Origin of the sequence: Butyricicoccus intestinisimiae, assembly GCF_018918345.1 — a bacterium.
Lineage (GTDB): Bacteria > Bacillota > Clostridia > Oscillospirales > Butyricicoccaceae > Butyricicoccus_A > Butyricicoccus_A intestinisimiae.
The window spans coordinates 1-57,671 of record NZ_JAHLQI010000004.1 but is presented as its reverse complement, the minus strand read 5'-3'; the positions used below and the strand labels follow the sequence as shown (position 1 = coordinate 57,671).

The window sequence follows — 57,671 nt, the reverse complement described above, 5'->3', positions numbered from 1 at the left end:
GTCCCAGAACTCATCGAGAACCTTCTTATCGGTTGCGTACTTCTCCAGCTTCTTGAGCTGCGGCAGATCCGTAACCCAATCATCCGAACCGAGCAGACGAGTAATCATCGCAGACAGCTCGCGGTTGTTCATTGCCAGCCAACGGCGCTGGGTGATACCATTGGTCTTGTTCTGGAAGCGCTCCGGCCACATCTCATAGAAGGAATGCAGGGTACTCTTCTTCAAAATCTCGGTATGGATGGCAGCTACACCGTTTACATAGCTGGAACCGTACATAGCCAGATTTGCCATGTGAATCATATCATGCTTGATAATCTGGACATCCTGAATGAAGTCCGGATTGCGCTTCTGCTGATACAGCTCATCAATAAAGCGGTTGTTGATCTTCTCAATGATCTCATAAATATCCGGAACGACCTCGATGAGCAGATGCTTGTTCCACTTCTCCAGTGCCTCCGGAAGAATGGTGTGGTTGGTGTAAGCAAAGGTCTTCTTTGCGATATTGAGTGCATCGTCGAAGCTAACGCCTTCGTATCTGGTCAGCTGACGAATGAGCTCCGGAATCGAGATAACCGGATGGGTATCGTTGAGCTGGATGGCATTGAAATCAGCGAAATGCGAGAAGTCATTGCCATGTACCAGCTTATAGTTTTTAATCATATCCTGCAGCGATGCACAGCAGAAGAAATACTGCTGCTTCAGGCGCAGCTTCTTGCCCTCATCGGTTGAGTCGTTCGGATACAGCACGCGGGAAATATCCTCTGCGCGGTTCTTCTCGCGAACCGATGCTTCATAGTGCTGATCGTTGAATTCGTTGAAGTCGAAGGAGGACAGCGGCTCTGCCTGCCACAGACGCAGGTTGCCGATGTGCTTGGTGCCATAACCGATAACCGGCAGGTCATACGGCACTGCACGCACGGTCTGGTCTGCAAAGCGAACGAGAACTGCATCGGAATCTACGCGGATGCTCCACGGATCGCCGAATCGCGTCCAGTCATCGGCGGTCTCCTTCTGGAAGCCGTCCTGAATGTACTGCTTAAACAAACCATATTTATAGCGAATGCCATAGCCGTCGAGCGGGAGATCCAGCGTTGCTGCGGAATCCAGGAAGCATGCAGCCAGACGTCCCAAGCCGCCGTTGCCCAGGGAAGCATCCTCTACTTCTTCCATGTCGGACAGCTTGAGACCGCGCTCGTTAAACAGCTTTTCTACTTCATCGTAAATACCAAGGCAAAGCAAATTGTTATAGATTGCACGGCCAATCAAAAATTCTGCGGACATATAATATGCATGGCGTGCTTCTCTGTGCAGCTTCTGGCTTTCCTTCCACGGAGTGGCGATCTGTGCCATAATTGCTTTGGAAAGAGCATGATGAATATCCTGTGCATTGGCCTCGTTGAGATCCTTGCAGCGGTCACTCTTCAGGTATACTTCCATCTCTTCCATCAGTTTGGTACAATTCATAGTGTCTACCACCTTTCTCTTTACAGCAGGCAGCGCGGGTTTCGCCTCAGGGGATTCAGCAGCGGCACAGCAACTCTTCTCCATCTTACGTATGCCATTCACCCGTTATATGCGCCTTACGTTGATATGATTATAGCATACCATTTTGATGTTTTCAATAAAAAAATCATAAAACCATGTAATTTTCTTGTTCATATGTACTGTTTGTAACATTTTATCCGCACTTTTTGTCCTATTTAGAAACTTTGCTTTTTGTTTTTATATCACACAAAGCAATATTCCTACCTTATATGCAGGATTTTTTCGCCCGTCCACTTGACAACCCCGCGCTTCTGTGGTACTTTTAATACAACATTTGAAAACCGTTGATCGAGACAAGTACGCTTCGTGAAGTACGCACAGAGAGCTGTAGATGGTGGGATTACAGTGGTATGGATGATGCCGAATGGACTCGTGAGGGCAGCCTGAACGCCGTGCCGGCAAGTAGGCGCTGACGGAATCCCGCCGTTATCGTGGAGCGCACATGTTGGTGTGTGATGAGTGGTCGATGTTCTTTCGAACCATCGGCAATATGGGTGGCACCGCAGAAGCTGACAGCTTTTGTCCCAGAGATTCTAGCAGAGATGCAGGACTTGGGATGAAGGCTTTTTTTATTGTCCTTTCCTCACTGCATCCATTCAGAAAGGACGATATATCATGCTGAAACCTACTTCTTCCGAAATTCAATCGTATGCCGCGGACTATTCGATGATTCCGCTGTGCCGTGAAATTTACGCCGATGTCACCACGCCGATTGCGCTTCTGCGCAAGATTGCGCAGGTATCCAATCGGTACTGTCTGCTGGAAAGCGTAGAGGGCGGCGAGCGCTGGGGACGGTACTCGTTCCTCGGCTATGACCCGCTTGTTCATATTGTATGCAAAGACCACGTTGTCACCACGGAATATGCCGACGGACGCCGCGAAAGCGTTACCACGGATCAGCCCAACGACATCCTCCGCGCACTCATGGCGCAGTACAAAGCGCCGCGCATCGAGGGCTTCCCGCCGTTTACCGGCGGCTTGGTTGGCTATTACGCCTATCGCATGATCGGCTATGCAGAGCCGACCCTGCATCTTCGCTCCAGTGATGTGGATGATTTCGACCTGATGCTGTTTGACAAGGTCATTGCGTACGACCACCTGTCGCAGAAAATCAATGTCATCGTCAACATGCCGACCGACAACGTCTTGGAAAATTACGGCACGGCGCGCGCAGAAATCGAAAAAATGATTCGTCTGATTCGCGAGCCGATGCAGCTGCCAACCGCACACAAGCACTGCAAGCCGCAGTTCACCTGCAACGTGACCAAGGAAGAATACTGCGACATCGTCAACAAGACCAAGCAGCACATTGTAGACGGCGATATTTTTCAGGCAGTCCTGTCCCGCCGGTTTGAAACGCCGTATACCGACAGTCTGCTCGATGCGTATCGCGTCCTGCGCACCACCAACCCTTCTCCGTACATGGTTTACCTGCATCGGGATGACATCGAGCTGATGAGCACCTCTCCGGAAACGCTGGTTCGTCTGCGAAACGGCCGTCTGTCTACATTTCCGGTTGCCGGTTCCCGTCCGCGCGGCGCAGATAAAGAAGAAGATCTCGCACTGGAAAAAGATTTGCTGTCGGATGAAAAGGAACTCGCCGAGCACAACATGCTCGTCGATTTGGGCAGAAATGACATCGGCAAATTGTCTCAGTTCGGTTCTGTCGAAGTCACAGATTATCAGATGATTCACCGGTATTCCCGCATCATGCACATCACCTCGGTTGTTGAGGGCAATATTCTGCCGAAGTTTGATGCCTTTGATGCCATCTCCACCCTGCTTCCTGCCGGCACCTTGTCCGGCGCGCCGAAGATTCGCGCCTGCGAAATCATCGAGGAGCTGGAGCCGTGCGCCCGCGGCGTATACGGCGGCGCACTCGGCTACGTCGATTTCACCGGCAACATGGACACCTGCATTGCCATCCGCATGGCGGTAAAGAAAAATGACAGGGTGACCATCCAGGCGGGCGGCGGCATCGTCGCGGATTCGGTTCCGGAAAATGAATACATGGAATCCCAGAACAAGGCAGGCGCCGTCATCGCTGCGATTGAACGCGCCGCCGAAGTGGACGCAGACTGAGAGGTGCTTTGCAATGCTTTTACTCATTGATAATTACGACAGTTTTTCCTACAATCTCTACCAGATGTGCGGTGCGATTGAGCCGGATATCCGTGTATTTCGCAACGACCGGATTACACCGGACGAAATCCGCAAGCTGCATCCGGATCACATTCTTCTCTCTCCTGGTCCGGGACGTCCGTGCGATGCGGGCATTTGTGAGGACGTCATTCGGGAATTTGCAGGAAAAATTCCCATTCTCGGCGTATGCCTCGGTCATCAAGCCATCTGCGAGGTGTACGGCGGCACCGTGACGCACGCCAAGCACCTGATGCACGGCAAGCAGAGTATTGTCTCGCTCGACCACAGCTGTCCGCTGTTTGACGGTCTGGCAAACGAAATGGCGGTTGCGCGGTATCATTCTCTGATCGGCACCGACCTGCCGGATACGCTCAAAATCGTATCCACGGACAACATCGGAGAGGTCATGGCAGTCATGGACGAAAAAAACAAGGTCTTTGGTCTGCAATTCCATCCGGAATCCATTCTCACCCCGCAGGGTTCCGTTCTGCTGAAAAATTTTCTTGCGCTCTAACGCATATTTCATAGATAAAGGAGAGTTCTCATTATGATTAAAGAAGCGATTGAAAAAATTGTCACCCGTGAAGATTTGACATATGATGAAGCCTATCGGGTTATGAATGAAATTATGAGCGGCAAATCGACCCCGACACAGAACGCCGCATTTCTCGCAGCACTCTCTACCAAGAGCGCAAAGTTTGAAACCATTGACGAGATTTCCGGCTGCGCCGCTGCCATGCGCGAACACGCCATTCCGGTAGATACCGGCGATCTCAAGTGCTTGGAAATCGTCGGAACCGGCGGTGACCGTTCCAATTCCTTCAACATCTCCACCACCGCCTCCATCGTTATCGCGGCAGGCGGTCAGCCGGTAGCCAAGCACGGCAACCGCGCAGCGTCCTCCAAGTCCGGCGCCGCCGACTGTCTGGAAGCGCTCGGCGTCAATTTGAACCAGACACCGGAGACCTGTGTGCAGGAATTGAAGGATGTCGGCCTGTGCTTTTTCTTCGCACAGAAGTATCACACGTCCATGAAGTATGTCGGCGCCATCCGCAAGGAGCTCGGCTTCCGCACCATCTTTAACATTCTCGGCCCAATCACCAATCCGTGCAAGCCGTGCTATCAGGTGCTCGGCGTTTACGGAGAATATCTGGTTGAGCCGATGGCACACGTTTTGTCCAGCCTCGGCGTCGAGCGCGGCATGGTGGTATTCGGTCAGGACACCATGGACGAAATTTCCATCAGCGCACCGACCACCGTATGCGAGTTCGGCAACGGCGAATACAAGAGCTACACGATTCAGCCGGAAGATTTCGGCTTCCCGCGCGGCAGCAAGAGCGATATTGTCGGCGGCACCGGTGAAGAAAACGCACAGATTACGCGTGATATTCTGTCTGGCAAGGAACAGGGCGCAAAACGCAATATTGTCCTGATGAACGCCGGCGCTGCGCTGTACATCTCCGGCAAGGCTTACACACTGGCTGACGGCGTAAAGCTGGCGGCTGAACTGGTTGATTCCGGCAAGGCCATGCAGACATTGGAAGCCTATGTTGCTGCATCCAACAAGTAAGAGGAGCGGAACATGATATTAGACGAACTTGCTGCTTACGCGCAGCAGCGTGTGCTTGCCGACAAGCAGGCACACCCGTTGGAGGAACTCAAGCAGCGCTGTGAGACGGTTTCTCCCCGCACGCCGTTTGCTTTTGAGCAGGCTCTGCGCGGAGACAACTTATCCTTTATCTGTGAAGTCAAGAAGGCATCGCCTTCCAAGGGCATCATCGCACAGGATTTCCCGTATCTGGACATCGCCAAGCAATACGAACAGGCGGGCGCCGACTGCATCTCCTGTCTGACCGAACCCAAATGGTTTCTCGGCAGCGATGCAATTTTTACCGACATTCGCGCAGCGGTACAGACACCGATGATTCGCAAGGATTTCACGGTGGATGCCTACCAAATTTATCAGGCCAAGCTGATGGGTGCTGATGCTGTTCTGTTAATCTGTGCCATTTTGGACACACAGACCATCGAACAGTATCTTGGCATCTGCGAGACACTGGGACTGACCGCTCTGGTCGAGGCACACGATGCGAAGGAAATTCAATCTGCTGTCGACGCCGGCGCACGCGTCATCGGCGTCAACAACCGCAATTTGAAGGACTTCTCCGTTGATTTTTCCAACGCCAGCCGTCTGCGCGACTTGATTCCGCCGGAAAACATCTACGTTGCGGAATCCGGCGTGTCCTGCGCCGCCGATGTCGCAGCACTGCGCAGCATCGGCGCGGATGCCGTGCTGATGGGCGAAGTGCTCATGCGTGCACCGGACAAAACCGCGTTGCTCCGCGAGATGAGACATGCAGGTCTAAACCAATGAAAGTAAAAATTTGCGGACTCAGCCGCCCGTCAGATATCGCGGCGGTCAATCAATACCGGCCGGATTACGCCGGATTTATCATCAATTTTCCCAAGAGCCATCGAAGCTGCACACCGGAGCAGGTGCAGGCTCTGCACGCACAGCTGTCTCCGGACATTCCCGCTGTCGGCGTTACCGTCAATCAGCCGCTCGACACGGTCGCTTCCCTGCTGGAGCAGGGCATTATCGATATTGCGCAGCTGCACGGGCAGGAGGATGACGCCTACATTCAGGCGCTGCAAGCGCGCACCGGAAAACCGATCTGGAAGGCATTTCGCATTCGATCGACTGATGATTTGGATGCGGCGCGTGCCAGCAGTGCGGATATGATTTTGCTGGACAACGGCTATGGCACCGGCGAAACCTTCGATTGGACGCTCGTGCGCAACATCGGACGCCCGTTTATTCTGGCAGGCGGCCTGCGCGAGGAAAATATACAGGACGCTGCTGCTATGCAGCCGGATGCAATGGATATTTCCAGCGGCGCGGAGACAAATCGTGTCAAGGATCCCGAAAAAATCCGCGCCCTGATCAACATCATAAGGAGTATATAACATGTCAAAAGGAAGATTCGGCATTCACGGCGGACAATACATCCCCGAAACTCTGATGAATGCCATCCACGAACTGGAAGAAGCGTACAATTATTATAAAAACGATCCGGCATTCCATGCGGAGCTGGATGAGCTGCTCAAAAACTATGTCGGCCGTCCTTCCCTGCTGTACTATGCAGACAAGATGACCAAGGATCTGGGCGGCGCAAAGATTTATCTCAAGCGCGAGGATCTCAATCATACCGGTTCCCACAAAATCAACAACGCGCTGGCACAGTGCCTGCTCGCCAAAAAGATGGGAAAAACCCGTGTCATTGCGGAAACCGGCGCCGGTCAGCACGGTGTTGCAACGGCAACCGCTGCCGCTCTGCTTGGTCTGGAATGCGAAGTGTACATGGGTCGTCTGGACACCGAGCGTCAGGCGCTCAACGTCTACCGCATGAAGCTGCTGGGCACCAAGGTGCATCCGGTCGACAGCGGTACCGCTACGCTGAAGGATGCCGTTTCCGAGACCTTCCGCGAGTGGGTCAGCCGCATTGATGACACGCACTATGTCCTCGGCTCCGTCATGGGTCCGCATCCGTTCCCGACCATCGTTCGTGACTTTCAGGCTGTGATTTCCAAGGAAATCAAGCAGCAGATTCTGGAGCAGGAAGGCCGTCTGCCGGACGCCGTCATTGCTTGTGTCGGCGGCGGTTCCAACGCCATCGGCGCCTTCTACAACTTCATTGAGGACGAGAGCGTTCAGCTCATCGGCTGCGAGGCTGCTGGACGCGGCATCGACACCAAGGAGACCGCTGCCACCCTGTCCACCGGCCGTCTGGGCATTTTCCACGGCATGAAGTCCTACTTCTGCCAGGACGAGTACGGTCAGATCGCACCGGTTTACTCGATTTCTGCCGGTTTGGATTATCCGGGTATCGGTCCGGAACATGCGATGCTGTTTGATTCCGGCCGCGCGCAATACGTGCCGATTACCGACGAAGAAGCGGTACAGGCATTTGAGTATCTGTCCCGCACGGAGGGCATTATTCCGGCGATTGAGTCCGCTCATGCCATCGCTTACGCGCAGAAGCTCGCGCCGACCATGTCTCCGGATCAGATTATTGTCGTCAATGTCTCCGGCCGCGGCGACAAGGACGTAGCGGCAATTGCACGCTACAGAGGGGAGGATCTTCATGACTAAGATTGCAGATGCGTTTGCAACTGGCAAAGCGTTTATTCCATTTTTGACCTGCGGTGATCCGGATTTGGAGACCACCGAAAAACTGATTTGTGCCATTGCAGAAGCCGGCGCAGATCTCATTGAGCTGGGCATTCCGTTCTCCGACCCGACTGCAGAGGGTCCGGTCATTCAGGACGCCAATCTGCGCGCCCTGTCCGTGGGCACTACCACCGACAAGATTTTCGATATGGTGCGCCGCGTGCGCCAGACGGTTTCGATTCCGATGGTATTTATGACCTATGCAAACGTAATCTTCTCTTACGGCGCAGACCGCTTTCTCAAAACCGCCGCGGAAATCGGCATGAACGGCATCATCGTTCCGGATGTGCCGTTTGAGGAAAAGCAGGAGTTCGAGCCGCTGTGTCAGAAATACGGCCTCGATCAGATTTCCATGATTGCACCGACCTCGCACGACCGCATCCGCGCGATTGCCGAACAGGCGAACGGCTTCCTGTACTGCGTCTCCTCCCTCGGCGTCACCGGCACACGCACGGCGATTACGACCGACATCGGCGCCATGGTCAAGCTCGTCAAGGAGGTCAAGGACATTCCGTGTGCCGTCGGCTTCGGCATCTCGACGCCGGAACAGGCGGAAACCATGTGTCGTCAGGCGGACGGCGCGATTGTCGGCTCTGCGATTGTCAAGCTCATCGCGCAGTACGGCCGCGACAGCGCGCAGCCGGTTGCGGATTATGTACGCACGATGAAAACCGCCTGCCGAAATGCACAGTAATTTGTATTTTTATACCTTTTTTGTAACAAAAGATTCCCTTTCAAACCAAAGGGGATCTTTTTATTTTTGTCAATTCGCATTTCGCCGGATTGTGTTGTCATTTTTTGTCTACTTTGACTATTACATTCTTGCTTCTTTGCTTTTTATACGACTTTCTGTTCAAATTATCTGCAATTATACGAAAATTGCATTGCAATACTGTGTATTTCTGATGTATAATAACAGTGTTTGGATGACCTTATTTTGTGCGGCGGCTGCGGCTCGCACCGCATCATGTTCCGTCAAAAAACGTCATTTACTTATTTTCGTCATCTTTAATTATTTAAAGGAGCTGATACACTGTGCCAAAAAAACTGAAGATCACAGAGACCGTCCTTCGTGACGCCAACCAGTCTCTGTGCGCAACTCGTCTCCCGATGTCGGAATTCAAGCCGATTCTGGAGACCATGAACAAGGTTGGTTACCACTCTGTCGAGTGCTGGGGCGGTGCTACATTCGATTCCTGCCTTCGTTACCTGAACGAAGATCCGTGGGAGCGTCTGCGCACCATCCGCAAGGCTATGCCGGACACCAAGCTGCAGATGCTGCTGCGTGGCCAGAACATTCTGGGCTACAAGCACTACTCTGACGACACGGTTCGCGCTTTCGTTCGCAAGAGCGTGGAAAACGGCATCGACATCATCCGTATTTTCGACGCGCTCAACGATATGCGCAACATCGAGACCGCGGTTGACGAATGCCTGAAGGCTGGCGGCGAAGCACAGGGCACCATTTCTTACACCCAGTCCCCGGTTCACACGCTGGAGAACTACGCAAAGCTCGGCAAGCAGATTGAAGAGCTTGGCTGCCAGTCTCTGTGCATCAAGGACATGGCTGGCGTTATGAGCCCGCAGGAAGTTTATGACCTCATCACTGCTCTGAAGTCTGAGGTGAAGATTCCGATCGTTGTTCATACCCATGCTACCACCGGTCTGGGCTCTATGACCTACCTGAAGGCTGTTGAGGCTGGCGCTGACGTCATCGACTGCGCAATCTCTCCGTTCGCAGGCGGTACTTCCCAGCCGTGCACCGAAGCTATGGATCATGTGCTCGTACAGATGGGCTATGAGACCGGTCTGGACCGCGCTGCTATGCGTAAGGTCAACGAGTTCTTCGAGCCGATCAAGAAGGAATACGTTAAGGAAGGCAAGATCAATCCGTTCGTTATGAACGTCAACACCAACGCCCTCCACTACAAGATTCCGGGCGGTATGCTGTCCAACCTGATTGCAAACCTGACCGATATGAAGGCTCTGGATCGTCTGGACGAAGTTCTGGCTGAGGTTCCGAATGTCCGCAAGGATATGGGCTACCCGCCGCTCGTTACCCCGCTGAGCCAGATGGTTGGTTCTCAGGCTGTTAACAACGTCCTGATGGGCCAGCGTTACAAGAACATCACCAAGGAAATCCGCGCATACATCCGCGGCGAGTACGGCAAGGCACCGGCTGAGATCAATCCGGAACTGGTAACCAAGGTTCTGGGCGAAGGCAACAAGCCGATGGAAGGCCGTTATGCAGAAACTCTGAAGCCGGAGATTCCGGAAGCTGTCAAGAAGCTGGAAGGCATCGCCGAGAGCGAAGAGGATGTTCTGTCCTATGTAGCATTCCCGCAGCAGGCTGAGAAGTTCTTCCAGTACCGCGAGGAGCACAAGGGCGTCAAGGTAACATATTCCATCAAGAAGGTTGACTAAGGAGGCAGACAATGAACATTGGTGTAGGTGAAGCCCTGCTGATTGCGCTGTGTGGCTTCGTAACCGTATTCCTCCTTCTGATTTTCCTGATTGTCGTTATTAAAATCATCTCTGCCGTTGTCGTTTCTCTTCAGAAAGGCAAAAACAAAGCTGCTGTTCCTGCTGCGCAGACCGCAGCTCCGGCTGCTCCTGCAAAGGAAGAGGAAAAGCCTTCCAAGCCGTGGGACGGCAAGCTGCAGCTGATTGATGTCGATGAAGAGACCGCGGCGTGCATTATGGCCATCATCAGCGATGAGACCGACATTCCGCTGGACGAATTGCAGTTCAGACGCATTCAGGCGCTTTAATTGGAGGTACAAAACAACATGAAATATATCGTAACACTCAACGACAAACAGTATGAAGTTGAAGTAGAAAAGGGCAAGGCTGTCGCTGCTTACATCGGCGAGGCACCGGCTCCGGCTCCGGTTGCTGCCGCTCCGGCTCCTGCCGCTGCACCGGCACCGGCTGCTGCTCCGGCTGCTGCTCCGGCCGCTCCGGCAGGCGCAGGCGATCCGGTAACTTCCCCGATGCCGGGTACCATCCTCGACGTTCGCTGCCAGCAGGGTCAGACCGTAAAGAACGGCGACATCCTGTTCATTCTGGAAGCAATGAAGATGGAGAACGAAATCTTTGCAAACAAGGATGGTACGGTAACTTCCGTATGCGTATCCAAGGGCGCGTCGGTTGACACCGGCAGTGTTCTGTGCACCATCTCTTAACGGAGGTCGCAGACAATGGAATTTTCTTTCACTACCGTTCTCGGTAAGATTCTCGGAGAATCAGGTTTCGCAGGCTTATTCGGCAATGGTCTTGATGGCTGGAAAAGCTTGGCAATGATTCTCATTGCGTTTGTCCTGCTGTACATGGGCATCGCAAAGAAGTTTGAGCCGCTGCTGCTGGTTCCAATTGCATTCGGTATGCTGCTGGCAAACCTGCCGAACGCAAACATCATGCAGGACGGCGGACTGCTCAATTACTTCTACTACGGCGTTAAATTCGATATTTATCCGCCGCTGATCTTTATGGGCGTCGGTGCAATGACAGACTTCGGTCCGCTGATTGCCCGTCCGTCCTCCCTGCTGCTCGGCGCTGCTGCGCAGTTCGGTATCTTTTCCGCCTTTCTCGGCGCTCTGCTGATTTTCCATTTCCCGGTCAACGTTGCTGCTGCTATCGGTATCATCGGCGGTGCAGACGGCCCGACCGCAATCATGGTTACCTCTCAGCTGGCTCCGGAGTACCTGTCCGCCATCGCGATTGCGGCGTACTCGTACATGGCGCTGATACCAATGATTCAGCCGCCGATTATGAAGGCGTTTACGCGCAAGGAAGACCGCAAGATTAAGATGACGCAGCTGCGCGAAGTTTCCAAGGCTGAGAAGATCATCTTCCCGATTGCTGTTGCTACTATCGTTATCCTGCTGCTGCCGGACACCGCTCCGCTGATCGGCATGCTGATGCTGGGCAATCTGTTCCGCGAGTGCGGCGTATGCGACCGTCTGTCTGACACCGTTCAGAATGCTCTGATGAACTCCATCACCATCCTGCTCGGCACCTCTGTCGGCGCAACCGCTGCTGCAAGCACCTTCCTGACTTGGCAGACCATCTTTATCATCGTTCTGGGTCTGGTTGCATTCCTGCTCTCCACCTTTGGCGGCGTCATCTTTGGCGACATCATGTGCTGGGTTACCAAGGGCAAGATCAACCCGCTGATCGGTTCCGCCGGTGTATCCGCCGTTCCGATGGCTGCCCGTGTGGCTCAGATCGAAGGCCAGAAGGAAAATCCGTCCAACTTCCTGCTCATGCACGCCATGGGTCCGAACGTTGCCGGTGTTATCGGCTCCGCAGCTGCTGCCGGCTTCTTCCTGAAGCTGGTTCCGATGCTGCTCGGCTAATTTCCCGAAATACAAATCCCCTTCCAAAATTTTTGGAAGGGGATTTTTCTCGCACTGCTTTACTATTTCGGCAAAATCCAGTACAATAAAATACGATAAAAGGTTTAAGACAGGAGTTTTGCATTGTGAAAAAAGTATTGATCGCATCGGATATCCATGGTTCTGCGTATTACTGCGGCTGGCTGCTCGACCGCATCGAGGAACACCAGCCCGACCGCATTGTACTGCTCGGCGATTTGCTGTACCATGGCCCGCGCAACGATCTTCCCAAAGGCTATGAGCCAAAGGACGTCATCTCGATGCTCAACGGCATTCGCGACAAGCTGCTGTGTGTGCGCGGCAACTGTGATACCGAGGTAGACCAGATGGTGCTGAATTTCCCGATTCTGGCAGACTATGCCGTTCTGATGCTGGGCGATCAGACGGTTTACATCACCCACGGCCACCACTACAACGAGCAAAATCCGCCGGCACTGGCACAGGGCGATGTGCTGCTGTGCGGACACACACACGTTCCCTGCCGTCACGAGCACGAGACGTTCACATACTTGAATCCCGGCTCGATTTCCATTCCCAAGGACGATTCCCATCCGAGCTATATGCTGTGGGAAAACGGAGTGTTCACGTGGTATGATCTGATGACGGGACAAAGCTATATTCCTGACTGACAGAAAGAAGGGCATTTGTATGAATGTGTTGGAGGAATACAAGCGCAAATTGCGCACACCGGAACAGGCGGTGCAGGTCATCAAAAGCGGCGATTGGATTGACTATACCACCAGCTTAGGACAGCCGATTTTGCTCGACCGCGCGCTGGCTGCCCGCCGCGATGAACTGACGGACGTGAAAATCCGCGGCAATCTGGTATTCGGCCCATTGGAAGTGGCGGAATGTGACCCGTCACAGGAGCATTTTATCTATCACTCCTGGCACTGTTCTTCCTATGAGCGCAGCCTGTGCGACCGCGGACTGTGCTATTATATCCCGATGGTGTTCCACTTAAATTCGGATTATTACAAGCACTTTTTGACGGTCAATGTCGCCATGGCGTGTGTGACGCCGATGGATCGGCACGGGTACTTTAATTTGTCCACTTCTACCGGCGTATCGGGTCAGATTCTGCGCAAAGCAGACATTGTAATTCTTGAGGTCAATGAAAATCTGCCCAAACTGTACGGCGGTTACGACGAATGCATTCACATCTCGGATGTGGATTACGTGGTAGAAGGCCATCACGACCCGTTTCCGGATGCTCCGGTGCCAAAAATCACGGATATTGACCGCAAAATTGCCGAGAACCTGCTGCCGTATCTGGTTGACGGCATGACGCTGCAGCTCGGCATTGGCAGCCTGCCGCACGCACTCGGCAACTTGATTGCAGAATCCGACCTCAAAGACCTCGGCATGCACACGGAGCTATGTTCCGATGCCTATTTACAGCTCCACAAGGCAGGCAAGCTCACCAACCGGTATAAAACCATCAACCGCGGAAAAAGCGTTCTCGGTGTCGCCGTCGGCTCCAACGAATTATACGATTGGATTGACGAAAACCCAAGTGTCGCCGTGTATCCGCTGTCCTACGTTAACAATCCCGAAGTGATTGGACGCATTGACAACATGGTTTCCATCAACAGCTGCTTGGAAGTGGATTTGTACGGACAAGTATCGTCGGAAAGTGCCGGCACACGGCAAATCAGCGGCACAGGCGGTCAGCTGGACTTTTTGACCGGCGCTTCGACCTCCCGCGGCGGCAAGGCGTTTATCTGCATGAGCTCCACATTCACGGACAGAAACGGCATGCAGCAGTCACGCGTTGTCCCGCGCTTTGGCGGCGATATTATCACCTCTCCTCGCTCACAGGTCTATTATCTTGCCACAGAATACGGTGTTGTCAATCTGATTGGCAAATCTACTTGGGAACGGGCAGAAGCCATTATTTCTCTCGCGCATCCGACGTTCCGCGACCAACTGATTCGCGCCGCACAGGCGCAGCATATTTGGAGACGCTCCAACAAGCGATAACGAAACCCCCCGACAGGCTGTCGGGGGGTTTTGGCTTACATATGGACTTTTACTTTGACAATGCGCGTCACGGATTCATTGACTCGCTGTTCGGTCAACGTCCCGTCCTTCACGGCGTCTAGCACACCTTGATATGCCTCCTGAAAATCCTCCGGCATGAGAACAATATCCGCTCCTGCCTGCAGCGCCTTCACCGCTGCCTGTGCAGAAGTGTACTGCTCGGTCACGGCGCCCATGTTCATCGCGTCTGTGACAACAATGCCGTCATAGCCCATCTGTCCGCGCAGAATATCGGTAATCATAGTCTCGGACAGCGATGCCGGCGTATCATCGCCTGTGACGCGCGGCGCGGAGATATGTGCCGCCATGATGAACGCTGCGTTGTTTTGAATGGCGTTTTCAAACGGAATCAGCTCGCTTTGCTTGAGTTCATCCAGTGTCTTGTCCGTGTACGCATAGCCCTGATGCGTATCTCCCGCCGTCGCACCGTGTCCCGGAAAATGCTTGTATACGCTGTACACCTGATGCTGTGCCAATCCCTGCGCAACCGCAAGGGACATGTCAGACACCACGCGCGGATCGCTGCCGAACGACCGTTTTTTGACCACGGTGTTGTCCGGATTGGTGAGCACATCGGCGTCCGGCGCAAAATCCAAATTAAATCCCAGCTCGGACAAATACGAACCGATGGTTTCTCCCGCCTGTTTGGCTTGTTGTACGTCACCGGATGCGCCGATTTTCGCCATATCGCCGACATCTGTCACGTCAAATCGTCCGGTCGATGCCACGCGCGCCACCGTGCCGCCTTCTTCGTCCACACTGAGAAAGGCGGGCAAGCCGATTCTGTCCTCGCTGTACTTCTGAACATTGCGCAGCATGTCTTGTACCTGCTGTTCCGACTGCAAATTGTCGCTGAAATAGACAAATCCGCCGACCGGCGTTTTGTTTATCGCCTGCTTTGTCGCATCACCCGCTGCTGTCGCCGTGCCAATGTCAACAATGGCTTCCGGCTGCACAAGGAACAGCTGTGCCACCTTCTCTTCCAGTGACATCGAATCGACAATGTTCTGGACTTCCTCGGTTTTTGTCGGTTTGGTTTGCGCTGCGCTGCCGGTGTCAGCAGAATTTGTTCTGCATCCAACACAGCCTAACAGGAGTGCTGCACTGAGCAGTATGGCAAGAGATCGGATTCTCTTTTTCAATGGTATCCCCCCTTTGAACGTTTATCTTTCATTTACCAGTTTTCCTGTCATATGCTCAATATGCAGCGCCAAAAGCTGCACACGCGCAATGGCTTTTTCCATTTCTGCGTCAACTTCTTCTTCGGTCGGATAATATTTCATCGCCAATTTACGGACTTTTTCGCTCGTCTGTGCTGCGTCTTCAATCAGTTCCGCTCTGCCGAATACAATGACACTGGTCACATTCCATACCCAGTCATTTTCTTTCTGAAAACCGGTATTCCATGTGGTAAAGCACACTTTGTCACAATCTTTAATCGCGTCAATTTTATGTCCGACCTTGGCACAGTGAAAATAAATCGTCTGTTCCTCTTCCTCATAGTAAAAATCCAGCGGAACGGCATACGGATAGCCTTCATCACCGATGACCGACAAAACGCCTCGTTTTTCTGTTTTAAGGATTTCTGCGCATGTCTCCGCTGTGACTGCCTGTTTGTATCTTCTCATCTCTCGAAACATATCGTTTTCTCCTTTTTGTTGTGACAGATATAGGATATATGCTCATTATAAAGCATTCCCTACGGCATTGCAACGCAGGTTATTTGGCAATATGTTTCTGATAACACCGTACCGTCAAAAATAAAAACAAAGGAATCGCCACAAGCTCACACACCAGCATCACATGCACCGGCCAAACGCTGATCGTCTTGCCAAGATGCAGAAATTCAAAATCGCATATCGTATAGATATAGCTATTATTCATGCCAACACCGCCAGCCGGTAAAATGCGGGTAATCCACGCGATCAAATTTCCGCCGCCAAACATATACAGCAAAGACGGCGCGAGCAAAAATACCAACGAAATGCCCAGCGCCTTGACATTGGAACGGCTGACGCTTGACACGAACAAGGTAAAACTGCTGACAGCAAGCAGCGTCAAAAGTCCCATAGCTGTAATGGCATTTTGCGCCTCTCCGACTGTACCGGAAAACAGTGTTGCCGCAGAATGAATCACCTGCAGGGATGTCTCTCTGCATTCCCAACCAAACAGAGAATTGGAAAGCACGGTAAAAATCGTCATGCACACAGCAAATACCGTAATGAAAATCAGCATTGCTGCCGTGATTTTTGTCACTGCCAGTCTCTTGCGGCCATGTTTCGTGCAGCGCAAAATATCATCCGCACCGGTCTGATACTCCGCAGAAAAGGTCGGCGCGGCAATCAGTGTGCACAAAAATACCAACAGAAAAACATATATCCCAACATATTCCAACGCATCCATCGTATATCCCGGATAATAGAAAAACGGCTGCGGTACTTTGCTGTACATCTGTTTTGCCTGTTCCTGTGCCTCCGGATGGTCATGCTGCTCTAAATTCATCAAATCACCAATGTGCGTTTTACACTGTTTGTAAAAGTTCTTGGCATCTTGATTTGTCAGCTGTGTAACCTCCGGCGCGAGTCCCTGTGCATCGGCATTGATCTCAATCAGGCGCCTAACCAACGGAGCTTCTGGAAAAATTTTGCGATAATAGACATCTATCGGAAAATCTTCGCTGTTGACATCTCCATATTGTCTTACTACCCCTTGGTACTCTGCCAGAGCTTTTTGCACCTTTTCCGCTGTCACTTCGCCGCTGTACGGCGCAGCCAGTTGTTTGATCTCCTGCACTGCTTGCAAACCGGTGATTTCAGAACCCTCTGATGAATACAGTCTGACATATGATACCGGTAGCCATGCCATTACGAGCGACAGAACCAATGCCAACGCCAAAATGCATCTTGTCGCACGTGAACTTAACGTGCGTTTGAGTTCCAATTGCAATAATCGCATCAGTTACCCCTCTCTTTCTGTGTTCGGAAACAGCCACAAATACAAATCTTCCAGACGCGGCTCTATATTTTGAGACTGCGGAACTTCCGGTTTCTCTGCCAAATAGCGAATGGAAATACTGCCGTCTTCTTTATTGCGCAGGCTGACAACGCATAGCTGTTGCTCCCACCGTGACACCTCTTCCGGTCGGATCCTCGCATTCCAAACCTTCCCATTCATCTGCTGTACCAGTTGTTCCGTCGTTCCGGACGCGATAATGGAGCCATCTTTCATGACTACATTTTGCGTTGCGATATACTCAACATCCGACACAATATGCGTCGAAATCAGCACAATGCGGTCGTGGGCAAATTCCGACAGCAAATTTCGGAAACGCACGCGCTCTCCCGGATCCAGTCCACTGGTCGGCTCGTCCAAAAACAATACCTCCGGCTCATTGAGCAACGCCTGTGCAATACCGACTCGGCGCTTCATGCCGCCGGACAGCTTGGCAATCTTTTTATTTTTCACCTCAGACAGCGTTAACAGCTCCAGTAAATCATGGATGCGCTTTTTTGTGTCTGTTTTCGTCAGTCCTTTGAGTGCCGCCATGTATTCCAGATAATTTTTTACCGTGAATTCCGGATAAAATCCGAACTCCTGCGGCAAATAACCAAACACATCGCGCCACGCTGCGCCCAATGTGCCAATCTCTATGCCATCATAATAAATCTCGCCTTTGGTCGGCTGTAAAATACCCGCAACCATGCGCATCAGGGTCGTCTTGCCCGCGCCGTTCGCACCCAACAATCCCCACACGCCTGGTGTCAGCTTTAAACTAACATCGTTGACCGCTCGTTTGTCTTGAAATTGCTTGGTCATATGGTCAATGCGCAATTCCATACACCATTCCTCCCTTTTTTATCAAGTTCCAAAGCTGTACACCACAGATAAACAACAATGCAGCAAACACGCCCACATACCCTATGTGAAATTCGGCTGCAATCCGGCTGCGATGCCAACAAAGCAGAAACACCAACACGATGCTCGTCCAAACCGCTGCATACAACGGCAGTTTTCCCCATGCGGCATGTGTCAGCAGCAGCAAATCACCGCACATGGTAAGCAGAGCAGGAAAGAGTACATACATAACAATGCAGCCCAAGCTGAACCATGTATGGTGCGCGGCACATACAATCGCAACGCTTAGTGTCACTACCACGCCGATTCCTGTAAAAATCAGCCGCGCAGCCAGCTGCTGTGCGCCGGAATAATAGCACGGCAATTCGATTTCCATCATTTGATACCGAATGGTTCGATACAGTATCGGCAGCACTGCAGTAATTGCCGCAACACTACATCCCATGAGCGATACATACGGATAGGCAGATAACGCGCCGCTGTACATACAGCCAAGTAATGCCGCTAATACAAGAATCTGCCACAACCACATAGAGACACCGGAAAACCGTGCCTGTATGATCAGGAAAGAAATCCAGCTTCGATGATTCCGCGGCGGATGTTTCGCCGCCATGTTTTGTACTGCCACGACGGTTCGTTGTACTTGTTCTGCATTTGGTTGCTCATGTGTCCGAAGTCCTTCAGACAGCTGTTTTTCAAAATTTTTCATTGCCATCCTTCCTCCGACAATTTGGATTTCAGCGTTTTGAGTGCTGCCCGCAGGCGAGATTGTACGGTTCGCAGCGGCAGGCCTGTTATTTGTGCAATCTCCCGCAGCTTGAACTGCTGTGTATAGCGCAAAATAACCAACTCCCGCTGTTGTTCCGGCAGCAGCGCCGTCAAACGCAGAAAATCTGCCTCCTGTTCCGCCTGCTGATAGCCATTTTCCTGTGTTATCAGACCTTCCGGCAGCGAAATATCTGTATTCCAATGGCTGCGATACATATCCGTACAGATATTGGCTGCAATACGATAGAGATATGCTCGAAATTTTCCTCTGTGTATGTAGCCGTCCCAATGCCGCAGGAGCTTCAAAAAGGTTTCATGCACAGCATCCTCTGCGCTTTGTTTGTCCGGTGTATGCCAGCGGCAATACCGCAGCAGTTCCGGATAATACATCTGGATGAGTTCTTCCATCGCCGATGCGTCTCCATCTGTGATTCGTTTTATCAATTGATCTTCACGCGTCAAGATACACCTCCTGAAGGCGTCCCTTCACTTATTACAACGGATGGCGTGCATAAAATGATTGACCCAAGGCAAAAAAAATTCCGGCTGTCTGTGAAATGTCACAGACAGCCGGAAATATTATGCTTTGATTTACTTCGCGCAGATGGTCTCTACCTCGAGCTTTGCGCCCTTCGGCAGACCTGCAACGGCAAAGCAGGAACGAGCCGGAGCTTCGTTCGGGAAATACTTGGCATATACCGCATTGAATGCAGCGAAATCATTCAAATCAGCCAAGAAACAGGTTGTCTTAACAACGTTTGCAAACGTCAGACCAGAAGCTTCCAGCAACGCGCCGATGTTCTTCATAACCTGTTCGGTCTGTTCTTCAATGGTCTTGCCTTCTACCTCGCCGGTAGTCGGATTGATCGGAATCTGACCGGAGGTGAATACATAGCCGTCGGTCTCAATCGCCTGCGAATACGGGCCGATTGCAGCCGGTGCGTTAGACGTCGAAATTACCTTCTTCATCACAAAACACTCCTTTTTTTACTTGCCCTTCAGCTTCTTCATACGCTCGGTATTCGACAGAATTGCCTTGCGCATACGAATGCTCTCCGGAGTTACTTCAATCATTTCGTCATCGCCGATGAACTCCATTGCTTCTTCAATGGACATCTTGCGCGGCGGAACCAGACGCAGTGCATCATCTGCACCTGCGGAACGCATGTTGGTCAGCTGCTTCTTCTTGCAGACGTTCACAGCCATGTCCTCGTTCTTCGGGGACATACCGATAATCATGCCTTCATATACCTCCGTGCCCGGTCCGATGAACAGCTGTCCGCGCTCCTGTGCGTTGAACAGACCGTAAGCGACAGCCGTGCCGGTCTCAAAGGCAATCAGCGAGCCGGTGGAACGCTTGGAAATCTCGCCCTTGTACGGCATGTAATCATAAAATACCGAGCTGAGGATGCCTTCGCCCTTGGTATCGGTCAAAAATTCGGTCTTGTAGCCGAACAGACCGCGTGCCGGAACCAGGAACTCGACGCGCATACGGTCGCCCTGCGGTGCCATGTGCTGCAGCTCACCCTTTCGAGCGCCCATCTTTTCCATAACGGAACCGACAGCGTCCGCCGGAACGTCTGCCACCATGCGCTCAATCGGCTCGTACTTCTTGCCGTCAATGGTCTTGAACAGGGCGCGCGGTGCACCTACCTGAAATTCGTAGCCCTCGCGGCGCAGGTTCTCAATCAGAATGGACAGATGCATCTCGCCGCGGCCTGCTACGCGGAAGGTATCCGTGTTGTCGGTCTCGTGTACGCGCAGCGATACGTCCTTGAGCAGCTCGCGGTGCAGACGCTCACGCAGCTGACGGGAGGTGACAAACTTGCCCTCGCGGCCGGCAAACGGAGAATTGTTGACGGAGAAATACATTTCTACCGTCGGCTCGGAAATCTTAACGAACGGCAGAGGCTTCGGGTTTTCCACATCACACAGCGTATCGCCGATGGTGACGTTTTCAATACCAGATACACAAACAATGTCGCCGGCAGAGATTTCATTTACCGGTGTGTGACCCAAGCTGTCAATGGTATACATGGATACAGCCTTTGCCTTGTACGGCTTGTCGTGATGATTATAGTTGCAAACCATCAGTTCCTGACCAACGCGCATCGTGCCGCGCTCCACGCGACCGATGGCAATGCGGCCGACATAATCGCTGTAGTCAATCGAGGATACCAGCATCTGCAGCGGGCCGTCGGTGTCCACGTGCGGTGCCGGAATGTGCTCCAGAATGGTCTCGAACAGCGGGGTCAGATCTTTGCCCGGCGTGTTCGGAGACAGGCTTGCCGTGCCGTCGCGGCCGGAGCAGTACAGAATCGGGCTGTCCAGCTGCTCATCCGAAGCGTCCAGCGTCAGCAGCAGTTCCAGAACCTCATCGCCGACGTCTGCCAGACGGGCATCCGGACGATCAATCTTATTGATAACAATAATAATCTTGTGACCAAACTCCAGCGCCTTTTCCAGAACGAAACGGGTCTGTGGCATCGGGCCCTCAAATGCATCGACCAGCAGGATAACGCCGTCAACCATCTTCAGGATACGCTCGACCTCGCCGGAGAAGTCGGCGTGACCCGGGGTGTCTACAATATTGATCTTCGTATCTTTATAATGTACAGAAGTGTTCTTTGCCAGAATCGTAATGCCGCGCTCACGCTCCAGATCGTTGCTGTCCATGACGCGCTCCTCCACTACCTGATTGGCACGGAAGGCACCGCCCTGCTTCAGCATCTGGTCGACCAGCGTTGTCTTGCCGTGGTCAACGTGCGCGATGATTGCGATGTTTCTTAAATCATTTCTTACCATGAGTTCCTCCAAAATAACGTCGAAACAGATTCATACATAGATTTTTGTCTTTTTTGTATCGTGATTTATTATACCCTGTCTTTTATGCTTTTTCCATCCTCAGGTTCATCAAAATTTCTCTTTTTTTGTGCAAATTTTTCATAAATTTTTTTGGATTTTTTCTTGACATTCTACCCCAACATGAGTATAATAATATTCGTTGGTTCGCAAGAAACGACACACAACAAAAGACATTGCCGAATTGTGTAAGGGTAGCACGACAGACTCTGACTCTGTTTGTGAGGGTTCGAATCCTTCTTCGGCAACCAATATTGCCGAATTGTGTAAGGGTAGCACGACAGACTCTGACTCTGTTTGTGAGGGTTCGAATCCTTCTTCGGCAACCATATGGAGAGTTGGCTGAGTGGTCGAAGGCGCACGACTGGAAATCGTGTAACGGTGATGAGCCGTTCTAGGGTTCAAATCCCTAACTCTCCGCCATAACAAAAAGACTTGAAGTTCGCTTCAAGTCTTTTTGTTTTCTACTTTTCGGCGCCAAAACCTTGTCAGAACCGCCAAAAAATCCCGATTTGTGTATGATTTTCATGAATTTTTCGTGAAACTTCTTTGTTTTTTCCATTTTTCCCTTGACATCTCCTGTGCTTTCGAATAAAATAAATTACAATTTGATTACAAAACAATTTCACGTTTGTAATCTATTGTTAAGAAAGGAGATTTTTATGACAACGGATTTATCTAAAAAATTGATCCGAACCGTTTCTTCCATCTGTATTCTGGGTACGCTCACCGCTGCCGCCGCATTCGCAGCCGGTGACCCGTCTATTTCCATAGATAAAGAGTTATTTTCTCAGGCTGCCATCTCTCCGGCAAAGCTGGACGAGATTTACGCAAGCCAGCCGGCCGCAGACCCGTCTGCCCCGTCCCTGACCGAGCAGACCGGTGCAGATGCACAGGCGGTTTCCGCCGCAGATGCCTCTGTCTCCACCGATGACGCCGCACCGGCAGCCAAATCCACGCCCACCGACACTTCGGCGGATACAGCCAACACCGCAGCAGACACAACGGACAGCACGGCGGCACCTGCCGAATCCGCTCCTCCGGTCACAACACCGGTGTATGATTTGCAGACCAATCATCCGGACACGCCGTATATGACCAAGGACGGCAGACCGGCAGGCGCAACCATTTATACCTCCGGCTGCTGTCCGGTCAGCGTTGCCAACATCCTGCGCAATCTGTGCGGCATCACCGATGCCACATCGGAAAACATGTGTGCACTTGCCACGGAATCCGGCGCGCGCTACGACGGCGGCACCGATCCGCTCAAGATGCTGGACGCCGCCGCTGCCAAGTGGGGCGGCTTCACCTATCAGTACTCCAATTCTATGGATGAACTGCAGCAGTGTCTGGCCGAAGGCGGCATGGCACTCGCGCACACCAGCGGTGCATCCGGCGGTGCAACCGGACTGTTTGCAGACAACGGTCATTTTGTCGCACTGGTATCCGGCGATGCCTCTGTGATTACCGCCGTTGATCCGTATTGGACGGAAACCAAGTGGACTGCTAACGAGACGCGCAAGGCAAATGCCGTTGAGACCGAAACCCACGGTGTCGTCAACGTGCAGACCGGTGCCGTCGGCGCCGCTTGCGACTACTTCTATCTGATTCGCAAGGCATAATCCTTTTAAACAGCAGCTTACCGCTGCTGTTTTTTGCTGTCCGGATTTTTTTGCAAAATTTCTCAAAAAAATGCTTGACTTTCTGTCCCGCACGCGGTATAATAAATTTCGTCGCTGAGAGGCGGACAACCAAATAGTGATGGAGAGTTGGCTGAGTGGTCGAAGGCGCACGACTGGAAATCGTGTAACGGTGATGAGCCGTTCTAGGGTTCAAATCCCTAACTCTCCGCCATAAAAAGCACAGAAACATCGGTTTCTGTGCTTTTTCTTTTCCGCAAACTGTCTCTATACATTGCCTGCCGTTTGTGCTATACTAACTAGACACATAAAATATAGGAAAGGCAGGCAGTGATTTTGTCCCGTGCAGACCTGCATATTCACACGCTATATTCCGACGGTTCCGACTCGACGGAGCAGCTGCTGACAACCATTCGAACCAATCAAATCACCTATTTTTCTGTGACCGATCATGACACCATTGACGGCGTGCTGCACATGCAGTCATTGGATTTGACCGGTCTGCACTTTTTCCCCGGCGTAGAGTTTTCCTGCTTTACCCCGTATAAAAAATGTCATATTCTCGGATACTGCTATGACGCCGCATGCCCCACGTTTCAGGACGTCCTGCTCGAAGGACATGACAAGCGCATGCAAAAGCTCCGGCTCCGTTTGGACTACCTGAAAGAAAAATTCGGCATCGTTTTTTCCAAACAGACACAGGATTCCTTTTATCAAATGACCAGTGTGGGAAAACCGCACCTTGCCAAAGCGCTGATTGCGCTCGGCTACGGCACAACCATACAGGAGGTCATGGACAAGTATCTGACCCTGCGCACCCCGAACGACAAGGTAGAAGCCGCCAAAGCCATCGCAGCTATACGGGCATCCGGCGGAACCGCCGTTTGGGCGCACCCGCTCGGCGGCGAAGGCGAACGGCATCTGACACCGGAGGAGTTCACCAAACAGCTGGATATTCTGCTGCAATGCGGTCTGCAAGGTCTGGAATGCTATTATTCCCGCTACAATCGGGAGGAAATCGACTTTTTATTACAGCAGGCGCGCAAGCATCATCTGTTCATCAGCGGCGGCAGCGACTATCACGGCGTCAACAAGACCATCTCTCTGTGCGAGCTCAACAGCTTCGGCGCGCCCGTTGATTCGTCTCAGCTCAGCCTGCTCACCTATCTGCGTCATCAGCACGCCGCTCCATCAAAATTCCCAAACGGGAATCGCACAGTCTGTGCTTTTTGATGCGGTATTCGGGTTGACATCCGCCGTGTTATACCATATAATAATGAAGAATATTGGCGATGACGAAGAAAAGTAACGCTCTTTATCGCTTCCAGTGAGCGGAGGACAGTGCGAACTCCGCAGAATTGAATGAGCGCGAAGAACACTTTATCAGCCGCAATCTGAACCTTCGGGAATGTTTCCGATCAGTAGGTGCGCCGACCTGCCGTGCGACAAACGGCTCTCTTGAGTGACCGGCTTTTTCCGGTAAATCAGGTGGTACCGCGGACAGTATACTGTTCGTCCTGAACCAATTGTTTGGGGCGAGCAGTTTTTTTATGCTTTTTTCCCGAAAAATCAATCATATGAAAGGAGTTCAAACCATGAACACATCCAATGTTTATCGCAACAAGACAATGAATGTCATCACGGAAGCAGATGTCGGCTCCACCCTGCGCATCGCAGGCTGGGTAGAAAACATCCGTGACCACGGCGGTGTATCCTTCATCGACCTGCGCGACATGTACGGCACCATGCAGGTTGTTATGCGCGACACCTCCCTGCTCAAGGGCATCAACAAGGAGGACTGCATCTCCGTAGAAGGCCCGATTCAGCACCGCGATGAGGAAACCTACAACCCGAAGATTCCGACCGGCACCATCGAGCTGGAGGCACACACGGTTACCATGCTGGGCAAGGTGCACCGTCAGCTGCCGTTCGAAATTCAGACCTCGAAGGAAATCCGTGAGGATGTCCGTCTGAAGTATCGTTACCTCGACCTGCGCAACAAGAAGGTCAAGGACAACATTGTATTCCGCTCTCAGGTTATCTCGTTCCTGCGTCAGAAGATGACAGACATGGGCTTTTTGGAAATCCAGACCCCGATTCTGTGCGCTTCTTCTCCGGAAGGTGCGCGTGACTACGTGGTTCCGTCCCGTAAGTTCAAGGGCAAGTTCTACGCGCTTCCGCAGGCTCCGCAGCAGTACAAGCAGCTGCTGATGGTATCCGGTTTTGACAAGTACTTCCAGATCGCTCCGTGCTTCCGCGATGAGGACGCACGTGCTGACCGCTCTCCTGGCGAGTTCTATCAGCTGGACTTTGAGATGAGCTTTGCTACGCAGGAAGATGTTTTCCGTGCAGGCGAAGAGGTTCTGACCGCTACGTTTGAGAAGTTTGCTCCGGAAGGCGCTGCTGTCACCGCTGCTCCGTATCCGGTCATCAGCTACAAGCAGGCTATGCTGGAGTTTGGTACCGACAAGCCGGATCTGCGCAACCCGCTGCGCATCATTGACCTGTCCGAGTTCTTCTCCCGCTGCACCTTTAAGCCGTTCATCGGCAAGACGGTTCGTGCCATCAAGGTTCATGCGAACATGTCCAAGGGCTTCCATGAGAAGCTGCTGAAGTATGCACAGTCCATCGGTATGGGCGGTCTGGGCTACCTGCAGGTCAAGGACGACATGTCCTACAAGGGACCGATCGACAAGTTCATTCCGGACGACATGAAGTCTGAAATCGCAGAGCTGGCTGGTCTGGAAGCTGGCGACACCATCTTCTTTATCGCTGACCGCGAGAGCAAGGCAGCAAACTACGCAGGTCAGCTGCGCAATGAGCTGGGCGCTCGTCTGGATCTGCTCGAGAAGAACGCATATCGCTTCTGCTTCGTCAACGATTTCCCGATGTTCGAGTTTGATGAGGAAGAAAAGAAGATTATCTTCACCCACAACCCGTTCTCCATGCCGCAGGGCGGTCTGGAAGCGCTGAATACCAAGGATCCGACCGAGATTCTGGCATATCAGTATGATATTGTCTGCAACGGCGTGGAGCTGTCCTCCGGTGCTGTTCGTAACCACGATCTGGAAATCATGGTCAAGGCATTTGAGATTGCCGGCTACACCGAAGAAGATCTCAAGGAGAAGTTCGGCGCGCTGTACAATGCCTTCCAGTTTGGTGCACCTCCGCATGCAGGCATGGCACCGGGCGTTGACCGCATGATTATGCTGCTGCGCAACGAGGAGAACATCCGCGAGGTCATCGCATTCCCGATGAACGGCAACGCACAGGATTTGATGTGCGGCGCTCCGGGCGAAATCACCGAGCATCAGCTGCGCGAGGTTCACATCAAGATTCGCGACTGAGTTTTCTGTCCGTTCAAACCGTAAATAAAAAAACTACACCCTGCCGTTCCGGAAACCGGAACAGCAGGGTGTTTTGCTATGCAAATTTACTTGGCAGCGATAACATCCGACATGTCGTACATGCCCGGCTGCTTCTGTGTGCCCAAGAATGCAGCGGCATCTACTGCGCCGACTGCGAACACTTCACGGGACAGTGCCACGTGACGAATTTCAATCAGCTCATCGCGGCCTGCGAACAGCACTTCGTGCTCGCCGACAATCGTGCCGCCGCGCACCGAATGAATGCCGATTTCATTCTGCGGGCGCTTCATGCGGCGCTCGTGACGGTCGTACACATATTCTGCATCATACGGCAGTGCTTCGCTGACAGCGTCTGCCAGCATCAGCGCCGTGCCGGACGGGGCGTCCAGCTTCTGGTTGTGATGCTTCTCAGTAATTTCTACATCGTAGCCATCGCCCAGCACCGTTGCCGCCTTGCGCAGCAGATCCATCATCAAGTTGATGCCGATGGACATGTTGCCGGAGCGGAATACCGGAATGACGGCAGATGCTTCTCGAATTTTCGCCAGCTGCTCCTTATCATAGCCAGTTGTGCAGAAAATAACCGGTGTCTTGGTTTTCACACAGTAATCCAGCAGCATATCCAGCGAAGAAACGTTGGAAAAGTCAATGATGACGTCACAGGCGCCGGTAAACTCATGCGGGTCTGCATAGACCGGATAGTCTGCCAGCTTCTCAGTATACGCATCAAAGCCTGCCACAATCTGCATGTTTTCTTTCTTGGAGACAATATCCGTAATGACCTTGCCCATGCGGCCGTTGCAGCCGCAAAGTCCGATTTTCAACATCCTTATATCTCCTTACTTTACCGGTGCGTAGCCTGCTTCGGTCATGGCCTTGCGCAGAATCTCAGTGTGCTCTGCACTCATGTCGCACAGCGGCATGCGCAGCTCGCCGACATCCCAGCCCAGCATACGAACAGCCATCTTAACCGGAATCGGGTTTACTTCTACAAACAAAGCGTTAATCAGATCCAGATACTTGATCTGCATCTCACGAGCTTCCGCATACTTGCCGTCCAGACACAGCTGCGCAATGTTGTGCGCAACGTCCGGCGCTACGTTTGCCAGAACGGAAATAACGCCCTTGCCGCCCATAGCCATCAGCGGAACGATCATATCATCGTTGCCGGACCAGAAGTTCAGATTGTCACCGCACAGGCGCATTGCCTCTGCCAGCAGGGAGAAATCACCGGATGCTTCCTTTGCACCGTTGATGTTCGGATGCTTGGACAGCTCAAAATAGGTCTCCGGCTTAATGGTCATACCGGTACGGCTCGGTACATTGTAAACAACGATCGGAGTCGGGGTTGCATCAGCCAGCGCATAGAAATGCTTAATCAGACCCTGCTGGGTGGTCTTGTTGTAATACGGGGTAACGGTCAGCAGACCATCTGCACCTGCCTGCGATGCAAACTTGCCCAGCTCAATGGCATATCTCGTGTCATTGGAACCGGTACCTGCGATAACCGGAACGCGGCCATTGACATGGTCGATACAAAACTGAATGGCTTCCTTGTGCTCCTTGTCGGTCAGGGTCGAGCCCTCACCGGTGGTGCCGCAGATGGTAATAGCATCAATACCACGAGCGATCTGGTCATCAATGAAGCGGCGGAATTCCGGATAATTGACACCGGTTTCCGTCATCGGAGTCACAATAGCAACGTTAGCGCCGGTAAAAATCGGCTTCTTCATAGGTTTTCCCTCCAATCAAACCATATATCTCTATTTCAGAATCAGAGAATACTTTAGTCCATGTAGCCCTCAGCGCACAGCAGCTCTGCCAGCTCAACAGCGCCGCCAGCGGCACCGCGCAGGGTGTTGTGGGACAGGCTGACAAAACGATAATCAAAGATTACGTCGTCGCGCAGACGGCCGATAGAGACAGCCATGCCGCCTTCCAGATTGCGGTCAAGGCGAGCCTGCGGGCGGTCATCCTCTTCAAAGTAATGCAGGAACTGCTTCGGTGCGCTCGGCAGGTTCAGCTCCTGTGCACGGCCGCTGTAATTTGCCCAAGCTTCCAGAATCTGCTCCTTGGTCGGCTTGTTCTTAAACTTGACGAACGCAGCAGCGGTGTGGCCGTCGCTTACCGGCACGCGCAGGCACTGTGCGGAAATAACCGGCTCAGCAGCGGATACGATCTCGTCGCCCTGTACGGAGCCCCAAACCTTCATCGGCTCCTTCTCAGACTTCTCTTCCTCGCCGCCGATGTACGGAATAACGTTGTCTACCATTTCCGGCCAAGTCTCGAAGGTCTTGCCGGCGCCGGAAATTGCCTGATAGGTGCAGACAGCGACCTTCTCAATGCCAAATTCCTGCAGAGCGGTCAGAGCCGGAACATAGGACTGGATCGAGCAGTTGGACTTAACAGCGATGAAACCACGCTTGGTGCCCAGACGCTTGCGCTGTGCCGGAATAATCTCGACGTGCTCAGCGTTTACTTCCGGAATAATCATCGGAACGTCCTTGGTGAAGCGGTGTGCGCTGTTGTTGGAAACAACCGGGCACTCCAGCTTTGCGTACTTTTCCTCCAGTGCACGGATGACGTCCTTCTTCATGTTTACTGCACAGAACGTGAAATCAACCTTGGAAACAAACTCCTCTGCGTCGTTTTCTGCGTCGTACAGAACCATGTCCTTTACGCTCTCCGGCATCGGCGTGCTCATCTTCCAGCGACCCTCTACAGCTTCCGCATAGGTCTTGCCCTTGTTGCGTCCGCTTGCAGCGATAGCGGTAATGGTGAACCACGGGTGATTTGCGAGCAGGGTCACAAAGCGCTGACCAACCATACCGGTTGCGCCGATAATGCCGACCTTGTAATTCTTCATCGTTGTTATTTCCTCCTGAAAAGCAATTGCTCAAAATGACATATACCAATTAAAGCACACATCGTCCCGATTTTCCCGCACATACAATAAAAAATCGGTCGGTAGAAACCGGCCGATGATGCGAAACAGCTCACTGCCCTGCAGCAGTGCAAAGTAGCGATAGCGCATCACGGGCGAACCGGTGACAGCCGGACAGATGTTCTCGTGCCCGTCCAGACAGACACCCGCGAATCTGGCATCCTCTTCGGCGGCCATCCCCTTTCCAGCCCTTTCACAGAAGGATTCGCCTTCTCCTGAACCATACTTATGTCGGCCGCGCCTCAATCGTACTAGACAATTTATGCTTTTTTCATTTTAGCACGGGACAATTTGCTTTGTCAAGGCGATTTGACGAGGAAAGCGCACAAAACGACGGAATTTTCCCGCCCTTCTTTCGTGCGGTTTTGTTTTTTCCCGATGAACAAGTGTCTTTCCACAAACAGCAAGCCCGTGCTACGCTCTTTTGTCGTTGGCAAGCTCCAGCGCGGACAGCATCTGCGAAATGCCGCGCTCGACCAGCACGCCCTGTTCGACGGGAAGCTCGCGCAGCTGCTGCAATAACACGTTGCCGTCCTCCGACGCGCTCCCACCGAGCAGCAGATAATCCGCGGATACGCCTAAAATCTCGCAGGTCTTTTTGAGCGCCGTCAGGGAAATGCCGACCGCCCCACGCTCGATATTCGATACGTGTTGTACACCTACATCTATTAATTCAGCAAATTGTTCCTGCGTATACCCTGCACGCTCACGAGACAGCTGTATTCTGTGTCCTACTTCTATATTGATCTCTTTTTTCTTCTGCATAAACTCCGCCTCCTAGGCTTAGTTTATACAAATCTTGGCTTGACAAACATTATCATATAAGCGTATAATACGTGTAATAGGCGTATATAAGAAGGTGTAACCAGTGGCATTAGAACATGGCAGTGATGATTACTATATCTTTGACCAACTCGCAAACAAGATTTATTGTGCTCGTTTCTATCTTAGCTCCTCGGATTGGGCAGATACGTTCGTGAGCGCAGACCTCGCAGACATCGCGCACACGCTCGCGGATATGATGCGCTTCAAGTACGGCGCAGATGATTCCAATGTAAACTCCTTAATTGAATGGTATCATTTATAATCTGAACTATCATGCAGAACTGTTCTTGATGGACGGTTCTATTTTTATATGCAAAATTGTCTGGATTGTTAAGTCTCCAGCCCTCTCAGTCATTTGCTTCGCAAATGCCAGCTCTCCCAATGGGAGAGCCGAGAAGCCGGTGCGCAACGTTTACCCTGACGCACAATCCAAACTTGTCTCTCCCTCTGGGAGAGATGTCGCGCAGCGACAGAGAGGGCAGGCTCCTTCTTTGAGGGAGCTGGATTTGCCGCAGGCAAAGACTGAGGGAGTTTTGCAGATTGACAAGATACGCATAAGTTTTGCCCTGAGCAGACTTGTTTGCGTGCTTGCCCTCTCAGTCGTTTGCCCTGATGCAGACCTGCCAGTGTGCTGCTCCTTCCGTCACGGCTTACGCCGTGCCACCTTCCTCAGGGAGGAAGGCTTTTGTCTCGCACAAACCAAACTTGTCTCTCCCTCTGGGAGAGATGTCGCGCAGCGACAGAGAGGGCAGGCTCCTTCTTTGAGGGAGCTGGATTCGCCGCAGGCAAAGACTGAGGGAGTTTTGTCAGATTGACAAGATACGCATAAGATTTGCCCTGAGCAGACTTGTTTGCGTGCTTGCCCTCTCAGTCATTTGCTTCGCAAATGCCAGCTCTCCCAAGGGGAGAGCCAAGAAGCCGGTGCGCAACGTTTACCCTGACGCACAATTCAAACTTGTCTCTCCCTCTGGGAGAGATGTCGCGCAGCGACAGATTTGTGCGCTATTGCCCTTGATTTTCTCTCCCCCATCCGCTATGATGTTATTCGTATCATTCCGAGCAGGAAGCAACCTGCTGTACGGGGATAAGGAGGCTGGTGCGCTGTATTCGCGCCGAAATTATGAAAACAAGCGATTTTTATTACGATTTACCAGAACGTCTGATTGCACAGACGCCGCTCGACAAGCGAGATACTTCTCGCATGCTGGCACTGAACAAGGACACCGGTGCCATTGAGCACCGACATTTTTACAATCTGCCGGAGTACTTGCGAGCTGGCGACACGCTGGTTCTCAACAACTCCCGTGTCATTCCGGCTCGTCTGCTGGGTGTCCGCGAGGACACCGGTTATCCGATTGAGCTGGTTCTGCTGACGGATAAGGGCGACGGTGTATGGGAATGTCTGACCCGTCCGGGCAAGAAATGCCGTGTCGGCGCCAAGCTGAGCTTTGGCGAAGGCAAGCTGACCGCCACCGTAGAGGATATTTTGCCGGACGGCGGCAACCGTCTCATTCGTTTCCATTACGAAGGCATCTTTTTGGAAATTCTCGAAGAACTGGGCATGATGCCGCTCCCGCCGTATATTAAGGAAAAGCTGGAAGATCCAGAACGCTATCAGACCGTCTACAGCAAGACGCCGGGTTCTGCCGCCGCACCAACTGCCGGTCTGCACTTCACACCGGAACTGCTCCAGCAAATCAAAGACATGGGTGTGAATATCGCCTATGTGACACTGCATGTCGGTCTGGGAACCTTCCGTCCGGTCAAGGTCGAGGATGTTTCCGAGCATGTGATGCATTCTGAATTTTATATGCTGGACGAGGAAAACGCAGCCATTATCAACAATACCCGCAAAAACGGCGGCCGTATTTTCGCTGTCGGCACGACAGCAACACGCACACTGGAAACCATTGCCGCAGAGGACGGTTCTGTTCGTCCGTGCTCCGGCTGGACCAATATCTTTATTTATCCGGGCTATCAGTTCAAAGCTATTGATTGCCTTGTGACCAATTTCCATCTGCCGGAAAGCACACTGATGATGCTGATTTCCGCTTTCGCATCGCGCGATATGATTATGAGCACATATAAAGTAGCTGTTCAGGAGGAATACCGTTTCTTTAGCTTCGGTGACTCCATGCTGATTTACACCAACAAGGAGGACAACCATGTTTAAGATTCTCAAGACAGAAGGCCGCGCGCGCCGCGGCGAATTTACCTGTGCACACGGCACCGTACAGACACCGGTATTCCAGAACGTCGGCACACAAGGTGCCATCAAGGGCGCTGTTTCCGCGCAGGATCTCAAGGATCTGGGTTGTCAGATTGAACTGTCCAACACCTATCATCTGCACATTCGTCCGGGCGATCAAGTCGTTCGCGCGATGGGCGGTCTGCACAAGTTTATGAATTGGGACGGCCCGATTCTGACCGACAGCGGCGGATTTCAGGTGTTCTCTCTCTCGTCTCTGCGCAAAATTAAAGAAGAAGGCGTGTACTTTTCTTCTCATGTCGATGGACGCAAGATTTTCATGGGTCCGGAAGAAAGCATGCAGATTCAGTCCAATCTCGGTTCGGATATTGCCATGGCATTTGACGAATGCTGTGAAAATCCGTCTCCGTATGAGTACGTCAAGGCTTCCTGCGAGCGCACCACCCGTTGGCTGCATCGCTGCAAAGCAGAAATGGCTCGTCTCAACAGCCTGCCGACCACAGTAAACCCGAAGCAGATGCTGTTTGCCATCAATCAGGGCGGCACCTATGACGATCTGCGTGTTGCACATATGAAGGCCATCGCAGAGCTGGATTTGGATGGCTATGCCATCGGCGGTTTGGCTGTCGGTGAATCCACCGAAGTCATGTACCACATTCTCGATGAAGTGGTTCCCTATGCACCGGAAAACAAGCCGCGCTATCTGATGGGCGTCGGCACACCGTCCAACATCATTGAAGCGGTTTGGCGCGGTGTCGATTTCTTTGACTGTGTTATGCCGACCCGCAATGCGCGGCACGGTCACCTGTTTACATGGGACGGCATCCGCAATCTGAACAACGCCAAATATCAGTTGGATGACAAGCCGATTGACGAGCATTGTCATTGTCCGGTTTGTCAGAATTACAGCCGCGCATATATCCGTCATCTGCTCAAGTCCGGCGAAATGCTGGGACAGCGCCTGACGGTTATGCACAACCTGTGGTTCTATAACAACCTGATGGTGGAAATCCGCAAAGCGCTCGATGAAGGCCGCTTTGCAGAATTCCGCGAGCAGTGGAGCGAAAAGCTCGGCAAGCGCATTTAATTCTTGCTGTATAAAGAAAAAATCTCCCTTTCAAGCAAAGGGAGATTTTTTTGTATTCTGTGCATTTCTTTATAAATATGTATGTTGATACTGTTCACGAATTTCTTCCGGAACCAGCGCGCCGCCGGTTGCCCACGCGATGTGAATCGCCTGCGGCAGCTGCTGTATCAAGTTATGTTGTTCGAGATACTTTTGCATGACCAGCTGCGAAAAATACCGCAATCCCGCAAACGCCGCGCACGAGCTCGGTTCGATAAAGATATTCTCTGTTTTGAGCAAATCACGCATATACTGATATAATCGAAAATCTGCCACCGTACAAATACCGCTGAGCAGCGGTTTCATCACACCGCCGACAAATCCGAACGGACGTCCAACAGCCAGACCATCCGCATGCGTCAAGCCGGTCAGTCCGATGTCTTTGACACAAATCCTATTGTTTAATCCGGTTGCCATGCCGAGCAGCATACACGGTGCCTGCGTCGGTTCGACAAAAAAGCAATGCACTGCATCGCCAAATACCTGCTTGAGTCCGAACGTGATGCCGCCCGGTGCGCCGCCGACGCCGCATGGCAGATATACGAACAGCGGGCGCTGCTCATTCGGCGCAAGTCCCATTGTTTCCAGCTGTTTTTTCAGCCGCTTTGCCGCAACTGCATATCCCAAAAACAGATTTTTTGAATTTTCGTCATCTACAAAATAGCTGTTCGAATCGGCATCAGACAGCGCTCTTCCCTGCTTCACCGCACTGGAATAATCGCTTTCATATTCTTTTACCGTGACGCCATATTGGCGCAACAGGTCTTTTTTCCATTGCCGCGCATCGGCAGACATATGCACAACCGCCTGATATCCAATCACTGCGCTCATAATACCAATGCTCAAGCCCAAATTTCCTGTCGAGCCGACCTGAACGGTATACTGATGAAAAAAATCCTTGCGATGCGCCAAGGCTTCATATGCCTGTGCGCTGCCGTTTTTCACATCCTGTTCGTGCAGCAATCCATGCCGCAATGCCAGTTCCTCTGTATGTTTGAGTACTTCATAAATACCGCCGCGCGCCTTGACAGAACCCGCGATTGCCAAATCGCTGTCTTGCTTCAGCAGCAGCGTTCCATCTATCGGCATCTGTTCTTTTTCTTGTAAATCGCGCTGCATATCCGGAATGCGAACCAGCGGTGATTCAATGATTCCCTGCGCCGGAATGGTTTCCGGAAAATACTTCATGATAAGCGGTGCAAAGCGCTGCAGCCGCCGTTCTGCGTCATCTATATCCACCGCGGTCAATGCCAGTTGTGCCTGCGCAAACGGAACATGATCCGGATTGAGCCACAAGATTTCTTTGGTTTTCCGCAAATCACGAACAACCGGATTGTTATCTAATTTTTCCATATGCAGCATTTACAGCGCCTCGCGTTTCAGTTGTTCCAGCAGACCGCGGCAGCCCGCATTGACATCGCGCCACGTATCCTCAAAATTTCCGGTATACCACGGGTCAGCGACCTCGCCGGGTCGGTCAGTATAGTCCATCATTGCATGGATTTTGTTTTCTTCATCCCCGCCGCACATCCGGCGCATATTACGCAAATTGGCAGAATCCATGCCAATCAGCAAATCAAAGGTTTCATAATCCTGCCGTCTTAACTGGCGCGCTGTTTTGCCTGCACAGCCAATGCCGTGCTCTGCCAGCTTTCTCCGCGCAGGCGGATAGACCGGATTGCCGATTTCTTCTGTGCTGGTCGCGGCAGACTCGACATAAATCTCGTCCTGCAGCCCCGCCGCCTGCACCATGTCTTTCATCACGAACTCTGCCATCGGACTGCGGCAGATGTTGCCGTGGCAGACGAAAAGTATTTTAATCATTGGAATTTTCCTTTCTGCAATGCCCTAAAACGCCGTAATTTGCGCTGTTTTGGGCGGGCGCTACTTCATTATATATTCCATACCGCTTTCTTTTCAACTGTTTTGGACTATAATTTTCTTTTAAACTTCGGAAATGCAAGTTCAAAACTTCCATATATTCGATAGTTTTCGACTTGTGCAAACGAAAATTCAACTGCAACTTTCTTTATATAATCTCAATCAGCTTATTTTTGATACAAATCTCATATCCCAGCTTCTTTTCGCCTACGTCATCGAATGAAACAGTGATAATGGCATTTGAAATTCCGGTAATTATTCCTTCATCATAAGATTTATGTTTGACCCGCTTGCCAAGTATACTTGCCGGAACAACGACTGCTGGCTTTGGTGAAGCAGGCGCAACCATAGGAATCGGTGTTGACAATTTGGAAGCTGCTTTTTTTCTGACCTTTTTCTTCTTGGCAAGCAGCGTTACGTACTCTGCATCGACATTCTTGCCGCGTGCCTTATAGTCATCCATATCCTTAAATACGAACATCTCCGGTTTTTTTACATTATTTTCCGGCACTGGACGTATCGGAAACATCCAAACCTTGCGGTCATTTCCATCTATATCGGGCTGTACATCAACATAAGGCTTTGAAACAAGTTCAATTCTGCCGCAATAAATATAGTCGCCGGCATCTATAACTTCAAAAAGATGAACGTCAACGCCATTTTGACCACATGCTGCAAGTGTAGCATTTTGTGCCCAATGAATATCCTGATCACCAGACTTTCCCATGCCTGTATAGTGGAGGACACCGCCAATCCATTTATCATGATAAATGCCCTTTGTATAATCGGAAACAATCACCAAAGTATTTGTAGTTTTTGATCGGCGCATACCACCCATATTACCACACTTAAAGATTTCGACAATTTCACTATTTTTCAGTATTTGCCCGATTTCTAAACCAGGATTAAACATGTACCATTTCACCTCTTATTTTCTTTATCCGACGCATTTTTACAGTTACATTATATGTCAGGCTGTGAATCAAATCAATATTATCCGCAGGCATTGCACAAAAAAGCGAGCTTCTGAATCTCTGCTCCGCCGGAGCGTCAAGATGAGAAGCTCGCCAATGTCTCACGAACCGCATTTTAGCCTGTATAATCGTCAGTTTTTGAAACCCAACCGATTCCCTCAAACAGCATGTTAAACAGAACATCCCATATCATAGGCCGTTTGGAAAACACGTTGATTCTTAACCAATCCTGCCTCCATCACATTTGCCGCATATATCTTTCCTGCAATCTTGTATTCTTCCAGATGCTCTACAAAACCATCCAGATCACCGAGCGATCGCTCAATAATGTCCTCACCCAGACCAGCTGATATAATATAGTAAACCTCTTTTTTGCCAAGATGCTGCCAGATAGGATACGTGCGGTCAATAAAGGTCTTCATTTGGGCACTGATTCCATAAAAATATACCGGAGTGGCCAGCACAAGTACATCTGCCTTCTGAAACATTTTGAGTATTTCAGCCATGTCATCTTGTAATACGCAGGTGCCGCCATTTCTCATACAGCCGTCACAGGCTCTGCAAAAGCCTATATTTTGCTCCATGATGCGTACGATTTTCACCTGATGGCCTTTTTCTTCTGCTCCTTTTTTGAACTGCTCACACAAGAGCTGCGAATTCCCTTTTTTTCTCGGCGAGCTCGAAATAATCAATATATTTTTCATTGGTTTTCCTTCCCTATATTATGTTTTGTACTCTCTGTCAACGGACAATGCAGGGAAACATAATCACTATTCTTAAATTATATAACCACAAAATCCAAACCGAACGGAGAATCCGGCATACCTCCCCAATCTCTTGATTTCATTATACCGCAACCCTTGAAAAAGTAAAGAATTTTGGAAATCCCTGATGCAAACCCCATGTTCCGGTCTCTCCCCCTCTGTAAAAAAAATTCAAAAGAATTGTATGAATTTCATGGTTTTTCTGATATAATACCAGTATATATTTGTCGATTTTTTTGGTACACTGAAGTGTATATCACATTGAATACATACGAAGGAAGGATCATTATGAATTTTTTAGAAGAGCGTATCGTAAAAGACGGTATCGTTAAGGAAGGAAACATTCTGAAGGTAGACAGCTTTCTCAACCATCAGATGGATATTGATCTGTTCAACCAGATGGGCGAGGAATTTAAGCGCCGTTTTGAAGGCAAGCCGATCAACAAAATTCTCACCATCGAGGCTTCCGGCATCGGCATCGCCTGTATCGTAGCAAGTCATTTTCATGTTCCGGTTGTTTTTGCAAAGAAGTCTCAGAGCATCAACATCGACGGTGACGTTTATGTGGCAGAGGTAGAGTCCTTTACGCACAAGTGCAAGAATCAGGTGATTGTATCCAAGAAATTTCTGGATGAGAACGATCATGTGCTGATTATTGATGATTTCCTTGCAAACGGCTGTGCTTTACAGGGTCTGCTGTCCATCGTTGCACAGGCAGGCGGTACCGTGGAAGGCATCGGCATCGCTGTCGAGAAGGGCTTCCAGCAGGGCGGCCGCATCATTCGTAATTTTGGCTATCAGCTGGAATCTCTCGCAATTGTTGAGGGCATGGACGCTGCAAACGGTACGGTTCAGTTCCGCGAACAGTAAGGAGATTTCATGCACGCTACAAAAACATCGACAGAATCCGCTTCTGTCAATCATATTTACACGTTGGACGGCAAAGTGCCGCTTCTCAATGCCATTCCGTTCGGCTTGCAGCACATTTTGGCGATGTTCGTATCCAACATTGCGCCGATTTTGATTGTCGGCGGTGCCTGCGGACTGGACAGCAAGGAAACCGCTCTGCTCATTCAGAGTGCCATGCTCATTGCCGGCATCGGCACACTGGTACAGCTGTTTCCGCTGTTCGGCAAGATCGGCTCCGGTCTGCCCATCGTCATGGGCATCAGCTTTACCTTTGTGTCGATTCTCAGCTTTGTCGGTGCGCAGTACGGGTACGGCGCGATTATGGGCGCAGTGCTCATCGGCGGCATGATTGAAGGCGTTCTCGGCCTATTTGCCAAGTATTGGATCAAGCTGATTTCTCCGATTGTCTCCGCCAGTGTGGTCACTGCCATTGGCTTTTCTCTGCTCAGCGTCGGCGCAAATTCGTTCGGCGGCGGTGCCGGCAGCGAAAATTTCGGCTCGGCAGAAAACTGGATTCTCGGCGTTGTGACGCTGGTTTGCTGTATCCTGTTTCATGTATTTGCCAAGTCCTTTTGGAAGCAGCTCTCTGTGCTGTTCGGCTTGATTGTCGGCTATATTCTCGCCGTATGCATGCACATGGTGGACTTTTCTTCGCTGGCAGGCACATCTCTTATCGCCATTCCGCAGCTGATGCCGTTCCGCATGGAATTCCGTCCGGACGCGATTGTGTCTGTCGTGCTCATCTTCTTGGTATCTGCAACCGAAACCATCGGTGACACCTCGGCGCTGGCTGCCTCCGGTTTGGGACGCGATGTCACGGAAAAGGAAACCTCCGGTTCCATCGCCTGTGACGGCTTTATCAGCTCGCTGTCCTCTGTCTTTGGCTGCCTGCCGATTACATCGTTCAGCCAAAACGTCGGTCTGGTTGCGATGACCAAGGTTGTCAATCGCTTCACCATTGCAACCGGCGCAGTGATTATGATTCTTGCCGGCGTGTTCCCGATGTTCGGCGCATTGCTCGCAACGCTGCCGGATGCAGTGCTCGGCGGCTGCACCATTATGATGTTCGGCACCATTGTCGTCAGCGGCCTGCAGATGATAAGCAAGTGCGGCTTTTCGCAGCGCAACACTGTGATTGCGGCGCTCTCGCTCAGCATCGGCCTCGGCTTTACTCAGTGCGCAGATCTGTTTGCGATTTTCCCGCAGATGGTTCAAACCGTCTTTGCACAGAACTGTGTTGCGGTTGTCTTTGTCGTCGCCATTGTTTTGAATCTGATTCTTCCGCAAAATATGGAAGCGGAGCATCCGGCACAATCCGAAAACGCAAAATAAGTTTATGGTATAGAAAAAGCAGATTTTCCAAAAACGGAAAATCTGCTTTTTTCTATCTGTCAAGCCAATTCTTGTCTGCTTCTTTCCAGAGCCGCCGCAATGACCTGATCCATGTCATAATATGTATATTCTCCCAATCTTCCGCCGAAAATCACATGCGATTCCCGCTGTGCCAGCGCCTGATATGCTTGATACCGCGCGCTGTTTTTCTCATCGTTCACCGGATAATACGGCTCGTCTCCCGGCTTCCATTCCGATGCATATTCTCGGCTGATGACCGTCTTGGGCAGTTCGTTTCCGTGTTCATCCTTGCCGAATTCGAACCATTTGTGCTCGATAATACGTGTCCACGGCGTTTCCCGATCCGTATAATTTACAGCAGCATTGCCTTGGAAATTGGGAATGTTTAATACTTCCGTTTCAAACCGCACGCTGCGATATTCGAGATTGCCAAGCTGAAAATTAAAATATGCGTCAATTGCTCCGGTATAAACGACTTTGCGCGCCATGGCATCCCAGTTTGATTTGTCTGCGAGATAGTCTCTATCCAGCCGCACTTCGATGCCTTCCAGCAGACGTTCCACCAACTTGGTATAGCCTCCAATCGGAATGCCTTGATACAGCGCATTGAAATAATTGTTGTCGAAGGTCAGCCGCACCGGAAGGCGCTTGATGATAAATGCCGGAAGCTCCTTGCAATCGCGTCCCCACTGCTTTTCCGTGTACCCCTTGACGAGCTTTTCAAAAATATCACGGCCTACCAGAGAGATAGCCTGCTGTTCCAGATTTTGCGGCTCGCCCTGAATTTCCGCGCGCTGTTCCTCAATTTTTTTCTGTGCCTGTTCCGGTGTCACGACGCCCCACATTTTGTTAAACGTATACATATTAAACGGCATCGAATACAGCTCGCCCTTATAATTGGCCACCGGACTGTTGGTAAACCGATTGAAGTCGGCAAACTGCGTGATGTATTCCCACACCTGCTTGTTGTTTGTGTGGAAGATATGCGCGCCGTACCGATGCACATGAATGCCTTCGATTTTTTCTGTATAAATATTTCCAGCTACATGCGGACGCTTATCAATCACCAGCACCGATTTTCCCGCCCGCTTGGCTTCCTGCGCAAATACAGCGCCGTACAATCCGGCACCGACAACTAAATAATCATACATAGATCATACTTCCTTGATTTTCTTAAAAACTGTTGTGAATTATAGCTGAAATTTGTCGAGCTGTCAAACTGCGCGGTGTTTTCCACAGGCTTGCAAGAAATGAACGTTGACAGAGCGGTGTTCGCGCCTATTATAAAAGCCGGAGGTGAAGTCAATGAATACAACTTTAACAATTGACATGACGCATTTGCCCAACAGCATTCCCTTGGGCAGATGCGGCGAAAATCACACGGTGATTTGCTTCGACTGTACATCGTATCTGGAAACGTATGGTGAAGGCAGTGCGGCGCTGCTGTTTCAGCCTGCCCAAGGCTCCATGCATCCTGTCGTTGTGGAACAGACCGGTGCCCTTGTCACTTGGCGCGTCAGCGCATCCGACACCGCCGCATCCGGCTCCGGATTGTGCGAGCTGAGCTGGTATGTCGGTGACATGCTGGCAAAATCGCAGCAGATGAGCACGGTTGTCTATGCCGCGCTGTCGGAGCGGGCGGATACCGCCTGCCAAGCTGCCAGCCGTCCATGGATGGATCAAATTGTACAGGCAAGCGCCAACGCCCAGCGCGCGCAGGCCGCCGCCGAAACCGCCCAGAGCATTGCGGACGGCATGGGTGCTGTCTACGTCAAGCAGTCCGGCGGCAAACTGTCCGGCAATCTCGATGCGCAGTCACACACCATTTCCAACTTACAGGCACCGGCAGCCGGTCGGGACGCTGCCACCAAACAGTATGTCGATGACGCCCGCGCCGCCTGCCTGTCCGCGGATGCACTCCAGACAGCCGTGCTCGACATGTTCTATCCGGTCGGCACCCTGTATCACACAACGGCATCCGCCTTTGATCCGGCTGCCGCTTGGGGCGGCACATGGGAGCGCATTAAGGACAGATTTCTGCTCGCGGCGGGCACTGCGTATGCAGGCGGCAGCACCGGCGGCGAAGCGACGCACAAGCTGACCGCACAGGAGATGCCAAGCCACACGCACACCATGTATGTCAACAACGATGGTTCCTCTTCCAGTTGGTCTCCGACAGCCGGAGAGTATTTAATCAAACCGGACGGTGTCACGACCAGCAAGAAAAACTATCAGGGCAAGCTGGCACAAAACGGCGCAGGTCTCGATCAGGCACACAACAACATGCCGCCGTATCTCGCCGTGTATATTTGGAAGCGGACTGCCTGAGTGCACATGAAAACGCGCCGGATGCCATCATCCGGCGCGTTCTGCTGTCTATTTGGTATGTAATTTGCTGCGAACAAAGCGCGCACCCATCCTGAGCATCTCCCAATTGGCGCCAATCGCATACCCGATAGTGAGTACCAGCGCGCCCGCCTGTATCCGGCGATTGCCGCAATAATACGTGTACAGCAGACAGCCGCCCATCAGCAGACAGCCAACCACCACCGAGCGCTTGAGCTTCATGTGCACGGTTCGATTAACATCTCTATATCGAACCAAAAACAAAATCAAAAACGCCGCCAGCGTTGAAATAGACGCCGCAAAGATATGAATTTTTCGAATCAGAAGCAAATCCACCACAATGTTGATGACTGCGGCAGAAATCGAGGTCTCCGCAATTTTCTTTGCATTTTTCTGCGCGACATACACACAGCTGTACAGCCCGACCAGCACGCGAAACAGCATGGCATACAGCAAAATCAAAATCTGCGGATATGCATCGTGATACTTGGCGTCAATGAATACCGGAAAGAAAAACGGCATGCACGCCGCCATGCCAAAGCATCCGGCAGCAAACAGCTGAAACATCGCGTTCATGGTCTCGGTCAAAAATTCGTCCCGATCTGCATCGGTATAGTGCAGCGACACGGTCTCTGCCCACGACAGATTTAAGATATTATAAAAATTGACAAACACATTGGAAAACTTATTGGCGATGGAATACACGCCGTTTGCCGCCGCGCCGAGAAAGTACGAGACAATGGTTCGGTCCGAGGCATTGACGACCCACCACGCCAAATTGTTCGGCACCAGCGGAATCGAATACGCGCCCACCTGCTTAAAAATCGCCGGTTGTATGCACCGCAGCGACAGATAGTTTCGGCAGCCGGACGCTGCGAGAAGATACAGCAGTGTCAGGCTCTGTGCCAGCAGGGTGGATACCAGCAGCCCCGTCAGTCCTCCGTGAAAACAGGTCAGGGCGAGAACATTGAACAGCGCGGTTGCCGTCGCCGCGATAAACGATGCAATCGTGTACACGACGCTCTTTCCCAGCCCGCGCACAAACTGCATCAGCATGGCGTTAAACACCTGCAAAATGACATACACAAGCAAAAAATACGCGTGTTCCACGTGCACAACGGCCTGTATCAGCGCGAACACCGCCAGATAGGCACCGCACTGGATGACACTAAAAAACAGCAGGGTGGAAAACAAAACGGTATGGCGCGCGGTGTTTTGCCGGTCATCTAGCATAAACCGGAACAGCCCTTGATGGAGCTGCCAGCCGACCAGCGGCAGCAGCAGCATGGAATAGGTGAGCATCAAATCAAACGTGCCATATGCACCGGTTGACAGCATCGCTGTATAAAACGGCAGCAGCAGAAAATTGATGCACTGGGTGCATACTCTGCCGATCGTCAGGATTGCTGTATTCTTTGCTAGTTCTTTTCGACGTCCCATTGTATTCTCACCTTGTGATGCGTGCAAACGCCTGCAAAATTTTTGCGGTGATGCCCCAAATTGTCCAATCCTGATACTGATAAAATACAATGTCCTCTCGGCGCTCCCGCCACTGATATTGTTTTCCGCCGACAATGCGCGACAGCGGAAAATCCTCCGGTGGATGCACCGGCAGCGTAATGCGGTATTGCTCCGGCTTCTGCGTCTGAAAAAACGACAGCGGCACGCAAAACACCCTCTCCACCTCCGCCGTGCTGTACGTCATGTCATAGTCCGTCAACTTTGCCGCATACGGATACAGCATCAGCGTATTGGTGTGCAGCACGTCCATCAAGCCGAACACTTGGATTTGCTCCGGCCGGAGCAAAAGCTCCTCGCAGGCCTCCCGCACGGCTGCCTGCCGCGGCGTCTCGCCCGCTTCTATCGCACCGCCCGGCAGACAAATATCTCTCGGCTGGTGCTTGAGCTTGGGTGACCGCTGTTCCAGCACAATTTGCACGCCGTCCGGTGTCTCAAGCAGCGGAATCAGCACCGCCGCCTGCCGGCATTGCTCCAGACCGATGAGCGACGGCTGATGCTCCGTCAATCGTTTGATAAGTTCTGGTGACATAGATTCTCCTTTTTTATCAGCAGGCAAATGTTTTGCCTGTTTGCGCGTTCTATGCTATAGTGTGTCCCGTCAGATAAAAACATAATCTCCCAGTTGCCGAGCAGCGCGTAGGAGATTGCGTTTAGTATTTTTCATGGATGCGGATGCTGTCCGCATCGATCCAGCCGATATATGCTTGTATTTGAACCTCGTACCACATTTCTCCGTCAACCTTTGCGGAATACAGCAGCCGAACGACATCGTCTGTCTCGAGCGGTGCAATCGTCCGGAAATTTGCCGCAGACGGTTCCGCATATAGACTGGTGCTCTTTGTCACGGTCGCGCGGCCGTCCTCCTCGCGCAGACGGGAAATATAATCCGAACACAGCCAATCGTTGAGATAGGTTCCCTCTGCAATCTGAGACCAATTGTCTTTCTCCGCATCCGTCGAGAGAATCGTTCCGCCGGAAAGCGTTGTGACGCGCGGATAGGTTGTCCCCGGACCGGTGCGGACGTTGAGCCCTGCGGCAGTCGTGATAATCGCCATGGAATAGGAAGATTCCGTCTGCTGCTCCGTCTGTTTTTCGGATTGTATCTGCTCTGTCTGCCCAACTTGCTGCTCTGTTTTATCTATCCGGCTATGGATGGCGGAATACGCCAGCATTCCCAAACGAATCAGACAAAAAAGCACGATCGCGGCAACGAGAACAGACAGCATGAACCGGCGACGGCGCACACGTCTGCGCTTTTCCCGCATCTTATGCCTACGGCGTATCGCGCGACGGCGCAGGAGTTCCTGTCGGCGTTCCTCTTCGTCGTACACAGTTCGTTCCCCCTATCTCATGATATCTTATTGTAAATGGCAAAAAAGCCAATTGCAAGAGTTTTTGCGAAAAATGCCGAATTTTCAAACAAAAAAGCACTCAAAACTGCATTTGCAGGCGATATTCTATAGCAAACGCCTCAACGGCATGCATATCTATTTGCTTTTTCACCTTGCTTCCTGTATAATATGGGACTGGAAACAATTCAATCGAAATCAGGTGAAATTATGCATCATTCGGAGGCGCATTTTCAAACCTCAGAGACCTTTTTGCTCAGCGCGGTCCTCGCGCTGTCCGGCGGTTTTCAAGACGCCTATACCTACAATGTGCGTGATGAGGTTTTTTCCAATGCACAAACCGGCAACATCGTTTTAATGAGCCAGCATTTGATGGAGGGCGATTGGATGACGGCTCTGCACTATCTGTTCCCGCTCCTCGCGTTCGCGCTGGGCGTGTTTGTCGCAGAGCATATCAGTCACCGCTACAAAACATCCACCCGCCTACATTGGCGGCAGATTGTCGTCGCCATCGAATTCGTTTTGCTCCTGCTTGTCGGCTTCATTCCCACACAGTACAACATCATTGCAACCGCTCTGGTATCCTTCGCCTGCTCCATGCAGGTGCAGACCTTCCGCAAGGTACACGGCTACGGATATGCCAGCACCATGTGTATCGGCAATCTGCGCAGCGGAACCGAGAGCCTGTCCATTTACCTGCGCGACAAACGGCCGGAGGCGCTGCGCAAGGCGCTGCATTATTACGGCATCATCTGCGTTTTTGCGCTCGGCGCAGGTGCAGGCGGCATTTGCTCGCTGCACATCGGCCTGCGGGCAATCTGGATATCCAGCCTGCTGCTGTGCATCGCATTCAGCATGATGCAAAAAGAACATCGCTGATACAAAAAGCGTGATACCGAGCACATCGGCATCACGCTTTTTTGTTATGCAGATTACCGCTTCTCGGCAATCAGTTTGATTGTTTGAATGATGAGCGTCGGCACAACCGCCAATGCCGTGATGATACCCAGCTGGCTGATGCCAAACTGCGGGGAAACCAGAAACAGCTGCTTGAGTCCCGGCACGAACAGCACGGCGAGCAGCAGCAGCGCACCGGCAGCAAATGCCAAGTTGGAATACGGATTGGTGGAAAATTTCAGGCGGAAGATGGACGCCTCGCCGCGGCAGTTGAAGCCATGGAACAGGCGCGCCAGCGTCAGCGTTGAAAATGCCATGGTCGATGCCAATGCTGCATCGTGCTGCTGATAGCCCAGATAAAATGCCGCCATCGTTACGACAGCAATCAGCAGACCCTGCCATCCAATATTACACAGCAGCGCACGGTTCAAAATCGGCTGCTTCGGGTCGCGCGGCGCGCGGTTGAGCAAACCGCGGCGCGCCGGTTCCATGCCGATGGCAATGGCTGGCAGAGAGTCCGTCAGCAAATTGATAAACAGCAGGTGCACCGGCTGAAACGGCACAGGCAGCGCCAGCAGCGATGCGTACAGCACACAGAAAATGCCCGCCGTATTGCCGGACAGCAAAAACCGAATGGCATTTCGAATATTTTCATATACGCTTCTGCCGTTTACGACCGCCTTGACAATCGTTGCAAAATTATCATCCGTCAAAATCATTGAAGCGGCGTCCTTGCTGACCTCCGTGCCCGTGATGCCCATGGCCACGCCAATGTCCGCTTGCTTGAGTGCCGGTGCATCGTTTACGCCGTCACCGGTCATGGAAACGATGCTGCCGCGCCGCTGCCATGCATGCACGATGCGGATTTTGTGTTCCGGCGACACGCGCGCATAGACCGAGATGTGCGGCAGCTGGCGATCCAGCTCGGCGTCCGTCATCTGCTCCAGCTCTACGCCGGATACGGCAATATCCCCGTCCGCAAAAATGCCCAGCTGACGCGCAATCGCTGTCGCTGTAATTTTATGATCACCGGTAATCATGACGGTTTTGATGCCGCCGCGTTTGGCATCCGCCACCGCCTGAATCGCTTCCGGACGCGGCGGATCTATCATGGAAATCAGACCGAGGAAGGTAAAGCTGCACTCGTCCTCCAGCTCCAGCGGGCGATCCGCGTCCAGCTCCCGATATGCAAACGCCAGCACGCGCAAGCCCTGCTCGGACATCTGCGTATTGATGCGAATAATCTGCTCTCGCAGCTGCGGCGTCAGCGCAACACATCCCTTGCTCGTCAGCACATGGGTGGAGCGATTGAGCAGGCTGTCTATGGCGCCCTTTGTAAACATGGTCGGCACACCGTCGATGTCGTGCAGGGTGCTCATGCGTTTGCGGTCGGAGTCAAAGGCAAGCTCGCTCAGCCGCGGATGCTGTTCCCGATATACTTCTTCAATCACGCCGAACTGTTCGCCCAGCATGACAAGCGCAACCTCCGTCGGATCACCGATGGAATCTCCCGTGTCCTCATCATGCGTTGCATCGCTGGCGAGCAGCGCGGCTTTGAGCAGCATGCGCTGCACCGGATTGGACAGCTCCAGCTGTTCCTTGGCAATCACCTGTCCATCCGCATACAGCGTTTGCGGCGTCATTTTGTTTTGCGTCAGCGTGCCGGTTTTGTCCGAGCAAATGACGGACACGCTGCCCAAGCTCTCTACCGCCTTCAAATCCTTGATGATGGCATTTTGCCGCGCCATCTTCTGCGTTCCCATGGCGAGCACAATCGTGACGATGGAGGACAGCGCTTCCGGAATGGCCGCCACGGCGAGCGCCACAGCAAACATCAGCGAATCCAAAATCCCCATGCCGGTGCGGAATACGGACAGAGCAAACACGCCCGCACAGATGATGAGAATGCCAATCGCCAGCTTCGCGCTGAATGCGTCCAAGCTCTCCTGCAGCGGTGTTTTGCGCTGCTGGGTCTGGTTCATCAGTGCCGCAATCTTGCCCAGCTCCGTGTGCATGCCGGTCGCTGTGACAAGCACCGATGCGCGGCCGTAGGTCACCAGCGAACCGGAAAACACCATGTTTTTCTGATCGCCTAGGGCAACCTGCTCGGCGTCAATCACATCCGTCTGCTTGTCTACGCCTTCGGATTCTCCGGTCAAAGAGCTTTCATTGACTTTGAGCGAAAAATTCTCTAAGATGCGGCCGTCCGCAGTCACCATATCGCCCGCTTCCAGCAATACGATATCGCCGGGAACGACCAATGCAGAATCAATCTCCACGCGGGCACCATCGCGCAGCACCTTGGCTGTCGGGGACGCCATGGTCTTCAGGCTCTCCAGCGATTTTTCCGCTTTCACATACTGCACCGTGCCGAGCACGGCATTGAGAATCAGCACGACAAAAATGACAATCGTGCTCTCCACATTGCCGGAACAGGCGGAAATAATCGCTGCAATCATCAAGATACATACCATCAAATCGCGAAACTGCTCTGCAAAAATCCGCACGATGCTCTTTTTCTTTCCCTCGGACAACTTATTTTTTCCGTAGGTCTGCAATCTCTGCGCAGCCTCCTGCGCGGACAGCCCCTGTTCCGAGGTATTCTGCGCGCGCAGCGCCTCCGCAGCCGTCTTTCTAAAGTAGTCTTGTGTCATTGTTTCCTTCCTTTCGCAAATATTCCGGCGGAAGGTAAACAAAAAGACCTCCCGCCAGTTGAAGTGTATCACAACAACTGCCGAAAAGTCTTGTTACCTGTCGATGTCAGGCGCACCCTGCCAGATTTGCCGCGCAAATCGTGATGTTGACAACGTGCCTTGCAACTACTCCCTTTTCAACTGGCATAAGCATAGCATACTTTCCAAAAAGCGTCAATTGCGCACATTGCGATTTAACAAACAATTAACAGAAACAAAGAAGCAGGACGAAAAAAAGAGTTTTGACAAGCCTTGTCCCTGCTGATATAATAAAGATAACTCTATGGCGGTCAGCATCCAAAGCGTTGACTGCCTTTTTTCATCTCACATGCAGGAGGAGTCGAGGATGGATCAGATCGACCAGAAAATACTGGCACACCTAAAACAAAATGCGCGCGCACGTGCTTCGGACATCGGAAAAGCCGTGCATCTGTCCGTGTCGACGGTCATCGAGCGCATTCATAAAATGGAAGATGCCGGCGTGATTTGCTCGTACACGGTCATCACCAACGACGCCAAGGTCGGCAACGATGTCACCGCCTTGATTGAAATTTCCTTGGAGCATCCGCGGTTTAACGACTCGTTTTCCGAGAAGGTGATGGAGCACCCCAACGTCATCTCCTGCTATTATCTCACCGGCAGCTATGACTACATGGTCAAGGTCAACTGCCGTTCTTCCGATGAACTGGAAACCATTCACCGCTGGATCAAGGATCAGTCCGGCGTGTGTCAGACGCAGACGCATTTTGTGCTGCGCACAATCAAGAACATCTACTCGGCTCTGCCGGCTGACCCTGCATCCGCAGAATAGCACCGCGCGTTGTTACTGCGCTGCGGTTGCGCTCTCAAATTCTTCAATGACTGCGGCACGCAACTTTTCCATGCGCTCCGCATCCTTGCCGCCTACCGGCTTGCCGTCAATCTCGCAGGCACGCAGGCACAGCTTGCTGGAGCTGGACACGATGATTTCATCCGCGTCAAACAGTTCTTCCAGCGTATACGGCGTCTCGCTCACCGGAATTTCCAGCTTCTTGCACGCCTGAATCAGATGCGCACGCGCGATGCCCGGCAAAATCAGATTGTCTGTCGGTGCGGTGATAAACTTGCCGTCCTTGAGAATGGACACATTGCTGTGCGCGCACTCGGTGACGCGGTTGCCCGGACGATAGAACACGGTCTCCTGACAGCCCGCCTTCTTTGCCTTTTCCGATGCAACGCAGGACGGAATCAGATTCAGTGTCTTGATGTTGCAGTGCAGGAAACGGGTGTCCGGCTGCGTAATCAGCTTGATCGGCTCCTTGCAGTCTCCGATGACCTGCGGAATAATCATAATCCACAGATTGCCTGCACCCTCTGTATATGCATGGTTGCGAATGCCGGTGCCGCGCGTCACCTGATAGTAAACAAACAGCTCGGTATCGTCCATCTTATCCACCATTTCCTGCAGCAGCTGCTTGAGCTCCGGCTTGGTAACCGGCATGACAATGTCCAGCAGTCCTGCGCTGTTAAAGAAGCGGTCGATATGCTCGTCAATCGCAAAAATCTTGCCGTTGCGCGCCGGACCCGCATCATACACGCCGTCGCCGAACCAACAGACGCGGTCGTTCATCGGGATGGACATCTCGTCCAGTTCTCCGTATTTTCCGTTATAATAGCCCAGTGTTTTCATTTTTTGCCTCCCAAATAAGGAAAATCTATTCGAAATTGCGCGCGCACGGGCGCACACACAATCTGCTTACCATTATACTGATTTTTGCGTCAAAGGACAAGCGAATTTCCAAAAAAAGTACGGCATAAACCATGCCGCTCGGACGTTTTTTGTCCGAGCGGCATGGTTTTATTTGTTTGCCGTTTTATATGCCAGCGGTTCCGCATACCAAATCTTCTGTTGGACGGATGTTCCCGCGGCAGTCTGATTGATTAGCTGACAAACCAGATGCACCTGCTGCGATGGATTGATGTCCACGGTTCCATAAATTTCTCCGTCATCAATCCGCTGCTGCATCGCCTGCGTTTTATTGATGCCCAGAATCAGCGGGCTGTCCCAGCCCTTTCGCTGGTAAAAATCATAGGCGCCGAGCGCCATATCATCGTTGTTACAGACAATCGCCTCCGCCTCCCGCAGCTCCTGCTCGGACAGCGTGCCCAACTGCTCGGTCGCGCGCTGCCGCGCCCAATCCGCAGACAAGCCGGCAAGCTGATTCATCGGCAGGGTTTTTCCTGTTTCCGACAAAAACGCATTGGTGCGCCGAATCGTGTCGTAATGCGACTGCTCGCCCTCGATGAGAATGTAGTCCAGTGTTCCGTTTTGATTTTTGTCTATGTGCTGACTGTCCCACGCCTCTCGCAGCATGGTCGCCTGCAGCACGCCCGCCGCCTGTCCGTCCGTGCCGACGTACCAGACTTTTTCTCCGATTTGCAAATCCATCTCGTCCGGCTCTCGGTTGAACAAAATCACGGGGATGTCTCTGCTGCGCGCTTGATTCAGGCTGTCCGCTGCGGAATCCGCCTGAACCAAATTCAGCACCAAAACATCACAATCCTGCTTGAGCAAATATTGAATCTGCTTTTGCTGCACATTATCGCTGCCGTTGGCGTCCAGCACTTCATATCGAACCGGCAAATCTGCGGACACCTGTGTTTCCAGCGCTTGTTCCAATTCCTCCGTCATGCTTTTCATGAACGAATCGTCCAAGTCATACACGCAGACGCCGATTTTATACACGCGCTTTTGCTGCTTCACCGGAAATTTCCATATCCACAGGCAGAGGAGCAAGACACACGCCAGCAGCAGCGCATACACGCCCATTTGTCTTTTGTGTTTCATATTCTATCCCCTCATTCGCCCAGCAGCGCATCATAGGTTCCTGCATCCAGCGCCTGTTTGGATACCCACAGCATATCCGCCTGCACGGATTCCATGGCGCTTCCCGCCGCGTGAAAATACAGCTTTTGTGCACTGCGATATCCGAGCTGATACCAATTGGGAACCCAGACGCCGCGCAGGCTGCCGGATTGTATCGCTGCCATCTGCTCCGCGGTCAGTTCGCCGTCGGAAACCACATCATCCGGCTGCACATCTGTGCGGTCAAACGATGCCTGAAACGGAAAGCATGCATACGGCTCATCGGAACAGCACAAAACCGGCATCGCGGCATACGCCTGTTCATCGGTTCGCGAAACCGAGAGAAACCGTTCCGGATACAGCAGAAGAATACCTTTTGAGCCGAGTGTTTGTTCCTCCTGCATGGTTTTCTCCCATCGCTGCTGCGTCCACGCCGCACCGTACAAGACCTGCATCTGTATCTCATACTCCTGTGCGCAGTCGCGCACGCCTTCCATCAGTGCGGATGTTTCCTGTTCGCTTCCTCTCGGCAGCACAACCGTCAGCTGTACCTGCTGTTTTTCCTGCCCCTGAAAGACAAGCCGCCCGATGCACGCACTGAGAATCAGGACGAGCGCAAACACGATGCAGTATTTTTTTGTCTTATTCTTCATCTGTTTCACGCACCTTTGGAATGGTCATGCGCACGGTCGTTCCCTCGTCCAGCACGCTTTCAATCGTCACGCCATATTCCGGACCATACAGCAATTTCAGCCGATCATCCACATTGTGTACGCCGACGCCCGAGCCGCGCTTGCTGGAAACCACTTTGTTGTGCAGGATATAGTCGATTTGCTCCTCGGTCATGCCGCCGCCATTGTCCGCCACCGCGATACAAATATTGCCGTCCACCTCATGCACCGACAGCTCGATTTCTCCATCATCGTATTTTCCTTCCATGCCGTGATACACGGCATTTTCAATAATCGGCTGAATGGTGATTTTGGGGCACAAATAGTCGAGCAGCGACGCATCAATGTCCGTGATAAATTCAAATTTGTCTTTGAACCGGATGTTTTGAATGGAGAGATAGCTTACCGCGTGCTCGATTTCTTTTCTCAGCGGAATAATGTCTTTTCCCTGACTCAGAGAGACACGGAAAAACTTCGCCAGCAGCGATACCATTTTTCCCGCGCCTTCATATTCTCCGCTTTGAATCATCCAAATGATAGAATCCAATGTGTTGTACAAAAAATGCGGCGTAATCTGCGATTGCAGCAGCTTGCGCTCCATGTGGCGCTTTTCCTTTTCGTTTGCAATCACCCGCCGCATCAGTCCCTGAATGCGCTCTGCCATGCTGTTGAAGTGGTCTGCCAGCGCGCGCAGCTCACCAATGCCTTCCGCCTGTGCCCGCACGCTCAAATCTCCGACGCCGAACCGTTCCATCACTGCGGACAATTTGCTGACCGGATGCGTAATCAATCGCAGCAGCAGCAAATCCGTCAAAATCAGTACGGCGCCCGCCGCGCACAGAACCACCCATAAAATGACATACAAATTGTGATTTTGCTGCTGCACATCGGTCAGCGAGCGAACCGCAACCAGCTTCCAGCCGGTATAGCCGATTTGATGCGTCTGGATGTTCCATGCTGCATGGTTGTGCTGAACGGTTGTGTCCGACAGCATCGGTATCGACCATTCTTCCCACAAGCCGCTGGCAATCTCCTTGCGAAACGGATGATACAGCATGCTGCCGTCCGTGTCGAGGACATAGCAATAGTCTACCTTGGTGCTTTTGTATCGTTCAAGCGTGCTGTCCAAATCCGAAACCGGAAAATCCAAGCGAAGCACGCCCTCTGTCGACTGCCCGCCGCGGGTAAATTCTACATATCGGCTCACCACAAGCACACGGGTGAGCTGATCTTTCTGACAGACCAGCTGCGGCGAACCGAAGGAAATCTGTTCAATGGTCTGTGCCGCCTGCTGAAACCACGGCTGCTTGACAACGTCCGCCGCCGGCACCGGTGTCTGCTCTGTACTCCAGACGGTCTCACCGGATTTGAGATACAGCGCCACGTTGACCAGCTGCCTGTTATGCTGCCGATAAAAGTCCTGCAGCGAGGCATCCCGCGCCGTCTGTGTGCCGTCGCCGGTTTTGAGAATTTGGTAATATACCTGATTGATCAAATCCGACATACTTTTGATCTCTTGCTCCAACCCCGCAGAGAGCGCATCCATTTGGCGCTCGGTATCCGTCTGCACATTGTTTTGAATCTGACCGGATACATAGCGCGAAAACAGCACAATCAGCACCGCAATGCACACCGTAATCATACCAGAAAACAACAACGGAAACAGCTTACGCACGCTCAGAGGATGTCTTTTTTCACGCATTGGCCTGTTCCTGCTTTCGATATTTTGCCGGAGATACCCCGCGGTTTTTCTTAAACACATAGCTGAAATAGTTCGGTTCCGGATAGCCGACCATCTCGCCGATGACGCGGCTTTTCTCCTCGGTTTCCGTCAGCAGCCGTGCCGCCTCATCCAGTCTGCGCTGGGTCAGATAGTTCAAAAAACTGGTTCCGATTTCGCGCCGAAATACTTTGGAGAAATGCGAAGCACTGACGTTGAACAGCTGACACATGGTTTCCACCGAAAGATCCGGCTGGCTGAAATGGTTGTCCACATAGTCGCGCGCTTGATTGGCAAGAATGGCATTTTGGTCGGTCTGCTGCTTTTGAATGCTTCGGCTGGTAAAGTCGCAGTAGTTGTACAGCCAGTTGTTCAGCTCCTCGCCTGTCCGCAGGGAAAGAATGCGCATGACCATGTGCTTGGAACCTGCCAGTCCGTCTTCTTCCTGTATCTGGTATCGCCGATACAATTTGGAAAGCGAAAAAATAATATCCAAAATAATCAGCTGATATTCATTAAAGCTGTATTTGTGTTTTTGAATCGCTTCGAGCAACTTCTTGACCTCGCCGGAAATTTCCTCTGTATTGCCGTGCTTTACCGCAAGCTCCAGCGGCTCCAGCAGACACGTCCAATCGGGTTCCTGTGCCCTGTTGTTGGGCGTCACATCGCCGTAATAGGTAATGACGTCCTCTTTGGCAACGACATTGTATTCCAGCGCATCCTTTGCCTGTGCGTATGCCGTTTCCAGCTGCATCCACGTGTCACAGCACAAGCCCAGACCGCAAGAGAATTTTGCCTTGAGCATGCGCTGTGACATATGCGCCGCTTCTTCCAACGATTTCAAAATGAGACGGCTGCTGTTTGTGTCCGGCAGGCCGAGCAAATACACCGTCTGCTCGTACATACCAAAAGAATACACCGTGCACACCTTGCCCAGCATTTCTTCCACAATTTGCTGTACCGAGATTTGGGTCAGAATATCCTCGTTGTTTTGCGTCTGCATGAGCGCAACCGCATATGCCGGATATGTAAATGAGAGATCCAGCAGTTCCATTTGCTGCGCCGCATATTCCTGCGTGATTTTTCCCTGCAGCAGTTGGGTGAAAAACTGCTGCCGCAGCAGCGGCAAGCTCTGCTGGTATATTTTTTCCTGCCGCTGCCGGTTGGTGCGGAAATCGTATTCTTCTTCCAGCTCTGCATGCAGCTTGGAGAGCAGCTGCTGCATTTCTTCAAAATCAATCGGTTTGAGGACATATTCCGAAACGCCGTAGCTAATCGCCCGTCTGGCGTACTCAAAGTCATCCCATCCGGAAAAGAGGACGATTTTAATGTGCATCAACGCATCGTGCAGAATCCGCGCAAGCTCCAAGCCGTCCAAAAACGGCATCTTGATGTCACTGATGAGCAAATCCGGATGCAGCTTCTGCACATATTCCAGCGCTTCCTGTCCGTTGCCCGCCGTGGCCGCAACGGAAAATCCCAATTGTTCCCACGGGATGCCTCCCAGCATGCCATGCAGGATTTGCGGCTCATCGTCTGCTAAAACGATACTAAAGGTACGCATGCATCGTCCTCCTTTTTCCTTTTACTCCGCCGTGAAGCAGTACGTTGTCTTTGCCTGAAAAATCTGATTTTTCCGCAAAATAACAGATGGATGTTTCTCAATATGAATCGAGTTCGGCAGCAGCTGCGTTTCCAGCGCCACGCCCTCCCGATTTTCGTACGGTCTGCCCTGTCTGCCCATGCAGCCGCCGGACAGGAAATTTCCCGTGTAAACCTGCGTTGTCGGCAGTGTGGTCGAGATGGTCAGCGTTCTTCCGCTCGCCGGATGGCGCAGAACAATCTGTTCATTTTTCGCGTTCAGCACAAAGGCGTGGTCATATCCGCCGGCATTCTTCAGCTGCGGATGCAGCGCATGGATGCGTTCGCCGATTTTGTGAAACGTGCGGAAATCAAACGGTGTCTGCGTGACCTGCATAAACGAACCGTTTGCCAGACAATTTTCATCGACACAGGCAATATGGTCGGCGCACACACGCAGCTCATGTTCTTCGATATGTTCCAAATTGCCTGAAAGATTAAAATACATATGATTGGTAAAATTGGCAAGCGTGTCTTGGTCGCAGACCGCTTGATAGGCGATGGAAAACGCATTGTCCTTGAGTTGATACAAAACATCCAGCTTCAAATTACCCGGATACCCTTCTTCTCCGTCCGGAGACAGATATGAAAAACGAATGCCGTCATCTACAATCTCCGCATCAAAAATTTTCTGGTTAAATCCGTGCACGCCGCCATGCAGATGATTGACACCGTTGTTTGCCGCCAAATCATAGCGTTTTCCGTTTAATACAAACGATGCGCCGCCAATGCGATTGGCAACGCGGCCGACAACCGCACCCATATAGCTGCCGTCATGCGCGCAGTCCTCCACATCGGCAAAGCCCAGCACCACATCGGCGCACTGTCCGGTTCGATCCGGCGCCTGCAGCTCCAGCACATGACAGCCGAGATTGGATACCAGCAAGGTCAGTTTGTCGGATTCAAGCTTATATATTGCAACGCCGTTGGCGCGCTGTTCTGCTACCTGTACCTGTGTCATTGTTGTTTTTCCTTTCTATTAGAATACTACAAATTGCGCATATTCTCAACAAAAATACAAGATAAATCCCGACTGTCAGCGTTTTGTTTGTTCCAGTTCGTGTATTTTGCCTCTGACAGCCGGGAAAACTATTTAATTGACAGACTGTGCAAACCGCAAAAATGCCTGTTTGCCTGTTTCCGTGCGTTTAAATACGCCTGCGTGCTCCAATACCTGAGAGAACACAATGCCAACTTCCTTTTGCAGGATGTCCATGGCGTTTTGTTCGGTAAAGGTATATCGCGTTTTTAACTCGTTTGCCCAATCGGCATGCGGTGCCGTGCGTTCGTCCGCGGTCAAATCCGCACCGGAGACCAGTGCCTCCGCCACAGCGGCAAGCTCGGTTTTGAGCCGCGCCGGAAGAACCGCCAAACCCATGACTTCGATTAAGCCGATATTTTCTTTCTTGATGTGATGCAGCTCCGCGTGCGGATGATAGACGCCGAGCGGATGTTCCTTGGTCGTGATATTATTGCGCAAAACCAGATCCAGCTCGAATTTCCCATTTCGCATACGGGCAATCGGCGTGATGGTGTTGTGCGGCTCGCCGTCGGTCTCCGCAAAGATAAATGCGTCTTTGTCGGTATATCCGCGCCATGCGGCGAGAATCTTGGATGCCAGCTCGACAAGCTGCTTGTCATCCGCACTTCTCAGACGAATCACAGACATCGGCCACTTGACAATGCCCGCTTCTATGCCGTCAAATCCGTCAAATGTCAGCTCGGTTTCGATGGGTGCGCGCTCCATGGCGAATGTGTAATGTCCGCCTTGGAAATGATCATGCGCCAAAATCGAGCCGCCGACAATCGGCAGATCCGCATTGGAGCCGACAAAATAGTGCGGGAACTGTTTGACAAAATCCAGCAATTTGCGGAACGTTGCCGGTTCAATTTTCATCGGCGTGTGCTGCGAATTGAATACAATGCAGTGTTCGTTGTAATATACATATGGCGAATACTGCATAAACCAGCGGCTGCCGTTGATTGTCACCGGAATCACGCGGTGATTTTGCCGTGCCGGATGATTTACGCGTCCGGCATAGCCCTCATTTTCCTTGCACAGCAGGCACTTGGGATACGAGGACTGCGGCATCAATTTGGCTGCCGCAATCGCCTTCGGGTCTTTTTCCGGTTTGGATAGATTGATGGTAAT

The 57,671-nt window shown here is 51.9% G+C and carries 53 protein-coding genes, 4 tRNA genes, 1 riboswitch and 1 other annotated feature (1 of these 59 running past the window's edge); of the genes, 28 read left to right on the top strand and 29 right to left on the bottom strand.

Features of this window, described 5'->3' with window-relative positions; genetic code table 11:
• Nucleotides 1-1,464, bottom strand: the 5' portion of a protein-coding gene (locus tag KQI75_RS08495; protein ID WP_216470335.1) for a glycogen/starch/alpha-glucan phosphorylase. 918 nt of this gene lie to the left of the window's left edge; only the first 1,464 of its 2,382 coding nucleotides appear in the window; the start codon lies at nucleotides 1,462-1,464; its stop codon lies off the left edge, out of view.
• Nucleotides 1,465-1,820: 356 nt separating this feature from the next.
• Nucleotides 1,821-2,075, top strand: a binding site (T-box leader).
• An 85-nt stretch (nucleotides 2,076-2,160) separates the two neighbouring features.
• Between KQI75_RS08495 and KQI75_RS08490 the strand changes: the two genes are divergently transcribed.
• The 13 genes from KQI75_RS08490 (at nucleotide 2,161) to KQI75_RS08430 (ending at nucleotide 14,298) form a co-directional block, all read left to right on the top strand.
• Nucleotides 2,161-3,627: an anthranilate synthase component I family protein gene (locus tag KQI75_RS08490; protein ID WP_216470333.1), complete on the top strand. Its 1,467-nt coding sequence runs from the start codon at nucleotides 2,161-2,163 to the stop codon at nucleotides 3,625-3,627.
• A gap of 13 nt (nucleotides 3,628-3,640) precedes the next feature.
• Nucleotides 3,641-4,201 carry an anthranilate synthase component II gene (locus KQI75_RS08485; RefSeq protein ID WP_216470331.1) on the top strand — a complete coding sequence of 187 codons (561 nt, stop codon included), beginning with the start codon at nucleotides 3,641-3,643 and terminating at the stop codon, nucleotides 4,199-4,201.
• Nucleotides 4,202-4,234: 33 nt separating this feature from the next.
• Nucleotides 4,235-5,257 (top strand): anthranilate phosphoribosyltransferase, encoded by a 1,023-nt coding sequence (gene trpD / locus KQI75_RS08480; protein WP_216470329.1) that lies wholly within the window; start codon nucleotides 4,235-4,237, stop codon nucleotides 5,255-5,257.
• A 12-nt stretch (nucleotides 5,258-5,269) separates the two neighbouring features.
• On the top strand, nucleotides 5,270-6,061 hold the full coding sequence (gene trpC / locus KQI75_RS08475) for an indole-3-glycerol phosphate synthase TrpC (RefSeq protein WP_216470328.1): 792 nt from the start codon (nucleotides 5,270-5,272) through the stop codon (nucleotides 6,059-6,061).
• A complete protein-coding gene (locus tag KQI75_RS08470) occupies nucleotides 6,058-6,654 on the top strand; it encodes a phosphoribosylanthranilate isomerase (RefSeq protein ID WP_216470327.1) in 597 nt (198 codons plus the stop codon). Before trpC ends, KQI75_RS08470 begins: the two co-directional genes overlap by 4 nt.
• A gap of 1 nt (nucleotide 6,655) precedes the next feature.
• On the top strand, nucleotides 6,656-7,840 hold the full coding sequence (trpB, locus tag KQI75_RS08465; RefSeq protein ID WP_216470326.1) for a tryptophan synthase subunit beta: 1,185 nt from the start codon (nucleotides 6,656-6,658) through the stop codon (nucleotides 7,838-7,840).
• Nucleotides 7,833-8,612, top strand: coding sequence for a tryptophan synthase subunit alpha (gene trpA, locus KQI75_RS08460; protein ID WP_216470325.1), 780 nt, complete (start codon nucleotides 7,833-7,835; stop codon nucleotides 8,610-8,612). The genes trpB and trpA overlap by 8 nt, the downstream gene beginning before the upstream one ends.
• Before the next feature lie 341 nt (nucleotides 8,613-8,953).
• Nucleotides 8,954-10,342: a pyruvate carboxylase subunit B gene (locus tag KQI75_RS08455; protein WP_216470324.1), complete on the top strand. Its 1,389-nt coding sequence runs from the start codon at nucleotides 8,954-8,956 to the stop codon at nucleotides 10,340-10,342.
• Nucleotides 10,343-10,353: 11 nt separating this feature from the next.
• Nucleotides 10,354-10,689, top strand: a complete 336-nt coding sequence (locus KQI75_RS08450) for an OadG family protein (RefSeq protein WP_216470322.1) — start codon at nucleotides 10,354-10,356, stop codon at nucleotides 10,687-10,689.
• Nucleotides 10,690-10,707: 18 nt separating this feature from the next.
• Complete coding sequence (locus KQI75_RS08445) at nucleotides 10,708-11,103, top strand: biotin/lipoyl-containing protein (protein ID WP_216470320.1); 396 nt, start codon at nucleotides 10,708-10,710, stop codon at nucleotides 11,101-11,103.
• A 15-nt stretch (nucleotides 11,104-11,118) separates the two neighbouring features.
• The gene (locus KQI75_RS08440) at nucleotides 11,119-12,276 is read left to right on the top strand and encodes a sodium ion-translocating decarboxylase subunit beta (RefSeq protein WP_216470318.1); all 1,158 of its coding nucleotides are present in this window, start codon (nucleotides 11,119-11,121) and stop codon (nucleotides 12,274-12,276) included.
• Nucleotides 12,277-12,401: 125 nt separating this feature from the next.
• On the top strand, nucleotides 12,402-12,944 hold the full coding sequence (gene yfcE / locus KQI75_RS08435; protein ID WP_216470316.1) for a phosphodiesterase: 543 nt from the start codon (nucleotides 12,402-12,404) through the stop codon (nucleotides 12,942-12,944).
• A gap of 19 nt (nucleotides 12,945-12,963) precedes the next feature.
• Nucleotides 12,964-14,298 carry an acetyl-CoA hydrolase/transferase family protein gene (locus KQI75_RS08430; RefSeq protein ID WP_216470314.1) on the top strand — a complete coding sequence of 445 codons (1,335 nt, stop codon included), beginning with the start codon at nucleotides 12,964-12,966 and terminating at the stop codon, nucleotides 14,296-14,298.
• A 35-nt stretch (nucleotides 14,299-14,333) separates the two neighbouring features.
• Here KQI75_RS08430 and KQI75_RS08425 read toward each other — a convergent pair whose 3' ends face one another.
• The 8 genes from KQI75_RS08425 to typA form a co-directional block, all read right to left on the bottom strand.
• Nucleotides 14,334-15,500 (bottom strand): glycoside hydrolase family 3 protein, encoded by a 1,167-nt coding sequence (locus KQI75_RS08425; protein ID WP_246566532.1) that lies wholly within the window; start codon nucleotides 15,498-15,500, stop codon nucleotides 14,334-14,336.
• Between the two features lie 21 nt (nucleotides 15,501-15,521).
• Nucleotides 15,522-15,998 carry a pyridoxamine 5'-phosphate oxidase family protein gene (locus KQI75_RS08420; RefSeq protein WP_216470312.1) on the bottom strand — a complete coding sequence of 159 codons (477 nt, stop codon included), beginning with the start codon at nucleotides 15,996-15,998 and terminating at the stop codon, nucleotides 15,522-15,524.
• A 79-nt stretch (nucleotides 15,999-16,077) separates the two neighbouring features.
• Nucleotides 16,078-17,313: an ABC transporter permease gene (locus KQI75_RS08415; protein ID WP_216470310.1), complete on the bottom strand. Its 1,236-nt coding sequence runs from the start codon at nucleotides 17,311-17,313 to the stop codon at nucleotides 16,078-16,080.
• A 3-nt stretch (nucleotides 17,314-17,316) separates the two neighbouring features.
• On the bottom strand, nucleotides 17,317-18,195 hold the full coding sequence (locus KQI75_RS08410; RefSeq protein ID WP_216470308.1) for an ABC transporter ATP-binding protein: 879 nt from the start codon (nucleotides 18,193-18,195) through the stop codon (nucleotides 17,317-17,319).
• Nucleotides 18,179-18,922 carry a hypothetical protein gene (locus KQI75_RS08405; protein WP_216470307.1) on the bottom strand — a complete coding sequence of 248 codons (744 nt, stop codon included), beginning with the start codon at nucleotides 18,920-18,922 and terminating at the stop codon, nucleotides 18,179-18,181. The genes KQI75_RS08410 and KQI75_RS08405 overlap by 17 nt, the downstream gene beginning before the upstream one ends.
• A complete protein-coding gene (locus tag KQI75_RS08400) occupies nucleotides 18,919-19,443 on the bottom strand; it encodes an RNA polymerase sigma factor (RefSeq protein WP_216470305.1) in 525 nt (174 codons plus the stop codon). The genes KQI75_RS08405 and KQI75_RS08400 overlap by 4 nt, the downstream gene beginning before the upstream one ends.
• A gap of 129 nt (nucleotides 19,444-19,572) precedes the next feature.
• The gene (locus tag KQI75_RS08395) at nucleotides 19,573-19,950 is read right to left on the bottom strand and encodes a RidA family protein (RefSeq protein ID WP_216470303.1); all 378 of its coding nucleotides are present in this window, start codon (nucleotides 19,948-19,950) and stop codon (nucleotides 19,573-19,575) included.
• A gap of 18 nt (nucleotides 19,951-19,968) precedes the next feature.
• Nucleotides 19,969-21,786 (bottom strand): translational GTPase TypA, encoded by a 1,818-nt coding sequence (gene typA / locus KQI75_RS08390; protein WP_216470301.1) that lies wholly within the window; start codon nucleotides 21,784-21,786, stop codon nucleotides 19,969-19,971.
• Nucleotides 21,787-22,020: 234 nt separating this feature from the next.
• Between typA and KQI75_RS08385 the strand changes: the two genes are divergently transcribed.
• From KQI75_RS08385 to aspS, 7 genes are all read left to right on the top strand, one after another.
• Nucleotides 22,021-22,094, top strand: a tRNA-Gln gene (locus tag KQI75_RS08385).
• 4 nt (nucleotides 22,095-22,098) lie between these two features.
• Nucleotides 22,099-22,172 (top strand) — tRNA-Gln (locus tag KQI75_RS08380).
• 3 nt (nucleotides 22,173-22,175) lie between these two features.
• Nucleotides 22,176-22,266, top strand: a tRNA-Ser gene (locus KQI75_RS08375).
• A 239-nt stretch (nucleotides 22,267-22,505) separates the two neighbouring features.
• Complete coding sequence (locus KQI75_RS08370) at nucleotides 22,506-23,465, top strand: hypothetical protein (RefSeq protein ID WP_216470299.1); 960 nt, start codon at nucleotides 22,506-22,508, stop codon at nucleotides 23,463-23,465.
• Between the two features lie 141 nt (nucleotides 23,466-23,606).
• Nucleotides 23,607-23,697 (top strand) — tRNA-Ser (locus KQI75_RS08365).
• A 116-nt stretch (nucleotides 23,698-23,813) separates the two neighbouring features.
• Nucleotides 23,814-24,716, top strand: coding sequence for a PHP domain-containing protein (locus KQI75_RS08360; RefSeq protein ID WP_216470297.1), 903 nt, complete (start codon nucleotides 23,814-23,816; stop codon nucleotides 24,714-24,716).
• A gap of 362 nt (nucleotides 24,717-25,078) precedes the next feature.
• The gene (gene aspS / locus KQI75_RS08355) at nucleotides 25,079-26,830 is read left to right on the top strand and encodes an aspartate--tRNA ligase (protein ID WP_216470295.1); all 1,752 of its coding nucleotides are present in this window, start codon (nucleotides 25,079-25,081) and stop codon (nucleotides 26,828-26,830) included.
• Nucleotides 26,831-26,916: 86 nt separating this feature from the next.
• Here the strand turns inward: aspS and dapB are convergent, their stop codons facing one another.
• From dapB to KQI75_RS08330, 4 genes are all read right to left on the bottom strand, one after another.
• The gene (gene dapB, locus KQI75_RS08350) at nucleotides 26,917-27,678 is read right to left on the bottom strand and encodes a 4-hydroxy-tetrahydrodipicolinate reductase (RefSeq protein ID WP_216470293.1); all 762 of its coding nucleotides are present in this window, start codon (nucleotides 27,676-27,678) and stop codon (nucleotides 26,917-26,919) included.
• Nucleotides 27,679-27,690: 12 nt separating this feature from the next.
• Nucleotides 27,691-28,584: a 4-hydroxy-tetrahydrodipicolinate synthase gene (gene dapA / locus KQI75_RS08345; protein WP_216470291.1), complete on the bottom strand. Its 894-nt coding sequence runs from the start codon at nucleotides 28,582-28,584 to the stop codon at nucleotides 27,691-27,693.
• A 53-nt stretch (nucleotides 28,585-28,637) separates the two neighbouring features.
• On the bottom strand, nucleotides 28,638-29,717 hold the full coding sequence (gene asd, locus KQI75_RS08340) for an aspartate-semialdehyde dehydrogenase (RefSeq protein ID WP_216470290.1): 1,080 nt from the start codon (nucleotides 29,715-29,717) through the stop codon (nucleotides 28,638-28,640).
• A gap of 152 nt (nucleotides 29,718-29,869) precedes the next feature.
• Nucleotides 29,870-30,049, bottom strand: a riboswitch (Lysine riboswitch).
• A gap of 160 nt (nucleotides 30,050-30,209) precedes the next feature.
• Nucleotides 30,210-30,560, bottom strand: a complete 351-nt coding sequence (locus KQI75_RS08330) for a helix-turn-helix domain-containing protein (protein WP_216470288.1) — start codon at nucleotides 30,558-30,560, stop codon at nucleotides 30,210-30,212.
• Nucleotides 30,561-30,663: 103 nt separating this feature from the next.
• Here KQI75_RS08330 and KQI75_RS08325 point away from each other — a divergent pair, with 103 nt between their 5' ends.
• The 3 genes from KQI75_RS08325 to tgt all read left to right on the top strand — a co-directional run bounded on the left by KQI75_RS08325 (nucleotide 30,664) and on the right by tgt (nucleotide 33,916).
• The gene (locus tag KQI75_RS08325; RefSeq protein WP_216470287.1) at nucleotides 30,664-30,882 is read left to right on the top strand and encodes a hypothetical protein; all 219 of its coding nucleotides are present in this window, start codon (nucleotides 30,664-30,666) and stop codon (nucleotides 30,880-30,882) included.
• 858 nt (nucleotides 30,883-31,740) lie between these two features.
• Nucleotides 31,741-32,793: a tRNA preQ1(34) S-adenosylmethionine ribosyltransferase-isomerase QueA gene (gene queA / locus KQI75_RS08320; protein ID WP_216470286.1), complete on the top strand. Its 1,053-nt coding sequence runs from the start codon at nucleotides 31,741-31,743 to the stop codon at nucleotides 32,791-32,793.
• Nucleotides 32,786-33,916, top strand: a complete 1,131-nt coding sequence (tgt, locus tag KQI75_RS08315) for a tRNA guanosine(34) transglycosylase Tgt (RefSeq protein ID WP_216470285.1) — start codon at nucleotides 32,786-32,788, stop codon at nucleotides 33,914-33,916. Before queA ends, tgt begins: the two co-directional genes overlap by 8 nt.
• 69 nt (nucleotides 33,917-33,985) lie before the next feature.
• Here the strand turns inward: tgt and KQI75_RS08310 are convergent, their stop codons facing one another.
• The 4 genes from KQI75_RS08310 to KQI75_RS08295 form a co-directional block, all read right to left on the bottom strand.
• Nucleotides 33,986-35,317 (bottom strand): D-serine ammonia-lyase, encoded by a 1,332-nt coding sequence (locus tag KQI75_RS08310; RefSeq protein ID WP_216470284.1) that lies wholly within the window; start codon nucleotides 35,315-35,317, stop codon nucleotides 33,986-33,988.
• Entirely contained in the window at nucleotides 35,318-35,779 is a 462-nt protein-coding gene (locus KQI75_RS08305; protein WP_216470283.1) for a low molecular weight protein-tyrosine-phosphatase, read from the bottom strand. It abuts the gene before it with no gap.
• A gap of 205 nt (nucleotides 35,780-35,984) precedes the next feature.
• The gene (locus KQI75_RS08300; RefSeq protein ID WP_216470282.1) at nucleotides 35,985-36,749 is read right to left on the bottom strand and encodes an HNH endonuclease; all 765 of its coding nucleotides are present in this window, start codon (nucleotides 36,747-36,749) and stop codon (nucleotides 35,985-35,987) included.
• Nucleotides 36,750-36,980: 231 nt separating this feature from the next.
• Nucleotides 36,981-37,514, bottom strand: a complete 534-nt coding sequence (locus KQI75_RS08295; protein WP_216470281.1) for a flavodoxin family protein — start codon at nucleotides 37,512-37,514, stop codon at nucleotides 36,981-36,983.
• 348 nt (nucleotides 37,515-37,862) lie between these two features.
• Here KQI75_RS08295 and KQI75_RS08290 point away from each other — a divergent pair, with 348 nt between their 5' ends.
• Nucleotides 37,863-38,444 (top strand): xanthine phosphoribosyltransferase, encoded by a 582-nt coding sequence (locus tag KQI75_RS08290; RefSeq protein ID WP_216470280.1) that lies wholly within the window; start codon nucleotides 37,863-37,865, stop codon nucleotides 38,442-38,444.
• A 9-nt stretch (nucleotides 38,445-38,453) separates the two neighbouring features.
• Nucleotides 38,454-39,815: a uracil-xanthine permease family protein gene (locus tag KQI75_RS08285; RefSeq protein WP_216470279.1), complete on the top strand. Its 1,362-nt coding sequence runs from the start codon at nucleotides 38,454-38,456 to the stop codon at nucleotides 39,813-39,815.
• Nucleotides 39,816-39,874: 59 nt separating this feature from the next.
• Here the strand turns inward: KQI75_RS08285 and glf are convergent, their stop codons facing one another.
• Entirely contained in the window at nucleotides 39,875-40,987 is a 1,113-nt protein-coding gene (gene glf / locus KQI75_RS08280; RefSeq protein WP_216470278.1) for a UDP-galactopyranose mutase, read from the bottom strand.
• A 154-nt stretch (nucleotides 40,988-41,141) separates the two neighbouring features.
• Here glf and KQI75_RS08275 point away from each other — a divergent pair, with 154 nt between their 5' ends.
• Complete coding sequence (locus KQI75_RS08275; RefSeq protein ID WP_216470277.1) at nucleotides 41,142-42,164, top strand: phage baseplate protein; 1,023 nt, start codon at nucleotides 41,142-41,144, stop codon at nucleotides 42,162-42,164.
• 48 nt (nucleotides 42,165-42,212) lie between these two features.
• Here KQI75_RS08275 and KQI75_RS08270 read toward each other — a convergent pair whose 3' ends face one another.
• The 3 genes from KQI75_RS08270 to KQI75_RS13775 all read right to left on the bottom strand — a co-directional run bounded on the left by KQI75_RS08270 (nucleotide 42,213) and on the right by KQI75_RS13775 (nucleotide 45,034).
• Nucleotides 42,213-43,622, bottom strand: coding sequence for a lipopolysaccharide biosynthesis protein (locus KQI75_RS08270; RefSeq protein ID WP_216470276.1), 1,410 nt, complete (start codon nucleotides 43,620-43,622; stop codon nucleotides 42,213-42,215).
• A gap of 7 nt (nucleotides 43,623-43,629) precedes the next feature.
• The gene (locus tag KQI75_RS08265) at nucleotides 43,630-44,232 is read right to left on the bottom strand and encodes an NUDIX hydrolase (protein WP_216470275.1); all 603 of its coding nucleotides are present in this window, start codon (nucleotides 44,230-44,232) and stop codon (nucleotides 43,630-43,632) included.
• Nucleotides 44,233-44,353: 121 nt separating this feature from the next.
• The gene (locus KQI75_RS13775; RefSeq protein WP_216470274.1) at nucleotides 44,354-45,034 is read right to left on the bottom strand and encodes an SH3 domain-containing protein; all 681 of its coding nucleotides are present in this window, start codon (nucleotides 45,032-45,034) and stop codon (nucleotides 44,354-44,356) included.
• A 228-nt stretch (nucleotides 45,035-45,262) separates the two neighbouring features.
• Here KQI75_RS13775 and KQI75_RS08255 point away from each other — a divergent pair, with 228 nt between their 5' ends.
• Complete coding sequence (locus KQI75_RS08255; protein WP_216470273.1) at nucleotides 45,263-45,931, top strand: YoaK family protein; 669 nt, start codon at nucleotides 45,263-45,265, stop codon at nucleotides 45,929-45,931.
• A 53-nt stretch (nucleotides 45,932-45,984) separates the two neighbouring features.
• Here the strand turns inward: KQI75_RS08255 and KQI75_RS08250 are convergent, their stop codons facing one another.
• Nucleotides 45,985-48,603, bottom strand: a complete 2,619-nt coding sequence (locus tag KQI75_RS08250) for a cation-translocating P-type ATPase (RefSeq protein ID WP_216470272.1) — start codon at nucleotides 48,601-48,603, stop codon at nucleotides 45,985-45,987.
• 385 nt (nucleotides 48,604-48,988) lie between these two features.
• Here KQI75_RS08250 and KQI75_RS08245 point away from each other — a divergent pair, with 385 nt between their 5' ends.
• Entirely contained in the window at nucleotides 48,989-49,453 is a 465-nt protein-coding gene (locus tag KQI75_RS08245; protein ID WP_216470271.1) for an Lrp/AsnC family transcriptional regulator, read from the top strand.
• A 12-nt stretch (nucleotides 49,454-49,465) separates the two neighbouring features.
• Here KQI75_RS08245 and KQI75_RS08240 read toward each other — a convergent pair whose 3' ends face one another.
• From KQI75_RS08240 to KQI75_RS08210, 7 genes are all read right to left on the bottom strand, one after another.
• Nucleotides 49,466-50,311, bottom strand: a complete 846-nt coding sequence (locus tag KQI75_RS08240; protein WP_216470270.1) for an aminotransferase class IV — start codon at nucleotides 50,309-50,311, stop codon at nucleotides 49,466-49,468.
• A gap of 168 nt (nucleotides 50,312-50,479) precedes the next feature.
• Complete coding sequence (locus tag KQI75_RS08235) at nucleotides 50,480-51,469, bottom strand: substrate-binding domain-containing protein (protein WP_216470269.1); 990 nt, start codon at nucleotides 51,467-51,469, stop codon at nucleotides 50,480-50,482.
• A gap of 11 nt (nucleotides 51,470-51,480) precedes the next feature.
• Nucleotides 51,481-52,140: a hypothetical protein gene (locus tag KQI75_RS08230; protein ID WP_216470268.1), complete on the bottom strand. Its 660-nt coding sequence runs from the start codon at nucleotides 52,138-52,140 to the stop codon at nucleotides 51,481-51,483.
• Nucleotides 52,130-53,860, bottom strand: coding sequence for a cache domain-containing sensor histidine kinase (locus tag KQI75_RS08225; RefSeq protein ID WP_246566531.1), 1,731 nt, complete (start codon nucleotides 53,858-53,860; stop codon nucleotides 52,130-52,132). Before KQI75_RS08225 ends, KQI75_RS08230 begins: the two co-directional genes overlap by 11 nt.
• Nucleotides 53,853-55,442 (bottom strand): response regulator, encoded by a 1,590-nt coding sequence (locus tag KQI75_RS08220; protein ID WP_216470267.1) that lies wholly within the window; start codon nucleotides 55,440-55,442, stop codon nucleotides 53,853-53,855. Before KQI75_RS08220 ends, KQI75_RS08225 begins: the two co-directional genes overlap by 8 nt.
• Nucleotides 55,443-55,463: 21 nt before the next feature.
• Nucleotides 55,464-56,480 carry an aldose epimerase family protein gene (locus KQI75_RS08215; RefSeq protein ID WP_216470266.1) on the bottom strand — a complete coding sequence of 339 codons (1,017 nt, stop codon included), beginning with the start codon at nucleotides 56,478-56,480 and terminating at the stop codon, nucleotides 55,464-55,466.
• Between the two features lie 132 nt (nucleotides 56,481-56,612).
• Nucleotides 56,613-57,671: UDP-glucose--hexose-1-phosphate uridylyltransferase (locus tag KQI75_RS08210; protein WP_216470265.1), on the bottom strand; the 1,059-nt coding region annotated here is incomplete at its 5' end.

Bases quoted from the DNA above. Each gene is read 5' to 3' on its own strand.
- KQI75_RS08490 (WP_216470333.1), top strand. From the start codon at position 2,161: ATGCTGAAACCTACTTCTTCCGAAATTCAATCGTATGCCGCGGACTAT.
- KQI75_RS08485 (WP_216470331.1), top strand. From the start codon at position 3,641: ATGCTTTTACTCATTGATAATTACGACAGTTTTTCCTACAATCTCTAC.
- trpD (WP_216470329.1), top strand. From the start codon at position 4,235: ATGATTAAAGAAGCGATTGAAAAAATTGTCACCCGTGAAGATTTGACA.
- trpC (WP_216470328.1), top strand. From the start codon at position 5,270: ATGATATTAGACGAACTTGCTGCTTACGCGCAGCAGCGTGTGCTTGCC.
- KQI75_RS08470 (WP_216470327.1), top strand. From the start codon at position 6,058: ATGAAAGTAAAAATTTGCGGACTCAGCCGCCCGTCAGATATCGCGGCG.
- trpB (WP_216470326.1), top strand. From the start codon at position 6,656: ATGTCAAAAGGAAGATTCGGCATTCACGGCGGACAATACATCCCCGAA.
- trpA (WP_216470325.1), top strand. From the start codon at position 7,833: ATGACTAAGATTGCAGATGCGTTTGCAACTGGCAAAGCGTTTATTCCA.
- KQI75_RS08450 (WP_216470322.1), top strand. From the start codon at position 10,354: ATGAACATTGGTGTAGGTGAAGCCCTGCTGATTGCGCTGTGTGGCTTC.
- KQI75_RS08445 (WP_216470320.1), top strand. From the start codon at position 10,708: ATGAAATATATCGTAACACTCAACGACAAACAGTATGAAGTTGAAGTA.
- KQI75_RS08440 (WP_216470318.1), top strand. From the start codon at position 11,119: ATGGAATTTTCTTTCACTACCGTTCTCGGTAAGATTCTCGGAGAATCA.
- KQI75_RS08430 (WP_216470314.1), top strand. From the start codon at position 12,964: ATGAATGTGTTGGAGGAATACAAGCGCAAATTGCGCACACCGGAACAG.
- KQI75_RS08420 (WP_216470312.1), bottom strand. From the start codon at position 15,998: ATGTTTCGAGAGATGAGAAGATACAAACAGGCAGTCACAGCGGAGACA.
- KQI75_RS08415 (WP_216470310.1), bottom strand. From the start codon at position 17,313: ATGCGATTATTGCAATTGGAACTCAAACGCACGTTAAGTTCACGTGCG.
- KQI75_RS08410 (WP_216470308.1), bottom strand. From the start codon at position 18,195: ATGGAATTGCGCATTGACCATATGACCAAGCAATTTCAAGACAAACGA.
- KQI75_RS08405 (WP_216470307.1), bottom strand. From the start codon at position 18,922: ATGAAAAATTTTGAAAAACAGCTGTCTGAAGGACTTCGGACACATGAG.
- KQI75_RS08395 (WP_216470303.1), bottom strand. From the start codon at position 19,950: ATGAAGAAGGTAATTTCGACGTCTAACGCACCGGCTGCAATCGGCCCG.
- typA (WP_216470301.1), bottom strand. From the start codon at position 21,786: ATGGTAAGAAATGATTTAAGAAACATCGCAATCATCGCGCACGTTGAC.
- KQI75_RS08370 (WP_216470299.1), top strand. From the start codon at position 22,506: ATGACAACGGATTTATCTAAAAAATTGATCCGAACCGTTTCTTCCATC.
- aspS (WP_216470295.1), top strand. From the start codon at position 25,079: ATGAACACATCCAATGTTTATCGCAACAAGACAATGAATGTCATCACG.
- dapB (WP_216470293.1), bottom strand. From the start codon at position 27,678: ATGTTGAAAATCGGACTTTGCGGCTGCAACGGCCGCATGGGCAAGGTC.
- dapA (WP_216470291.1), bottom strand. From the start codon at position 28,584: ATGAAGAAGCCGATTTTTACCGGCGCTAACGTTGCTATTGTGACTCCG.
- asd (WP_216470290.1), bottom strand. From the start codon at position 29,717: ATGAAGAATTACAAGGTCGGCATTATCGGCGCAACCGGTATGGTTGGT.
- KQI75_RS08330 (WP_216470288.1), bottom strand. From the start codon at position 30,560: ATGCAGAAGAAAAAAGAGATCAATATAGAAGTAGGACACAGAATACAG.
- queA (WP_216470286.1), top strand. From the start codon at position 31,741: ATGAAAACAAGCGATTTTTATTACGATTTACCAGAACGTCTGATTGCA.
- tgt (WP_216470285.1), top strand. From the start codon at position 32,786: ATGTTTAAGATTCTCAAGACAGAAGGCCGCGCGCGCCGCGGCGAATTT.
- KQI75_RS08310 (WP_216470284.1), bottom strand. From the start codon at position 35,317: ATGCTGCATATGGAAAAATTAGATAACAATCCGGTTGTTCGTGATTTG.
- KQI75_RS08305 (WP_216470283.1), bottom strand. From the start codon at position 35,779: ATGATTAAAATACTTTTCGTCTGCCACGGCAACATCTGCCGCAGTCCG.
- KQI75_RS08300 (WP_216470282.1), bottom strand. From the start codon at position 36,749: ATGTTTAATCCTGGTTTAGAAATCGGGCAAATACTGAAAAATAGTGAA.
- KQI75_RS08295 (WP_216470281.1), bottom strand. From the start codon at position 37,514: ATGAAAAATATATTGATTATTTCGAGCTCGCCGAGAAAAAAAGGGAAT.
- KQI75_RS08290 (WP_216470280.1), top strand. From the start codon at position 37,863: ATGAATTTTTTAGAAGAGCGTATCGTAAAAGACGGTATCGTTAAGGAA.
- KQI75_RS08285 (WP_216470279.1), top strand. From the start codon at position 38,454: ATGCACGCTACAAAAACATCGACAGAATCCGCTTCTGTCAATCATATT.
- glf (WP_216470278.1), bottom strand. From the start codon at position 40,987: ATGTATGATTATTTAGTTGTCGGTGCCGGATTGTACGGCGCTGTATTT.
- KQI75_RS08275 (WP_216470277.1), top strand. From the start codon at position 41,142: ATGAATACAACTTTAACAATTGACATGACGCATTTGCCCAACAGCATT.
- KQI75_RS08270 (WP_216470276.1), bottom strand. From the start codon at position 43,622: ATGGGACGTCGAAAAGAACTAGCAAAGAATACAGCAATCCTGACGATC.
- KQI75_RS08265 (WP_216470275.1), bottom strand. From the start codon at position 44,232: ATGTCACCAGAACTTATCAAACGATTGACGGAGCATCAGCCGTCGCTC.
- KQI75_RS08255 (WP_216470273.1), top strand. From the start codon at position 45,263: ATGCATCATTCGGAGGCGCATTTTCAAACCTCAGAGACCTTTTTGCTC.
- KQI75_RS08250 (WP_216470272.1), bottom strand. From the start codon at position 48,603: ATGACACAAGACTACTTTAGAAAGACGGCTGCGGAGGCGCTGCGCGCG.
- KQI75_RS08245 (WP_216470271.1), top strand. From the start codon at position 48,989: ATGGATCAGATCGACCAGAAAATACTGGCACACCTAAAACAAAATGCG.
- KQI75_RS08240 (WP_216470270.1), bottom strand. From the start codon at position 50,311: ATGAAAACACTGGGCTATTATAACGGAAAATACGGAGAACTGGACGAG.
- KQI75_RS08235 (WP_216470269.1), bottom strand. From the start codon at position 51,469: ATGAAACACAAAAGACAAATGGGCGTGTATGCGCTGCTGCTGGCGTGT.
- KQI75_RS08230 (WP_216470268.1), bottom strand. From the start codon at position 52,140: ATGAAGAATAAGACAAAAAAATACTGCATCGTGTTTGCGCTCGTCCTG.
- KQI75_RS08225 (WP_246566531.1), bottom strand. From the start codon at position 53,860: ATGCGTGAAAAAAGACATCCTCTGAGCGTGCGTAAGCTGTTTCCGTTG.
- KQI75_RS08220 (WP_216470267.1), bottom strand. From the start codon at position 55,442: ATGCGTACCTTTAGTATCGTTTTAGCAGACGATGAGCCGCAAATCCTG.
- KQI75_RS08215 (WP_216470266.1), bottom strand. From the start codon at position 56,480: ATGACACAGGTACAGGTAGCAGAACAGCGCGCCAACGGCGTTGCAATA.